This window comes from Corallococcus sp. RDP092CA (genome assembly GCF_041903675.1).
Lineage (GTDB): Bacteria > Myxococcota > Myxococcia > Myxococcales > Myxococcaceae > Corallococcus.
Map to the genome: position 1 here is coordinate 227,502 of NZ_JAYESI010000002.1, position 57,671 is coordinate 285,172.

Annotated in this window: 38 protein-coding genes (1 of these 38 only partly in view); 19 read left to right on the forward strand and 19 right to left on the reverse strand. The window is 71.7% G+C overall.

The window, feature by feature from the left end; all coding sequences use genetic code 11:
* Nucleotides 1–43: 43 nt before the first annotated feature.
* Both U8525_RS03235 and U8525_RS03240 read left to right on the forward strand, forming a co-directional pair.
* Nucleotides 44–457 (forward strand): four-helix bundle copper-binding protein, encoded by a 414-nt coding sequence (locus tag U8525_RS03235; protein ID WP_374260999.1) that lies wholly within the window; start codon nt 44–46, stop codon nt 455–457.
* Nucleotides 458–498: 41 nt separating this feature from the next.
* The gene (locus U8525_RS03240) at nt 499–1,590 is read left to right on the forward strand and encodes a Rieske 2Fe-2S domain-containing protein (protein ID WP_374261001.1); all 1,092 of its coding nucleotides are present in this window, start codon (nt 499–501) and stop codon (nt 1,588–1,590) included.
* 4 nt (nt 1,591–1,594) lie between these two features.
* On the opposite strand, the gene U8525_RS03245 is transcribed toward U8525_RS03240, so the two are convergent.
* Entirely contained in the window at nt 1,595–2,557 is a 963-nt protein-coding gene (locus U8525_RS03245) for a PLP-dependent cysteine synthase family protein (RefSeq protein WP_374261003.1), read from the reverse strand.
* Between the two features lie 174 nt (nt 2,558–2,731).
* Between U8525_RS03245 and U8525_RS03250 the strand changes: the two genes are divergently transcribed.
* A complete protein-coding gene (locus U8525_RS03250; protein ID WP_374261005.1) occupies nt 2,732–4,192 on the forward strand; it encodes an ATP-binding protein in 1,461 nt (486 codons plus the stop codon).
* Nucleotides 4,193–4,276: 84 nt separating this feature from the next.
* Entirely contained in the window at nt 4,277–4,885 is a 609-nt protein-coding gene (locus U8525_RS03255; RefSeq protein WP_374261007.1) for a DUF2378 family protein, read from the forward strand.
* Here U8525_RS03255 and U8525_RS03260 read toward each other — a convergent pair.
* Nucleotides 4,876–5,811 (reverse strand): pirin family protein, encoded by a 936-nt coding sequence (locus tag U8525_RS03260; RefSeq protein ID WP_374261010.1) that lies wholly within the window; start codon nt 5,809–5,811, stop codon nt 4,876–4,878. The genes U8525_RS03255 and U8525_RS03260 overlap by 10 nt on opposite strands.
* A gap of 90 nt (nt 5,812–5,901) precedes the next feature.
* Between U8525_RS03260 and U8525_RS03265 the strand changes: the two genes are divergently transcribed.
* The 3 genes from U8525_RS03265 (at nt 5,902) to U8525_RS03275 (ending at nt 13,073) form a co-directional block, all read left to right on the forward strand.
* A complete protein-coding gene (locus tag U8525_RS03265) occupies nt 5,902–6,897 on the forward strand; it encodes a hypothetical protein (RefSeq protein ID WP_374261012.1) in 996 nt (331 codons plus the stop codon).
* A 173-nt stretch (nt 6,898–7,070) separates the two neighbouring features.
* A complete protein-coding gene (locus tag U8525_RS03270; protein ID WP_374261014.1) occupies nt 7,071–11,414 on the forward strand; it encodes a DEAD/DEAH box helicase in 4,344 nt (1,447 codons plus the stop codon).
* Between the two features lie 264 nt (nt 11,415–11,678).
* Nucleotides 11,679–13,073, forward strand: a complete 1,395-nt coding sequence (locus U8525_RS03275; RefSeq protein WP_374261017.1) for an ammonium transporter — start codon at nt 11,679–11,681, stop codon at nt 13,071–13,073.
* 242 nt (nt 13,074–13,315) lie between these two features.
* Here U8525_RS03275 and U8525_RS03280 read toward each other — a convergent pair whose 3' ends face one another.
* Together U8525_RS03280 and gltB are read right to left on the reverse strand one after the other, a co-directional pair.
* Complete coding sequence (locus U8525_RS03280) at nt 13,316–14,776, reverse strand: glutamate synthase subunit beta (RefSeq protein WP_374261020.1); 1,461 nt, start codon at nt 14,774–14,776, stop codon at nt 13,316–13,318.
* 3 nt (nt 14,777–14,779) lie between these two features.
* Complete coding sequence (gene gltB / locus U8525_RS03285) at nt 14,780–19,351, reverse strand: glutamate synthase large subunit (RefSeq protein ID WP_374261022.1); 4,572 nt, start codon at nt 19,349–19,351, stop codon at nt 14,780–14,782.
* A 276-nt stretch (nt 19,352–19,627) separates the two neighbouring features.
* Between gltB and U8525_RS03290 the strand changes: the two genes are divergently transcribed.
* The gene (locus tag U8525_RS03290; RefSeq protein ID WP_374261024.1) at nt 19,628–20,242 is read left to right on the forward strand and encodes a biliverdin-producing heme oxygenase; all 615 of its coding nucleotides are present in this window, start codon (nt 19,628–19,630) and stop codon (nt 20,240–20,242) included.
* The gene (locus U8525_RS03295; protein WP_374261027.1) at nt 20,223–20,609 is read left to right on the forward strand and encodes a hypothetical protein; all 387 of its coding nucleotides are present in this window, start codon (nt 20,223–20,225) and stop codon (nt 20,607–20,609) included. Before U8525_RS03290 ends, U8525_RS03295 begins: the two co-directional genes overlap by 20 nt.
* Here U8525_RS03295 and U8525_RS03300 read toward each other — a convergent pair.
* Entirely contained in the window at nt 20,543–21,112 is a 570-nt protein-coding gene (locus tag U8525_RS03300; RefSeq protein ID WP_374261030.1) for a DUF420 domain-containing protein, read from the reverse strand. The two genes, U8525_RS03295 and U8525_RS03300, sit on opposite strands and share 67 nt — an antisense overlap.
* Nucleotides 21,113–21,446: 334 nt before the next feature.
* Here U8525_RS03300 and U8525_RS03305 point away from each other — a divergent pair, with 334 nt between their 5' ends.
* The 5 genes from U8525_RS03305 to U8525_RS03325 are packed head-to-tail and all read left to right on the forward strand — an operon-like array spanning nt 21,447 to nt 30,718.
* Nucleotides 21,447–23,270, forward strand: coding sequence for a DUF1585 domain-containing protein (locus tag U8525_RS03305; protein WP_374261033.1), 1,824 nt, complete (start codon nt 21,447–21,449; stop codon nt 23,268–23,270).
* Complete coding sequence (locus U8525_RS03310) at nt 23,270–23,941, forward strand: hypothetical protein (protein WP_374261036.1); 672 nt, start codon at nt 23,270–23,272, stop codon at nt 23,939–23,941. Before U8525_RS03305 ends, U8525_RS03310 begins: the two co-directional genes overlap by 1 nt.
* 17 nt (nt 23,942–23,958) lie before the next feature.
* Entirely contained in the window at nt 23,959–25,362 is a 1,404-nt protein-coding gene (locus U8525_RS03315; protein WP_374261039.1) for a DUF1501 domain-containing protein, read from the forward strand.
* A 6-nt stretch (nt 25,363–25,368) separates the two neighbouring features.
* Nucleotides 25,369–26,931, forward strand: coding sequence for a hypothetical protein (locus tag U8525_RS03320; RefSeq protein WP_374261042.1), 1,563 nt, complete (start codon nt 25,369–25,371; stop codon nt 26,929–26,931).
* Between the two features lie 55 nt (nt 26,932–26,986).
* Nucleotides 26,987–30,718 (forward strand): VCBS repeat-containing protein, encoded by a 3,732-nt coding sequence (locus U8525_RS03325; RefSeq protein ID WP_374261044.1) that lies wholly within the window; start codon nt 26,987–26,989, stop codon nt 30,716–30,718.
* Nucleotide 30,719: 1 nt separating this feature from the next.
* On the opposite strand, the gene U8525_RS03330 is transcribed toward U8525_RS03325, so the two are convergent.
* On the reverse strand, nt 30,720–31,673 hold the full coding sequence (locus U8525_RS03330) for a DMT family transporter (RefSeq protein WP_374261047.1): 954 nt from the start codon (nt 31,671–31,673) through the stop codon (nt 30,720–30,722).
* Between the two features lie 75 nt (nt 31,674–31,748).
* Nucleotides 31,749–34,343 (reverse strand): DNA ligase D, encoded by a 2,595-nt coding sequence (ligD, locus tag U8525_RS03335; RefSeq protein ID WP_374261050.1) that lies wholly within the window; start codon nt 34,341–34,343, stop codon nt 31,749–31,751.
* A 251-nt stretch (nt 34,344–34,594) separates the two neighbouring features.
* On the opposite strand from ligD, the gene U8525_RS03340 reads away from it, so the two are divergent.
* The 4 genes from U8525_RS03340 to argE all read left to right on the forward strand — a co-directional run bounded on the left by U8525_RS03340 (nt 34,595) and on the right by argE (nt 39,254).
* Nucleotides 34,595–35,083 (forward strand): DUF2383 domain-containing protein, encoded by a 489-nt coding sequence (locus U8525_RS03340; RefSeq protein WP_374261053.1) that lies wholly within the window; start codon nt 34,595–34,597, stop codon nt 35,081–35,083.
* 44 nt (nt 35,084–35,127) lie between these two features.
* Nucleotides 35,128–36,510: a formimidoylglutamate deiminase gene (hutF, locus tag U8525_RS03345; RefSeq protein WP_374261055.1), complete on the forward strand. Its 1,383-nt coding sequence runs from the start codon at nt 35,128–35,130 to the stop codon at nt 36,508–36,510.
* A 61-nt stretch (nt 36,511–36,571) separates the two neighbouring features.
* A complete protein-coding gene (locus tag U8525_RS03350) occupies nt 36,572–38,044 on the forward strand; it encodes a hypothetical protein (RefSeq protein WP_374261058.1) in 1,473 nt (490 codons plus the stop codon).
* A 67-nt stretch (nt 38,045–38,111) separates the two neighbouring features.
* The gene (gene argE, locus U8525_RS03355) at nt 38,112–39,254 is read left to right on the forward strand and encodes an acetylornithine deacetylase (protein WP_374261060.1); all 1,143 of its coding nucleotides are present in this window, start codon (nt 38,112–38,114) and stop codon (nt 39,252–39,254) included.
* Nucleotides 39,255–39,266: 12 nt separating this feature from the next.
* Here the strand turns inward: argE and U8525_RS03360 are convergent, their stop codons facing one another.
* The 12 genes from U8525_RS03360 to U8525_RS03415 form a co-directional block, all read right to left on the reverse strand.
* Nucleotides 39,267–39,986: a DUF2652 domain-containing protein gene (locus U8525_RS03360; RefSeq protein WP_374261062.1), complete on the reverse strand. Its 720-nt coding sequence runs from the start codon at nt 39,984–39,986 to the stop codon at nt 39,267–39,269.
* 36 nt (nt 39,987–40,022) lie between these two features.
* Nucleotides 40,023–43,607 (reverse strand): transcription-repair coupling factor, encoded by a 3,585-nt coding sequence (mfd, locus tag U8525_RS03365; RefSeq protein ID WP_374261065.1) that lies wholly within the window; start codon nt 43,605–43,607, stop codon nt 40,023–40,025.
* A gap of 168 nt (nt 43,608–43,775) precedes the next feature.
* Complete coding sequence (locus U8525_RS03370; RefSeq protein ID WP_374261067.1) at nt 43,776–44,456, reverse strand: Tfp pilus assembly protein FimT/FimU; 681 nt, start codon at nt 44,454–44,456, stop codon at nt 43,776–43,778.
* Nucleotides 44,453–45,661: a PilW family protein gene (locus U8525_RS03375; protein ID WP_374261069.1), complete on the reverse strand. Its 1,209-nt coding sequence runs from the start codon at nt 45,659–45,661 to the stop codon at nt 44,453–44,455. The genes U8525_RS03370 and U8525_RS03375 overlap by 4 nt, the downstream gene beginning before the upstream one ends.
* A complete protein-coding gene (locus tag U8525_RS03380; RefSeq protein WP_374261071.1) occupies nt 45,658–46,191 on the reverse strand; it encodes a prepilin-type N-terminal cleavage/methylation domain-containing protein in 534 nt (177 codons plus the stop codon). The genes U8525_RS03375 and U8525_RS03380 overlap by 4 nt, the downstream gene beginning before the upstream one ends.
* Nucleotides 46,188–50,441, reverse strand: a complete 4,254-nt coding sequence (locus U8525_RS03385; protein ID WP_374261074.1) for a DUF4114 domain-containing protein — start codon at nt 50,439–50,441, stop codon at nt 46,188–46,190. The genes U8525_RS03380 and U8525_RS03385 overlap by 4 nt, the downstream gene beginning before the upstream one ends.
* On the reverse strand, nt 50,441–50,845 hold the full coding sequence (locus U8525_RS03390) for a hypothetical protein (protein ID WP_374261077.1): 405 nt from the start codon (nt 50,843–50,845) through the stop codon (nt 50,441–50,443). Before U8525_RS03390 ends, U8525_RS03385 begins: the two co-directional genes overlap by 1 nt.
* Before the next feature lie 24 nt (nt 50,846–50,869).
* Nucleotides 50,870–51,595, reverse strand: a complete 726-nt coding sequence (locus tag U8525_RS03395) for a hypothetical protein (RefSeq protein WP_374261080.1) — start codon at nt 51,593–51,595, stop codon at nt 50,870–50,872.
* Between the two features lie 199 nt (nt 51,596–51,794).
* Entirely contained in the window at nt 51,795–52,115 is a 321-nt protein-coding gene (locus U8525_RS03400) for a hypothetical protein (RefSeq protein ID WP_374261083.1), read from the reverse strand.
* 59 nt (nt 52,116–52,174) lie between these two features.
* Entirely contained in the window at nt 52,175–52,504 is a 330-nt protein-coding gene (locus tag U8525_RS03405) for a cytochrome c (RefSeq protein ID WP_374261085.1), read from the reverse strand.
* A 42-nt stretch (nt 52,505–52,546) separates the two neighbouring features.
* Complete coding sequence (locus tag U8525_RS03410; protein ID WP_374261088.1) at nt 52,547–54,172, reverse strand: hypothetical protein; 1,626 nt, start codon at nt 54,170–54,172, stop codon at nt 52,547–52,549.
* Between the two features lie 76 nt (nt 54,173–54,248).
* Nucleotides 54,249–55,580 (reverse strand): methyltransferase domain-containing protein, encoded by a 1,332-nt coding sequence (locus U8525_RS03415; protein ID WP_374261090.1) that lies wholly within the window; start codon nt 55,578–55,580, stop codon nt 54,249–54,251.
* A 220-nt stretch (nt 55,581–55,800) separates the two neighbouring features.
* On the opposite strand from U8525_RS03415, the gene U8525_RS03420 reads away from it, so the two are divergent.
* A protein-coding gene (locus U8525_RS03420; protein ID WP_374261093.1) for a GumC family protein crosses the window boundary here: on the forward strand, nt 55,801–57,671 show its 5' portion. The gene runs 322 nt beyond the window's last position; 1,871 of the gene's 2,193 nt are visible here — the first part of the coding sequence; it begins with the start codon at nt 55,801–55,803; its stop codon lies beyond the right edge, outside the window.

The following is a 57,671-nucleotide window of genomic DNA, read 5'->3' on the forward strand; positions in this document are numbered from 1 at the left end:
CCACCGTGAGGGGAGGACCTCCGGACCCGAAAGGATGCCCCTCATGGCGAGCGCCGAAGTGAAGCGAGGCAATGACGACCTGCGCGAGTGCATCGACAACTGCCTGGCCTGTCACCGCGTCTGCATGGAGACGCTGACGGACTGCCTGGCGCGGGGAGGCAGGCTCGCCGAGCCGGGGCACCTCCGGCTGCTGATGGACTGCGCGGACATCTGCGAGACGAGCGCGCGCTTCATGCTGCGCGGCTCCGACCTGCACTCGCGCACCTGCTTCGCGTGCGCGGAGGTGTGCGGCGCCTGCGCCGCGGCCTGCGAGAAGCTGGGCAACGAGGGCATGATGAAGGCCTGCGCGGAGGCCTGCCGCCGCTGCGAGGCGTCCTGCCGGAGGATGAGCGGCGGGGTGATGCCCCACCCCATCAACCCGGAGGCCGCCCAGCGCGCCGCCGACCTGCCCGCCTGAAGGGGGCGTGCACGGGCGCCCGGGGCCATTAGACTGCGCGCATGAACGCCCGCGAGGAGGGGCGCACCCCGGGTGCGTCCCCCAGCCACATCTCCGTCGTCCGGCTCCCGCACTCCTGGTTCATCCTCTGCACGTCGAGCGAGCTGGGGACCAAGCCGCTCGCGCGCACGCTCCAGGGCACGCCCCTGGTGCTCTTCCGGGGCGAGGGGGGCAAGGCCGGCGCCCTGATGGACCGCTGCCCGCACCGCAACGTGCCCCTGTCGCTGGGGCGCGTGAAGGACGGGCAGCTGGAGTGCGGCTACCACGGGTGGCGCTTCGACACCGGGGGCCAGTGCCGGCTCATCCCCGGGCTGGTGGGCGAGCCCGAGGCCCGCTCCCGCTGCGCCGCCTCCTACGCGACGCGCGAGCAGGACGGCTTCGTCTGGGTCTACTCCACGCCAGGCGTGGAGCCCACGACGGAGCCCTTCCGCTTCCCGCTGCTGGACGCGCCGGACTACACCACCGTGCGCCGGGTGCTGCGCGCGCCCGGGTCGCTGCACGCGGTGCTGGAGAACACGCTGGACGTGCCGCACACGGCCTTCCTCCACGGCGGCCTGTTCCGCACCGCGGAGAAGAAGAACGAGATCGACGTGGTGGTGCGGCGGCACGCGGACCGCGTGGAGGCGGAGTACCTGGGCGAGCCCGCGCCCAAGGGGCTCGTGGGGAGGCTGCTCGCGCCGGGCGGCCAGGTGGTGCAGCACTTCGACCGCTTCCTCATGCCGTCCATCGCGCAGGTGGAGTACCGCATCGGCGACAGCAGCCACATCCTGGTCAACTCCGCCATGACGCCGGTGGGGGACTGGGACACGCTCGTGTACGCGGTGGTGACGGTGAAGCTGCCCGTGCCGCGCTGGCTGCTCAGGGCCGCGGTGCCCTTCGTGCTGCCGGTGGGCCTGCACATCTTCGGGCAGGACGCGCGCATCCTGGAGAAGCAGACGGACTCCATCCGCCGCTTCGGCACGGAGACCTACGCCTCCACCGAAATCGACGTCCTGGGGCCCAGCATCCTGCGCCTGCTGCGCGCCCAGGAGCGCGAGCGCGCCGCGCCTGCCCCGGACGCGGTGCACGAGACGCGCGTGCGCATGCGCACGTGAGGCCTCAGCCCGCCTTGGGCTGCGCGGGCCGGGGCTGCACGAGCTCCGTGGAGAAGTAGCGCTCCATGCGGTCCGGGAACACCGTCACCACCTGGGCCTGCGGGCCCAGGTGCTTCGCCGCCTCCACCGCCGCCGCGTAGTTGAGGCCGGAGGACGGGCCCACCGGGAAGCCCCGGCGGATGAGCGCCCGCGCGGTGCGCATGGCCAGGTCGTCCGAGATGTCCAGCTCCACGCGGCCCGGCATGTCCGCCTCGTGGTACAGCCGCGACAGGCCATCCACCACGCCCGGCACGCGCGCGCTGAAGCTGCAACACTCGATGTCGCAGCCCAGCCCGGCGATGGGCCTCGCGGCGTAGGGCGTCACCGGACAGCCGGCCTCCGCGAACGCCTGGTACAGCCCCACGATGGTGCCGCCCGTGCCCACGCCGCTCACCACGCCGTGCACCAGGCCGCCCGGCACCTGCGCCAATATCTCCTGCCCCGTCCACACGCGGTGCGCCTCGGCGTTGTCCGGGTTCTCGAACTGGCGGGGCGCGAAGCCGCCGCGCTCCTTCGCCAGCGCCTCCGCCCGCGCGATGGCGCCCCGGATGCCTTCGGAGCGCGGCACCAGCTCCACCTCGCCGCCGTAGGCGCGGATGGCGATGAGCCGCTCCTCCGTCACGCCCTCCGGCATCACCGCCGTGAAGCGGCAGCCCATCTGCGCGCTCGCCAGCGCCATGGCGATGCTGGTGGAGCCGCTGGACGCCTCCACCACGTCGCCGCCCGGGCACAGCTCGCCCAGCCGCCACGCCTTCTCCAGCATGTACCGGGCGATGCGATCCTTGGTGGACCCGCTGGGGTTGAGGAACTCCAGCTTGCACCAGATGATCGGACCTTCCGGGTCCAGCCGCACGGGCACGAGCGGCGTGGGCCCCACGGCCTGGAGGAAGCGACCATCAGCGGGGAGCGGGCGGCAGGGAGGGCGCATGGGCTATCCCTACCGCGAAACACGCCAGCGGGGGAGCCGCCCTGTCGTCCCGCGAGCGACGGCGGCCGTCCGCTCCCCTGGCTGTTCCGTCGGAGAAGACATTTTCCCACGTGCGACCCTTGGCGCGCCCTGGGGCAGCCATTACGAAGGAGGGCCACGGTTCCCTCCGCCCGCATGCCCTCCGCGCCCATCATCCTCAACGTCAACGACGACCTGGCCAGCCGTTACGTCACGTCGCGCGTGCTGTCCCTGGCGGGCTTCCGGGTGCTGGAGGCGGGCACGGGTGAGGAGACGCTGGCGCTCGCGGACGAGCACACGGACCTGGTCATCCTGGACGTCCGCCTGCCGGACATGAGCGGCCTGGAGGTGTGCCGGCGCCTGAAGGCCTCCCCGCGCACGCGCGGCGCGCTGGTGCTGCACCTGTCCGCGCAGGCGGTGGGGCCGGCGGACCGGGCGCAGGGCCTGGAGCACGGCGCGGACGCGTACCTGGTGGCGCCGGTGGATCCGGAGGAGCTGGTGGCGCAGGTGCACGCGCTCCTGCGCCTGCGCCGCGCCGAGCGCGAGGTGCGCGTCCTCTCCGACCAGGTGCAGCAGCAGCGCCGCTTGCTGGAGCTGGCCATGGGCGCGGCGGCGGACCCCATCGTGCTCTATGACGGCGATGGGACGATCATCTACGCCAACCAGGCGGTGGCCGCGTCGCGCGGCTCGCATCACGTGCACGTGCCGGGCAGGAGCATCGACGCGCTGCGCGCGCTGGACCCCCAGCTGGAGTCCTTCGCGAAATCCCTGGACGCGGCGCGGCGCACGGGCCAGGTGCAGCGCGGCCGCGTCACGCTGTCCTCGGACCAGGGGCCGCGTCACTTCGAGTACACGCTGTCGCCGGCCACCGGCCTCTCGGGCGCGGTGGAGGCGGTCATCGCCACCGGCCAGGACGTCACGGAGGCGCGCACCGCGGAGGACTTCCGCGAGCAGTTCCTGGGCATCCTGGGCCACGACCTGCGCAACCCGCTCAACGCGCTGTCCATGTCCGCGCAGCAGCTCCAGCGCCAGGGAGACCTGTCCGACCGCCAGCGCGTCTTCACCGGGCGCATCCTCACCAGCGCCGAGCGCATGGAGCGGATGATCCGCCAGCTCCTGGACTTCGCGCGGGCGCGGCTGGGCGCGGGGCTGCCGGTGATGCGCTCGCGGTGCGACCTGTTCGACGTGGTGCGCGGCGCGGTGGAGGAGTCGCGCGCCAGCCACCCCCACCGCGAGGTGCTGCTGGACATGCGGGGCGACGGGCGCGGCGCGTGGGACGCGGACCGGCTGGAGCAGGTGGTGGGCAACCTGGTGTCCAACGCGCTCAAGTTCAGCCCGCCGGAGTCGCCCGTGCGCGTGAGCGCGGAGGGCCTGGAGGGCGAGGCCGTGCTGCGGGTGCACAACCTGGGCGCCCCCATCCCGGCGGACCACCTGCCGCACCTCTTCACCGCGTGGCGCCGCGCCGGCCGCAGCGACCGGGAGCGCGGCGCGTCCGGAGGGCTGGGGCTGGGGCTCTACATCACCGACCAGGTGGTCCGGGCCCATGGCGGCACCGTGCAGGTGACCTCCACGGAGGCCGAGGGGACGACCTTCACGGTGCGGTTGCCGCGAGGCTGAAAAAGCTACGGCTTTGACGACTCGTGGACGGAAGCGTTGCGTCGTCCCTTCCGGATGCGCAGGGGCGACTCCACCCTGGAGGGCATGGTCCCATCCGAAAAGCAAATCTTCGCCCAGAGCGTGGAAGCCCTCTTCGTGCGTGCGCTGGGGCCGTACCTGACGCGTGACGGACGCCAGAAGCTGAAGGCCGCGGGCCTGAGCCTGTCCGAGCCGCTGCGCCCCCACTACTCGCTGGAGCAGTGGCGCGCCTTCCTGGACGTCGCCGCGCGGGACGTCTTCCCCGGCCAGCCCCTGGAGGCGGCCTACCTGGAGCTGGGCGCCCGCTACCTGAAGGGCTTCCAGCAGACGTCCGTGGGGCGGGCGAGCATGCAGCTCGTGACGCACCTGGGCCCGCGGAAGACGCTGGAGCGCGTGCCGTACAACCTGCGCGCGGGCAACAACTTCAACGAGGTCCGGGTGGAGGAGCTGTCCTCGCAGGACGCCACCTTGTGGGTGAAGGACGTGCTGGCGGACAACCCCTTCTTCGCCTGCGGCTTCCTGGCGGAGACGCTGCGCGCGTCGGGCGCGGGCTCCCCGGAGGTGAGGCCCATCGCCTTCGACGGGACGGCGGCGACGTACCGGCTGACGTGGTCGCAGGCGCAGGCGCAGCGGCCCGCGGGCGCGCTGGCGCCGGTGCGCCGGCTCTACGGGTAGCGCACGGGCGCGGGCGGATCATCCGGCGGCAGGGGGATGAACTCCGTCTCCGCGGGCACGGGGGCGAAGCGGCCCTCCTTCCAGTCCGCCTTGGCGGCCTCCAGGCGCTCCTTGGAGGACGACACGAAGTTCCAGAAGAGGTAGCGCGGGCCGTCCATGGGCGCGCCGCCCAGGAGCATCATCCGCGCGGAGGACTCCGCCTTGAGGATGATCTCGCTGCCCGGCTTGAACACCAGCAGCTCGCCGGGCTGGAACCGGGTGCCCTCCACGTCCAGGGTCCCCTCCACGAGGTAGAGGCCCCGCTCCTCGTACTCGGTGGAGAGCTTCAGGCGGGAGCCCGCCTCCAGCTTCGCGTCCGCGTAGAAGAGGTCGGAGTGGGCGCGCACGGGGGACCTGCCGCCGTGCACCTGGCCCGCGATGACGGTCAGGTGGACGCCCTCGCCCTCGATGACGGGCAGGGTGTCCGCGGGGTGGTGGACGAAGGACGGGGCGGTCTCCTCGTGCTGCTTGGGGAGGGCGACCCAGGCCTGGATGCCGAAGAGGCGCCCGCCGGCGGCGCGGGGCTCGGGGGCGGTGCGCTCGGAGTGGGCGATGCCCTGGCCGGCGGTCATCCAGTTCACGGCGCCGGGGCGGATGGGCTGCACGAAGCCCAGCGAGTCGCGGTGGAGGATCTCACCCTGGAAGAGGTACGTGACGGTGGACAGGCCGATGTGCGGATGGGGGCGCACGTCCAGGCCGCGGCCGGGGTCGAAGTCCGCGGGGCCCATCTGGTCCAGGAAGATGAAGGGGCCGACCATGCGGCGGCGCGCGGAGGGCAGGGCGCGGCGCACGTGGAAGCCATCACCCAGGTCTCGCACGCGCGGGACGATGAGCGTCTCCAGGGAGGGCGGGGCGTCGCGTCCCTGCAGGTCTTCTTCCCAGCTCATGGTGCGGCTCCTTGTCGAGGGGCGCAGTGTGCCCCAGTTCCAGCCATCGCGCTTTCTCCCTGGAGGGCAGGCGCTTAGCCTGGGCCGCGCATGCACCCCTGGCTCACCGGGCTTGTCGTCGCGGCCGCACTGGCGCTGTCACCGTTCGCGCTCCGGGCCTGGCGCCGCGCGCGGCTCCGTCGCCGCTGGCGGGCGCTGGGGCCGAGCCTGGAGCTGTCCCCGGCGCGGGGCTCCGCGCGCCTGCTGGAGGGGCGCTACCGGGGGCATCCGGTGGAGGTGTCCCTGTCGCGCACGGGGGGCTCGCGGCTGCGGCTCGTCCTGGACGTGAAGCTGCCGGAGGGCTTCGCGTTGACGCCCCAGGGGCGGGGCCCGCGCGGGGCCTCGCGGGTCCAGGACCTCCAGGTGGGGCAGCCGGAGCTGGACGCGGCGTACCTCATCCAGGGGGCGAACCCGGCGGCTGTCATCCGGCTGATGCAGGAGCCCGCCGTGCGGGAAGCGCTCCTCACGCTCCAGCAGCGGGGCGTGCGGATCCAGCTCATGGGACAGGAGGTGTTCGTTCCCGTGCGAGGCGACCTCACCGAGGAGTCCTGCCGGGCGCTCCTGCGGGACCTGACGCGGCTCGCGTCGGCGCTGCGGGGAGCGGTGGCGCAGCACCACGCCCAGGCGGCCGCGGCGCGTGAGGCCCTGCGGAGCGAGGTCCCCGTTGGAGGGAGCAGGTCGCCCGTGCCCGGGCGCAGGGACTTCCAGGAGCTGGCGGCGCTGCGCGAGGTGTTCGATGGGCGGTGGACGCGGCACAAGGCGCTGGTGTTCGCGGGTGGCTTCGTGGGGCTGCTGGTGGGCGTGCCCTTGTGGCTCTGGGTTCGGAACATGCCCCGCCCCGAGGGCTTCGACCTGACCGGGATCCCCTTCATGGCGGTCTTCGCCGGAGCCGCCGCGGCCCACGCGTGGAGCCTCCGGCACCAGCTGCTCTGTCCAGCGTGCGGGAACGACGTGCGCACCGAGGAGCCGGATCCGGAGGCGCCGGACGAGACCCTGGTCAAGCTGTCGCTCGACCGGTGTCCGCACTGCGACCTCCGGCTGCGGTGACGTGACGCCTGTCCGCTGGAGGGCCATGCGTCCTGCTGGGAGCTGGGTCCGTCGGCGGTCCAGGGGGAGGCGCAAGGCTGCCGATGGCTCCTGGCCTGGTGGTCCGTGGCGGCACCCCCCGTCCGTTGACGACGCGCTGTACCTGTGTTCAGGCTGCCTGCTGGGAGCCCGCCATGTCCCCTCAAATCGCCCTCGCCTTCACGTCGGAGTCCGCGGCCCATCCGGCGCTCGCCGCCTTCCACCCGGTGGTGCGGCGCTGGTTCGCCTCCCGCCTGGGCGAGCCCACGCGCCCGCAGCTTGAAGGCTGGCCCCTCATCCACGCGGGCCACGACGTGCTCATCGCCGCGCCCACCGGCAGCGGCAAGACGCTCACCGCGTTCCTCGCCGCGCTGGACTCGCTGTTCCGCCTGGCGCTCGACGGCACGCTCGCCGACCGCACCCAGGTCCTCTACGTGTCGCCCCTGAAGGCCCTGGGCAACGACGTGCAGAAGAACCTCCTCCAGCCGCTGGAGGAGCTGATGACCCTGGCGCGCGAGGAGGGCTACGAGCCCCAGCAGCTGCGCGTGCAGGTGCGCACCGGCGACACGCCCGCGGGCGAGCGCGCCCAGATGGTGCGCCGCCCGCCGCACATCCTCATCACCACGCCGGAGTCCCTCTACCTCTACCTCACCGCCGAGCGCGCCCGCGCCACCCTGCGCCACGTGCGCACGGTCATCGTGGACGAGATCCACGCGCTCGCCCGCGACAAGCGCGGCAGCCACTTCGCGCTGTCCATGGAGCGCCTCAAGGCCCTCACCGACGTGCGCCCCCAGCTCCTGGGCCTGTCCGCCACGCAGAAGCCGCTGGACGCCATCGCGGGCTTCCTCACCGGCGCGTCCCTCACCGAGTGCAAGCGCGTGGAGGTGGGCCACCAGCGCCCGTGGGACCTGACCGTGGAGATCCCGGACGCGGAGCTGTCCTCCGTCGCGAGCCACGAGATGTGGGGGCAGGTCTACGACCGGCTGCTCCAGCTCTCCAGCGAGCACCGCACCACGCTCATCTTCGTCAACACGCGCAAGATGTCCGAGCGCGTGGCGCACGACCTGGGTGAGCGCCTGGGCCCGCAGTGGGTGGCCGCGCACCACGGCAGCATGTCCCGCGAGCTGCGCCTGTCCGCCGAGGAGCGCCTCAAGGCGGGCCAGCTCCGCGTGATGGTCGCCACCGCGTCGCTGGAGCTGGGCATCGACGTGGGCAACGTGGACCTGGTCGTGCAACTGGGCACCACCAAGGCCATCTCCGTGCTGCTCCAGCGCGTGGGCCGCGCGGGCCACCACAAGGCGGGCATCTCCAAGGGCATCCTCTTCGCGATGACGCGCGACGAGCTGGTGGAGTGCGTCGCGCTCCTCAACGCCGTGCGCGAGGGCGACCTGGACGCGGTCCGCATCCCCAGGAAGCCGCTGGACGTGCTCGCGCAGCAGATCGTCGCCGCGTGCGCGTGCGAGGAGTGGGACGAGCGCGCCCTCTTCAGCGTCTTCCAGCGCGCGTACCCGTACCAGGACCTCACCTGGGAGGAGTACCAGCAGGTGCTGGAGATGCTCTCCGAAGGCGTCTCGGAGCGCCGCGGCCGGGGCAGCATCCACCTGCACCGCGACCGGGTGAACCAGCGGCTCAAGGGGCGCCGGGGCGTGCGCATCACCGCGCTGACCAACGGCGGCGCCATCCCGGACACGTTCAACTTCGCCGTGATGGCCCAGCCCGAGGGCAAGGTGGTGGGCACGCTGGACGAGGACTTCGCGGTGGAGTCCTCGCCGGGGGACATCTTCCTCCTGGGCAGCACCGCGTGGCGCATCCAGCGCGTGATGGGCAGCACGGTGATGGTGGAGGACGCGAGGGGCGCGCCGCCCAACGTGCCCTTCTGGCGCGGCGAGGCCCCGGGCCGCACGGACGAGTTGAGCCTCCAGGTGGGCCGGCTGCGCGAGGAGCTGCTGCGCCACGACGACCCGGCGGGCTTCCTGGAGAAGCTCCTGCGCGTGCCGCCGCCCGCGGTGGACGCGCTGCTGGGCTACCTGCGGCTGGGCAGGAAGATGCTGGGCGACGTGGTGCCCAGCCACAACCAGGTCGTCGCCGAGCGCTTCTTCGACGAGGCGGGCGGCATGCAGCTCATCATCCACGCGCCGTTCGGCAGCCGCATCAACCGCGCGTGGGGCATGGCGCTGCGCAAGCGCTTCTGCCGCTCGTTCGACTTCGAGCTGCAGGCGGCGGCCACGGAGGACGGCATCCTCCTGAGCCTGGGGGAGCAGCACTCGTTCCCGTTGGCGGACATCTTCGACTTCCTGCACCCGGACAACGTGGAGGAGGTGCTGGTGCAGGCCATCCTCCAGTCGCCCCTCTTCGGCACGCGCTTCCGGTGGGTGGCGTCGCGGGCGCTGACGCTGCACCGGATGATGGGGGGCAAGCGCGTGGCGCCGAACCTCCAGCGCGCGCGCAGCGAGGACCTGCTGGCGGCGGTGTTCCCCGCGCAGGTGGGGTGCCAGGACAACCACGGCGGCGCGGACGTGGAGCTGCCCGACCATCCGCTGGTGAAGCAGACGATGGACGACTGTCTGCGCGAGGCGATGGACATCGAGGGCCTGCGCGAGGTGCTCCGGCGCATGAAGGACGGGCGCATCCAGCTGGTCGCGCGAGACGTCCCGGAGCCGAGCGTCTTCGCGCACGCGCTCATCAACAGCCAGCCGTACACCTTCCTGGACGACGCGCCGGCCGAGGAGCGCCGCGTGCGCAACGTGGCCCTGCGCCGCGCGATGCCGGCCGAGGACGCGGCGGCGTTCGGCGCGCTGGACGCGAACGCCATCCGGCAGGTGGTGGAGGACGCCGCGCCGCCGATGCGCGACGAGGACGAGCTGCACGACGCGCTCCTCCAGTTCGTGCTGGTGCGCGCGTCGGAGGTGCCGAGAGGCCTGGAGGCGGGCCTGTTCAAGCAGGGCCGCGTGGCGTGGCTGGAGCGGCAGGGCGGGCGGTTCCTGGTGTCGGCGGAGCGGGGCAACGCGGTGCGCGCGCTCTTCCCGGACGTGCTGACGCAGCCGCCGCTGCCGGTGCTGGAGTACGACCGGCCGGTGGAGCGCGACGCGGCGGTGCTCCAGGTGGTGCGCGGGCGGATGGAGATGGTGGGGCCCACCACGGTGGTGGAGCTGGCGCGGCTGACGCTGCTGGAGCCGGACGACATCAACCTGGCGCTGCACAACCTGGAGAGCCAGGGCAGCGTGCTGCGGGGCCAGTTCCGCGCGCAGGACGACGTGCCGGTGCCTCGGGACGCGGAGGGGAGCCCGGTGCTGGAGTGGTGCGACCGGCGCCTGCTCCAGCGCATCCACCGGCTGACGGTGGGGCGGCTGCGCCGCGAGATTGAGCCGCTGAGCCCGCAGGACTTCATGCGGTTCCTCTTCCGGTGGCACCACCTGGAGGACGTGGACGCGCTGCGAGGCTCCACGGGGCTGCTCAAGGCGGTGCGGCTGCTGGAGGGGTACGAGGCGCCGGCCTCCGCGTGGGAGCGCTTCCTGTTGCCCGCGCGCATGCGGGGCTACACGCCGGACCTGATGGAGCGCGCGTGCTACGCGGGCGAGGTGGCGTGGGGCCGGGTGACGCTGAAGGATCCGCCGAAGCTCCCGGGGCCGCGCCGGGGCGCGCCGGTGGAGGCGCCAGAGCCGGTGGTGGCGAAGCGGTCATCCCCGACGCGCAACGCGCCGTTGACGTTCACGGTGCGCGAGGACCTGGAGTGGATGCTGGCGGCGGCGCGTCCGCACGCGGTGTTGGCGGACGGGGGCGTGTGGATGCCGCCGGACCTGAGCGCGGCGGCGAAGGACGTGGTGGGCGTGCTGGAGCGGCGGGGCGCGTGCTTCTTCCAGGACCTGGTGACGCGGGCGCGGCGGCTGCCGGCGGAGGTGGAGGACGCGCTGTGGGAGCTGGTGGCGAAGGGGCTCGTCACGGCGGACGCGGTGCAGAACCTGCGCATCCTGCAGAGCCCGGCGCACCGCAAGCGGCAGAAGCTGCTCAACCGGGGCGGGCCGGGCCGCTGGAGCCTGCTGGCGCCGTCGGAGCCGAAGTCGCAGGAGGAGGTGACGGAGTCGCTGGCGAAGCTGTTCCTCCAGCGCTACGGCATCGTCTGGCGCGACCTGGTGATGCGCGAGTCGCTGGCGCCCACGTGGCGAGAGCTGCTGTTCGTCTACCGGCGCATGGAGGCGCGGGGCGAGCTGCGAGGCGGGCGCTTCGTATCGGGCTTCGTGGGGGAGCAGTTCGCGCTGCCGGAAGCGGTGGATATGGCGCGAGCGGTGCGGCGCGCCCCTCCGTCCGGCGTGCGGATCCAGTTGTCCGGAGTGGATCCGCTGAACCTCACGGGCGTGGTGACCCCGGGCCCGCGCGTGGCCGCGCTGCCGAACAACGTCGTCACTTATGTGGACGGCATTCCGCAGGGCGTGGACGCGGTGGAGGACACATCGGAGAACGAGGACGTGGAAGTCGATGGAACGCTCGCGCAGGTGAACTGACCAGCGCTGGAGCCGGACACGCACGGTTTGATTGGCGTCGGCGGTCTCCTTGCGGTGGGGCCATGGAGGCTGCGGTAGCGAGCATGTCCGGGATGCCGCTGGCGCTCGCTCGGATGGTTGCTGTTAAGACGTTGGTTTCTGAGTAATAGTTGTAAATATCACCAAGAATAGACTTAATCTAAATGGATTAATGGTCTTTAGCATTGAACTTGGCCCAGTTCGGACTTACACTGCACTGCGTCAGCTCTCCGAAGAGGTGCGGCGATGCAGAAGTGGATGGCGATGGTCCTGCTGGTGGCGGTGGGGGTAGCGGGAGTCGTGGTGGCCCCGGCGGCGCAGGTGAAGCAGGGTGGCCCCATCAACGCGGCGGACACCGCCTGGCTGCTCACCGCCACGGCGCTGGTGCTGCTGATGACGCCCGGCCTGTCGTTCTTCTACGGCGGCATGGTGCGGCTGAAGAACGTGGTCTCCACGCTGATGCAGAGCTTCATCGCCATGGCCGTCATCAGCGTGCTGTGGGTCGTCGTGGGCTTCAGCCTTTGCTTCGGTGACAGCTTCCACGGCCTCATCGGAGACCCTCGCACCTTCTTCATGTTCAGCGGCGTGGGCGGTGAGACGCACCCGGACCTCGCGCCCACCGTGCCCCTGCTCCTCTTCGCGCTCTTCCAGCTCAAGTTCGCCATCATCACCCCGGCGCTCATCACCGGCGCGTTCGCGGAGCGCGTGCGCTTCAAGGCGTACCTGCTCTTCATGGTGCTCTTCAGCCTCTTCATCTACGCGCCGCTCGCCCACTGGACGTGGCACCCGGAGGGCTTCCTGCGCCAGTGGGGCGTGCTCGACTTCGCGGGCGGTACCGTGGTGCACATGTCAGCCGGTCTCGCCGCGCTTGCGGGCGCCATCGTGCTCGGCCGCCGACAGGTGCACCTGACGCACGCCACGCATGCTCCCGCCAACGTCCCCTTCGTGATGCTCGGCACGGGCATGTTGTGGTTCGGCTGGTTCGGCTTCAACGCGGGCTCCGCGCTGTCCGCTTCCTCGCTGGCCACGCTCGCCTTCGCCACCACCAACACGGCCTCCGCCGCCGCGATGCTCGGGTGGATCGCCTTCGACTGGCTGCGCGGCAGGAAGCCCAGCGCCATGGGCGCGTGCGTGGGCGCGGTGGTGGGCCTGGTCGCCGTCACCCCCGCCGCGGGCTTCATCACCGTGGGGCAGAGCATCCTGGTGGGCCTCGTCGCCAGCTTCGTCAGCAACGCCGCCGTGCACTTCAAGAGCCGCACCGCGCTGGATGACACGCTGGACGTCTTCCCCTGTCACGGCCTGGGCGGCATCGTCGGGATGATCCTCACCGGCGTGCTCGCCAAGGACGTGGGCCTCATCCACGGCCAGACGCGCACCTTCCTCATGCACCTGCTGGCGCTGGTCATCGTCTCCGTCTTCTCCTTCGTGGGCTCGTACATCCTGTACAAGCTCGTGGACCGCATCGTCCCGCTGCGCGTCACCCGTGAGCAGGAGGAGGAGGGCCTGGACCTGAGCCAGCACGGCGAGACCGTGGGCGAGGTCCCCACCGTGGCGCTCGTCGTGCCCCCGCCGCCCGCGCCCGCCGCGAGCGCGTCCTCCGCCCCGGAGCCCTCCGCTCCGACGGAGCCCGTGCCCGCGTAGCGCGCTTCCCCTGCGGATGCCGTGCACACGGGGCCCCTCGCTCCACGCGGGTGGGCCCCGTGGTGCGTTGGGGCTCCACGCGGGTGGGCCCCGCGAGGCCGGGGCCTGTCGGAAAGGGAATGGGCGGAACGCCCGCTGCTCACTCGCGAGGGCAGCCCCCTGTTGGAGCTACGCCCTGGCTTCGGGACGCGGCTCAGGAGCCGCCGCTCGACTTCCTCCAACCGGCCCGCGTCCACAGACCTTCAGAACGCGCAGTCCTGGCCGCGCGTGGGCAGCACGGAGGCGGTGCCGGACAGCCAGGTGTCCAGCGCGCGCGCCGCCTCGCGGCCGTCCGCGAGCGCCCAGACGATGAGGCTCGCGCCCCGGCTGGCGTCGCCCGCGCAGTACACGCCCGGCGCGGAGGTGGCGAACCTCGCGTCCACCTGCACCGTGCCGCGCGGCGACAGCGTCACGCCCAGCTCCTCCACCAGCCGGTCCGTGTTCGGCCCGGTGAAGCCCATGGCCAGCACCAGCAGGTCCACCTCGAACACCTGTTCGGAGCCCGGCACCTCCACCAGCTTCATCGCGCCGCCCGGCTCGCGCTGCACCTCCACGCGCACCGCGTGCAGCCGCTTCAGCTGGCCGTCCTCGCCCTCCAGTCGCTTCGTCATCAGCGCGAAGGCGCGCTCGCCGCCCTCCTCCTGGCTGGACGACGTGCGGAACACCAGCGGCCAGCGCGGCCACGGGTTGTCCTTCGCGCGCACCGGGGGCGGCGCGGGCAAGAGCTCCACCTGCGTCACGCTCGCCGCGCCCTGGCGCAGCGCCGTGCCCAGGCAGTCCGAGCCTGTGTCGCCGCCGCCCAGGATGATGACCCGCCTGCCCCGAGCTTCCAGGCGGGCGTCCGGCGCCGCGCCCGCCGTCACCACCCGGTTCTGGTGCTCCAGGTAGTCCAGGGCCTGCACCACGCCGGACAGCTCGCGGCCCGGCACATCCAGCTCTCGCGCCTTGCGCGCGCCCAGGGCCAGCACCACCCCGTCATGCTGCTCGCGCAGCGCGCGCCAGCCCGGCGTGACGGCCACGTCCTTGTCCGTGCGGAAGACGATGCCCTCCGCCTCCAGCAACGCGAGCCGACGGTCCAGCACCGCCTTCTCCAGCTTGAAGTCCGGGATGCCATAGCGCAGCAGGCCTCCGGCGCGGCTGTCCTTCTCGTACACCGTCACGCTGTGCCCGGCCGCGTTGAGCTGCGCCGCCGCCGCCAGGCCCGCGGGCCCGGAGCCCACCACCGCCACGTGCTTGCCCGTGCGCCGCGCCGGAGGCCGCGCCTTCACCCAGCCCTCCGCGAAGGCGCGCTCCGCGATCTCCTTCTCCATCTGCTCGATGGTGACCGCGTCCCGGTCGATGGCCAGCACGCACGCGGCCTCGCACGGCGCGGGGCACAGCCTCCCGGTGAGCTCCGGGAAGGTGTTGGTGCGGCTGAGCACCTGGTACGCCTCCCTCCACTGGCCCCGGTACACCGCGTCGTTGAAGTCCGGGATGAGGTTCCCCAGGGGACAGCCCTGGTGGCAGAAGGGGATGCCGCAGTCCATGCAGCGCCCCGCCTGCCGCTTCGCCTCGTCCGCCGACAGCGGCAGGTGCAGCTCGCGCCAGTCCTCCAGGCGCTCCACCTTGTCCCGCTTGGGCGCGTTGACGCGCTGCCACTCCATGAAACCCGTGGGCTTGCCCATCGCTCAGGCCCCCCCGCCAACGACGTGGAGCTGCTGCACGCCCGACGTGGGGGGCGGCCTGCGCGCCGCGCGCCGCGCCTGGAGCACCCGCTTGTAGTCGGACGGCATCACCTTCATGAACTGCGGCACCATCAGCTCCCAGTTGTCGAGCACCCGCCGCGCGAGCGCGCTGCCGGTGTGGTGCAGGTGGCGCTCGATCATCCCGTGCACGAGCCAGATCTCCGACTCGTCCACCAGCGACTCCAGCTCCACCATCTCCAGGTTGCAGCGCTCGCGGAAGGAGCGCTCGCGGTCCAGCACGTACGCGGTGCCGCCGCTCATGCCGGCCGCGAAGTTGCGGCCCGTCGGGCCCAGCACCACCACCACGCCGCCCGTCATGTACTCGCAGCCGTGGTCGCCCACGCCCTCCACCACCGCCTGCGCGCCGCTGTTGCGCACCGCGAAGCGCTCGCCCGCGAGGCCCCGCAGGTACACCTCGCCGGCCGTGGCCCCGTAGAGCACCGTGTTGCCCACCAGCACGTTCTCCTCGGGCGCGAAGCGGCTGCCCTCCGGCGGGTAGACGATGATGCGCCCGCCGGACAGCCCCTTGCCCAGGTAGTCGTTGGTGTCGCCCTCCAGCTCCAGCGTCACGCCGGACGCGAGGAACGCGCCGAAGCTCTGGCCCGCGGAGCCCTTCAGCTTCACCCGCAGCTTCCCGTCCGGCAGCCCCTGCGCGCCGTGGCGGCGGGCGATCTCCCCGGACAGCATGGCGCCCACCGCGCGGTGCGTGTTCGCCACCGGCAGCGTCAGCAGCAGCGGCGGCCCGCCCGCGAGCACCGACTGCGCCTTCTCCAGCAGCGCGTGGTCCAGGTGGTCCGCCACGTCCTTGCGGTGCGGCGTCTGGCAGTGGCGCGGCTCGGTGACCGGCGCGGCTGGCGCGGTGAGCAGCGCGGACAGGTCCACCTTGCGCGCCTTCCAGTGGTCCACCGCCGCGCGCTGGCGCAAGAGGCCCACCCGGCCCACCAGCTCATCCAGCCTGCGCACGCCCAGCCTCGCCATGTGCCGGCGCAGGTCCTCCGCGAGCAGGAGGAAGAAGTTCACCACGTTCTCCGGCGTGCCCTGGTAGCGCTCGCGCAGGGCCGCGTCCTGCGTGGCGATGCCCGCCGAGCAGGTGTTGAGGTGGCACTTGCGCAGCATGATGCAGCCCACGGACACGAGGCTCGCGGTGGCCAGGCCGAACTCCTCCGCGCCCAGCAGCGCCGCCACCAGCACGTCGCGCGCGGTGCGCAGGCCGCCGTCCACCTGCACGCGGATGCGCGAGCGCAGGCCGTTGTGCACCAGCACCTGCTGCGTCTCCGCCAGCCCCAGCTCCCACGGCAGGCCCGCGTGCTGGAGGCTGGAGAGGGGCGAGGCGCCCGTGCCGCCCTCGTAGCCCGCCACCACCACGCAGCCCGCGCCCGCCTTGGCCACGCCCGCGGCGATGGTGCCCACGCCCACCTCGCTCACCAGCTTCACGCTCACGCGCGCCTTCGCGTTCACGGACTGGAGGTCGTAGATGAGCTGCGCCAGGTCCTCGATGGAGTAGATGTCGTGGTGCGGCGGGGGGGAGATCAGCGTCACGCCCGGCGTGCTCCAGCGCACGCGGGCGATCCGCTCATCCACCTTGTGCCCCGGCAGCTGGCCGCCCTCGCCGGGCTTGGCGCCCTGGGCCATCTTGATCTGGAGCTCGTCCGCGTTGACCAGGTACTCCGCGGTGACGCCGAAGCGCGCGCTGGCCACCTGCTTGATGGCGCTGCGGCGCGAGTCGCCGTTGGGGTCCTGGGTGTAGCGGCGGGACTCCTCGCCGCCCTCGCCGCTGTTGGAGCGGCCGCCCAGCCGGTTCATCGCGATGGCCAGCGTCTCGTGCGCCTCCGCGCTGATGGAGCCGAAGGACATGGCGCCGGTGACGAACCGCCGCGCCAGCTCCAGCGCGGGCTCCACCTCCTCCAGCGGCACCGGCGTGCGGCCGTCCGTCACCACGTCCAGGAGGCCGCGCAGGTTGCTGTGCTCGCGCGTCTCGTCGTCCGCCAGCCGCGAGTACTCCTGGAACAGCGCCGCGTCGTTCGCGCGCACCGCCGCCTGGAGCTTCGCCACGGTGGCCGGGTTCCACTTGTGCCGCTCGCCCTGGCGGCGCCAGCGGAACTGCCCGCCCACCGGCAGCAGGTCCTCCTCGCCGTCCGCGCCGGGGCCGAAGCCGCGCGCGTGCCGCTCCGCCACCTCGCGGCCCAGCTCCGGCAGGCCCACGCCCTCCACGCGCGACGACGTGCCGGTGAAGTGCTTCTCGATGAGGCTTCGCTGGAGGCCCACCGCCTCGAAGAGCTGCGAGCCGCGGTAGGACTGGAGCGTGGAGATGCCCATCTTGGACATCACCTTGAGCAGGCCCTCCTCCAGGCCGTGGAGGTACTGCGCCTGCGCCTTGTCCGCGTCCACCTTCAGCCCGCCCGCGTCCGCCAGCGCGCGCAGCGTGTCCAGCGCCAGGTACGGGTTCACCGCGGACACGCCGTAGGCGAACAGGCACGCGAAGTGGTGCACCTCGCGCGCCTCCGCCGTCTCCAGCACGATGCCCGTGTACATGCGCGTGCCGTCGCGCACCAGCCGCTGGTGCACCGCGGACACGGCCAGCAGCGCCGGGATGGCCGCGTGCGCCGCGTCCACGCCCCGGTCGCTCAGGACCAGGATGCTCGCGCCCGCGTCCACCGCGTCCACCGCCGCCGTGCACAGCCGCTCCACCGCGACCTCCAGCGCCGTGGCCGCGCCGCCCGCATGCGGGTAGAGCAGGCTGAGGGAGCGCGGCTCGAAGAGGCCGGTGTCGCCGCGCAGGTTCGCCAGCCGCGCCAGCTGGCCGTTGGTGAGGATGGGGCCGGGCAGCGACAGCCGGTGGCACTGCTCCGGCGTCTCCTCGAAGGTGTTGCCCTCCGGGCCCAGCGCGGTGGCCAGCGTCATCACCAGCGCCTCGCGCAGCGGGTCGATGGGCGGGTTGGTCACCTGCGCGAAGAGCTGGTGGAAGTAGTTGAAGAGGGTGGGGGCCTGGTCGCTCAACACCGCCAGCGGCGTGTCCGTGCCCATGGAGCCCGTGGGCTCCTTGCCCGTCTCCGCCATGGGGATCAGCGTCGCGCGGACGTCCTCGTCCGTGTAGCCGAACGCGCGCTGGAGCCGCCACAGCGCCTCGCCCTTCACGCGCGCGGGAGCGGGGACCGCGGGCAGGTCCTCGAAGGTGAAGACGTTGCGCTGGAGCCAGCGGCGGTAGGGCCAGCGCGAGGTGATTTCGCGCTTCACCTCCTCGTCCTCCAGGATGCGCCCCTCGGTGGTGTCCACCAGCAGCATGCGGCCCGGCGTCAGCCGGCCCTTGCGGCGCACCTGCGACGGGGGCACGTCGATGACGCCCGTCTCCGACGCCAGGATGACGCGGTCGTCCTCCGTCACCAGGTAGCGCGCGGGGCGCAGGCCGTTGCGGTCCAACGTCGCGCCGATGAGCTGCCCGTCCGTGAACGCGATGGCCGCGGGGCCGTCCCACGGCTCCAGCAGGGACGCGGAGTACTCGTAGAAGGCGCGGCGCTCGTCGCCCAGCTGCTTGTGCCCCTCCCACGCCTCCGGGATCATCATCATCATCGCGTGGGGCAGGGTGCGGCCGCCCAGGTAGAGCAGCTCCACCATGTTGTCGAACTGCGCGGAGTCGCTCTTGCCCGGGACGATGATGGGCCACAGCGGCTCCAGGCTCCCGCCCAGCTTCGCCGTCTGCAGCAGCCCGCGCCGCGCCGTCATCCAGTTGCGGTTGCCGCGCAGGGTGTTGATCTCACCGTTGTGCGCGATGAAGCGGAACGGCTGCGCCAGCTCCCACGTGGGGAAGGTGTTGGTGGAGAAGCGCGAGTGCACCAGCGCCAGCGCGCTGACGAGCTCCGGGTGCCGCAGGTCCGCGTAGAAGCGCGGCAGCTGTCGGGGCAGCAGGAGCCCCTTGTAGATGAGCGTCTCCGACGAACAGCTGGCCACGTGGAAGCGCCCCTGCGGATCCACGCCGCGCGCCAGCACGCGGTTCTCCACCAGCTTGCGGATGCGGTAGAGCTTGCGCTCGAAGGCGCTGGGCACCACGCGGCGGCGCGCGATGAAGAGCTGCCGGATGACCGGCGCGGCCTGGCGCGCGAGCGGCCCCAGCTCCTCCGGCGCCACCGGCACGTCGCGCCAGCCGAGCAGCCGCTGCCCCTCCTCCACCACCACCTCCTCGAACAGCGCCTCGCACGCGCGGCGCGCCTCCGGCTCCGGCGGCAGGAACACCTGCGCCACGCCGTACTGGCGGCGCGGCGGCAGCTCGAAGCCCAGCCTCGGCGCCTCATGGTTGAAGAAGCGATGCGGCAACTGCACCAGGATGCCGGCCCCGTCGCCCGTCTCGGGATCGCGCCCCGCGGCGGCGCGGTGGCTCAGCCGGTTGAGCAGCTCCAGCGCGTCCTCCACGATGCCCCGGGAGCGCTGGCCCCGGAGGTGGGCCACGAACCCCACGCCGCAGGCGTCATGCTCGGTCTCCGGCTCATACAGCCCGTAGCGCGGAGGGAGGGTGAACGGCATCGTCAGGTCCCCTTTCCCGGATGACGCGGGAAGCCAAGCTGTGGAGCATCCAGGCTAACGCGGCGTGTCGCGAGCCGTAAAGACAGGGTGGCTCAGGGGGTCGAGCCACCGCGTGCAGTGGTGCCGGGGAAACAGGCCCCTCGTGAAGCCTCACGCCGCGTGCGGCTCCCGTCGCGTGAAGGAGCGGGAGGCCAACACCCGCCCGCGATGAACGGCCAACAGTCGACGCAATCGGTTCTTTCCAGCCGCCTCCCCGCTTCCCATCCTCCGGCGATCTTGGACCTGCTGCAGCGGCTGAAGACGGAGACGCGCCCTCACCATGAGCGCACGGAGGGCGTGGTGCGCCTGATGGACGCGCACCTGACGCCCGCGGACTACCGACGCCACCTGGAGGACTTCCACGGGCTCTACCTGCCGTTGGAGGCGCGGCTCGCCAAGCCCCTGTCGGCCCTGGAGCCGGCGTTGGGCCTGGAGGCGCGCTGGAAGACGCGGCTCCTGGAGGAGGACCTGCGCGCCCTGGGGCACGACACGGGCTCGCTCGCGCGACTGCCGCGGGCCGCTCCGCTGCCGGCGCTGACGGGGCTGGCGGAGGCGCTGGGCTGCGCGTACGTGCTGGAGGGCGCCACGCTGGGCGGCCAGCTCATCCTGCGCCACCTGCGGCGCCACTTCGGTCCGGACGCGCGCGTGGGGACCTTCGCCTTCTTCCGAGCCTACGGCGACCAGGTGGGCCCCATGTGGCGCGCGTTCGGCGACGCCCTCACCCAGGCGTCCCAGCGGGCGGCCTCCGACACCTTCGACGCGGCCGTCGTGCAGGGCGCCCGCGACACCTTCGACACCTTCACCGCCTGGATGACGCGGACGCGAGCGCACGATGTCCCCGCCCGTCTCTGATGCCGACCTCAGCGGCTGTGACCGTGAGCCCATCCACCTGCTGGGCGGCATCCAGCCCCGGGGCGTGCTCGTCGCCTTCCAGGAGGACCCGCGGGCCGTCGCGGTCGTGAGCGCGAACGTGGCCGCGCTGCTGGGCGCCGGGCCGGACGCGCTCCTGGGGCAAGCCCCTCGCGGACGTCCTGCCGCACGGGCTGCGCGCGCGTGGAGGCGGGCGCGGGGGCGGGGCCCGTCGTCGCGGAGACCCCGCGGGTCGCGCCGGAGGGGAGCGGCCCCGCGCGGCCCGCGCCGTAGCGCGGCGCCTCAGGACACCGCGGGCACGCCGCCGCGGAGCATGAAGAACACCACCACGCCCGTCACGCTCACGTAGAGCCAGATGGGCGCCAGCCACCGCGTCACCTTGCGGTGCCGGGCGAACTGCTGCCGCCAGGAGAAGTAGAAGGCCACCAGCGCCATGGGCAGCACCGGCATGGACAGGAGCACGTGGCTGGCCAGCAGCGTCAGGTACAGCCCGCGGAAGTCGCCCACGTAGCGCGTGTCCCCGTGCACGAAGTGGTACGCGAGGTAGCCCACCAGGAACAGCGATGACGCGATGAACGCGCTCACCATCAGGTTCTGGTGCACCTTCCGCGCGCCGCGCTTGATGGCCACCCAGCCGCCCAGCAGCAGCGCCGCCGCCGTCGCGTTGAGCCCCGCGTTCACCGCCGGCATGAACCGCAGGTCCACGCCCATCCCCGCGCCTCCGCGCCGGATGAGCAGCAGCCACGCCAGCAGCGCCAGCGCGCCGGCGGACACCACGCCGATCGCGACGAAGAAGGAGCGGTCCTGGGCGGACGAGGACGCGGGGGAGAGCCCGGTAGCGGCGTTGGACATGGCCCCCCTTGTGGCTCGCGTCCGGGCCCTCTTGCAACAGGTCCGCCCGGCCGGGTCCCGCTAATGCCTACATGTGGGCTGAATGGAATCTGTTAGGCCAACTGGATTTCAATCCTGAAATTCTTTCATACTCCGGTTCACTTTTTCACCCCCGACCCCCCTCTCGGAGGTTCCCGTGTTCAGCGTGCGATGCTTTGCCCCTCTGGCGAGCGCCGCGCTCCTGCTCGCCCTGCCCGCCGCCGCTGAAGAAGCGGTGTGCGCCCCCGTGGCGAAAGTTCCCTTGGAGCGGCATCTTCGTCAGCTTTCCCTTGACTTGCTGGGACGCCCTCCAACGATGGAGGAGTACAAGGCGTTCCAGGCGAAGGGCTCCGTCACCGCGGACGACGTCCGCGCGATGATGAAGGACGAGTCCTTCTACGCCCGGATGCGCGAGTACCACCGCGCGCTGCTGCGCTCGAACATCAACTCCAGCGTGCAGGGCAACGGCGACTACCGCGTGTCCGGCACGCCGCTGAGCTTCGCCGGCAACAACTCCAACGCCCTGCGCGGCGGCCAGAGCCAGCGCTGCGACGGGGAGATCGAGCAGGACAACTGCAAGGCGAAGCCCCAGGACGCGCACCAGGGCAACTCCACGCCCCCCCAGTGCCGTGACGCGCAGGGCGTGCCGCTGCCGGTCAGCTACGACTACGACACGAACTACTACCAGTGCCGCCAGCTGGACGTGAACGCCACGGCGCCGGAGCTGAAGTTCGCGGACTGCAACGCGCTGAAGGCCAGCGCGACGTACGGCAAGTACGTGAACTTCTGCGACAACCGCTACCTGGCGTCCGCGGGCAAGTCCGTGGGCTACCTGTGCCTGCCGGATCCGACCAAGAACACCACCAACGTGCTGGTGGCGGAGCCGGCCACGGGCGTCATCACCGCCTGGGTGAACCCGGATCAGAGCGCGAACCTGAAGCGGCTGGACCGCTGCGGGTTCGACATGTCGAAGGACGGCAACGGCAAGCCGAACCCGGCCGGCACCTGGACGCCCCAGCGCGGCTGCGTGCAGCGCGAGGGCTACGTCACCACCACGGTCCAGCCCTACTGGTCCACCACCACGGAGCCCGTGAAGCTGTGCGCCATCGAGGCGCAGAACCGCGCGACGAACCCCTACGACGGCAGGTCCTGTGAGACGTCGCGCTTCAACGGCGACCGCACCTGCGGCTGCGGCGACAAGCTGCGCCGCTGTGAGATCTCCGACGTGCACACCGCGCGCGTCACCGCCTTCAACGAGGAGCCGCTCTTCATCACGGACTCCGTGGTGCGGAACGACGAACCCTACTTCAACATCCTCACCACCCGCCGCTCCTTCGTGAACGGCCCGCTGTCGGAGTTCTACCGGCAGCGCCAGGGCGCGGGTGTCTTCAGCGTCAAGGCCCCCGCGGACACCGCGGTGCTGCCCGCCGTGACGTACGCGAACACCGCCCAGTGGAGCGAGTACGTCCGCGACAGCACCCACTCCGGCGTGCTCACCACGCCCGCGTTCCTCTACCGCTTCCCCACGCAGCGCGCCCGCGTCAACGAGTTCTACGAGGCGTTCCTCTGCAAGCACTTCGCCCCGGCCGCGGACGCGTCCCTGCCGCCCCCGGACGACGCCTGCAACCGTGAGAACAACCTGGCCAAGCGCTGCGGCTGCAACTACTGCCACGCCACCATCGAGCCCACGGGCGCGCACTGGGGCCGCTACGCGGAGCGCTCCGCGCTGTTCCTCTCCCCGGACCAGTTCCCCCGCCTGGACGTGAAGTGCCGCGACTGCGCCCTCGCCGGCAACACCAACTGCGACGGCGAGTGCAGCCAGTACGTGATGCAGGCCTTCGACGGCGACGGCGCCAACTCGCTGGGCCTGCTGAAGACCTACCTCTACCGCACCGCGGACGAGGAGAAGAACATCGAGGGCGGTCCGCAGGCGCTGGTGCAGCGCATGATGGAGACCGGAGACCTGGAGCGCTGCACCGTCAAGCGCATCTGGAGCGAGTTCCTGGGCCGCGCCATGACGACCGAGGAGCAGCGGCTGTACCTCCAGCAGCTGTCGCAGGACTTCGCCAGGAACAACCACAGCCTCAAGGGCCTCATCGAGCAGGTGGTGATGTCCGACGCGTACCGGAGGATCGACTGATGCGCCGCCTTCTGCTGACCGCGCTGCTCGCGCTCGCCACGGGCTGCACCCAGGGCTCCGTGGACGCTCCCGCCAAGCCCGTCCCCCTGGACGCCCAGCTGGACCCGGTGCCCAACCCGCACGGGAACTCGGACCCCATCGACCCGCTGCCGGACCCGGAGGCCCAGGGCGGCAGCGTGGGCCGCGCGCCCCGCCGCCTCACCGTCGCGCAGCTCAAGGAGTCCATCAAGATCGCCGTGGGCATGGAGTGGGACGAGCTGGAGTCCCGCGCCCAGTCCCTGGGCCGCGCCGACTACGCGCTCATCACCTCGGAGAACACGGAGCCCAACCTCGTCTTCGCCCGCTTCCTGGACGACGGCGCGCGCAAGGTCTGCATCACCCAGGCGCAGAGGGACATCGCGCAGGCGGACGTGAGCCTGCGCACGCTGGGCCGCACGCTGCCCTCGCCCATGAGCGACCTGACGAAGCTCACGGACGCGCAGGTGGACGAGACGCTCGTGTACCTGTCCACGCGCTTCTGGGGCGCGCCGCTCGCCGGCGAGGAGCTGGCGCGCTACGCGGCGTTCTTCCGCAAGGCCGCCGCCCGGGCCGAAACCCTCAAGAAGCGCGATCAGGCGCTGGCGGTGGTCTGCATCGCCATGCTGACGGACTCGCGCTTCATCACCTACTGACCTTGACGGTGCCCGCGATGAAGAAGACGCGCCAAGACGACCTCTGCTGCCCCGAGCGCCGCACCTTCCTCAAGGCCGGAGCCGGCTTCATGGGCTCCCTCCTGCTGGGAGGCATCCCCTTCAAGGCCGTGGCCCAGGCCACGAACCTGGCCCCGCCCGACCGCTGCTTCGTCTTCGTGTATTTCAACGGAGGGTGGGATCAGCTGCTCGCGTTCGACCCGCGCGACCCGGCGGTGTTCACCGCCGACCGCGTCAGCGAGACGCGCATCATGCCGGGCTACAACCTGCTCACCGACTCGCGCTTCCAGCAGACGCCCATCCTCCCCAAGACGCGCGCGGGCGCCGAGGCCCCGACGATGACCTTCGGGCCCGCGGTGGGCGCGCTGGCGGACCACTACGACCTGATGACGGTGGTGCGCGGCATCAACATGAGCACGCTCACCCACGAGGTGGGCTACCGCTACTTCCTCACCGGGAAGATGCCCATCGGCAGCGCGGCGCGGGGCTCCTCCACCGCCACGGAGATCGTGGGCCAGATGAAGCCCACGGTGCCCATCCCGTCCATCGCCCAGGGCGTGGAGTCCTACAACGACCGCTACGGCGGCTACGCCAACGCGCTGCGCGTGAGCGGCCTCGCGGACCTGGTGCTCACGCTGGACCCGCCCGTGGCGTCGCGCCAGCTGGACAGCGAGATCGAGAAGAGCCTCATCGACCTCAACGGCATGCCCATCACCTGCGAGGAGCAGGCGCTCACCACGCGGGGCGTGGGCACCGCCTACGAGAGCAGCCGCGGCCAGATGCAGACGGTGATGGAGAACAAGCTGTCGGACTCGTTCCGCTTCCAGCTGGCGGCCAACCAGTCCGTGCGCGACTTCTACGGGCTCAACGGCCAGTCCTACCCGTACAACACCGCCGCGGGCCGCGCGGCCATGGTGGCCACCGCCCTGAAGAAGGGCATCAGCCAGTGCGTGTCCATCAACCTGGCCGGCGGCCTGGACACCCACTTCGGCACGCAGCAGACGCACGCGACCAACCAGCGGGCGGGGTTCGACGCGCTGAACCTGCTGGTGAATGACCTCCGCCAGACGGCGCACCCCGGCGGCGGCAACTTCATGGACCACACCACCATCCTGGTGTTCAGCGAGTTCGCTCGCACGCCCACCATCAACGCCACGGGCGGCCGCGACCACCACCTGTCCAACAGCTGCCTGCTGATGGGCGCGGGCATCAAGCACAACCGGGTGGTGGGCCGCAGCGGCGACATCGGCATGTCGCCGGGCCTGGTGGACCTGCGCACGGGCGACAATGATCCGAACGGCTCCAACATCTTCCCCGAGCACATCATCGCGACGGTGCTGGCCTCGGCGAAGCTGGACTACAGCATCACGCGGGTGGACCCGCTGCGGTTCATCCTGGCCTGAACCTCGATGAGCACCTCCCTCTCGCGTCCCCGGCCGCGCCACGGCTCCCCCACCGTGGCGCGCTTCCTCTCCCCCTCGCTCCTGCTGTTGTCCGCGGTGCTGCTCACCGCGTGCGGCGAGGACGCGCCGCCGGGCAGCGACCCGGCGAAGCCCGCGGCCTTCACGGCCACCCAGGTCTCCACGACGCAGTCCCTGGCCGCGGTGCCCGGCTTCGCGGACCAGTCCGGCGGCGGCATCTTCGCCACCGCGGCCGGCGAGGCCGTGCGCCTGCGGCTGGACGGCACCAAGGCCGCGCTCGCCCCCCACCCGCAGAACGAGGCGACGCTGGGCGCGGTGCGCGCCACCTTCCGCCTGGGGCCGCACAGCGCCCTGGTGGAGACGGACAGCGGCCTGTTCCTGGCGGACCAGGGCTGGCTCATCGAGCCGCTGTGGCAGGAGGTGCTGGGCACCGGCATCATCGCCACCGCGCAGACGGCGGACGGCGCCGCCTGGCTTGCCCACCCCAAGGGGCTGTTCCAGATCCAGGGCGGCGTGCTCGCGTCGCTGAAGCTGTCCGGGCAGCCGCTCACCGGCATCACCGCCATGGCGGCCGCGCCCGCGGAGGACGGCCTCGCGGGCCTGTGGTTCGCGCGCGAGGGCCGGCTCAACGTGGTGGTGGCGTCCTCGCCGGGCGTCTACCAGGTGCGTGGCTCGGACGCGCCGCTCGGCGCCGGTGAGACGGTGCGGGCGCTCGCGGGGCTGGGCGCGAGCACGAGCGCGGCCGGCGAGGTCTGGGTGCTCACCAGCACCCGCGTGCTGAACCGGAACAAGGACGGCTGGAGCACGGTGGAGCTGCCGGCGCTGCCCGAGCAGCTGCTGGGCGCGGGGCGCTACCTCTGGGCCCGCGCGGGCGACCGGCTCTTCACCTACGACGCGGACGCGAAGGTGTGGGGCTCCGCGCAGGGGCTGCCCTCCGGCGCGGTGACGCTGCTGGCCGCGGACGAGAGCGGCTGCGCCTGGGTGCGCGTGGGCGAGCAGTCCCTGGCCATCAGCCAGACGCCCGCGCCGCGCGTGACGGGCCTGCACCAGGGCATGCTGGTGGTGGAGGACGGGCTGGTGGTCCAGGCCCGCCTGCCGCCGGGCACCCCGCCGAAGAGCGTGGTCTTCCAACTGGAGGGCCAGGAGGTCGAGGCCACCGGGCCCGCGTACAGCATGGGCGGCCTGGAGGCGGACGGCGAGACGCTCAAGGCGTTCTCCTTCTCCACCCTGGCGTCGGGCGGCCACACGCTGAGCGTCGTGTCCCGCTTCGAGGACGGCACGGAGGCGCGGCGGCAGCTGCCCTTCGTCTACCAGCCGCTCACCACCGTCCCCAGCTGGGCGCGCGACATCCGGCCCATCCACGAGGCCCGCTGCGCCAAGTGCCACACCACCAGCCCTGGCCGCCCGCTGAACACCTACGAGCTGTGGAAGTCCAACGCCCCGCTCATCAACGCGGCGGTGCGCGACCTGCGCATGCCCGCGGACGGGCCGTTGGATCCGCAGGGCATCGCCCTCATCCAGCGGTGGGTGTCCTCCGGCACGCTGCCCTGACGTCCCCCCTTCACGCCTGCTTCCCCGAGTGCATCCGCCCGTCCGAGGCACCCCCATGAACCGTCTCCTCCGCGCGACCCCCCTCGCCGCGCTGTTGACCCTGGCCTGTGACGGCCAGCTCAAGCCCGCCGAGCAGCTTCCCTACGTGGGCCCCTGCGAGGGCCTCGCCCCGCTGACGCTGTCGGCGGAGCCCACGACGGTGCGCACCCGGGACGTGGCCACGCTGACGGCCGGCGGCGGCAGCGGCCACTACTCCTTCCGCGTGGAGGCGGGCGGCTCGTCCGGCGACGTGCGCGGCAACCGCTTCGTCGCGGGCGCCACGCCCGCGGAGGACACGCTGACGGTGGTGGACGAGCAGTGCGGCGGCTCCGCCAGCGTGCGGGTGAAGGTGATCGCCGGCTTCGGCGTCGCGCCCGCGCGCGCGATGCTCCAGCCTGGGACGTCCTTTCAGATCCGCATCGACGGGCTGGTGGGCACGGCGACCTTCACGCTCACCTCCAATGGCTCCGGCGCCACGCTCAGCGACACGGGCCTCTACACGGCGGGGAAGGTGGAGGCGCTGGACGTCATCACCGTGCGCGACACGAAGTCCGGCGACACGGCGGTGCTCCAGTACACCGTGAGCAAGGCCGCGAAGCTGGTGGGCGACCCGGTGTACCTGGGCGTGCCGTCGGGCGCGTCCGCGCCGCTGGGCACCGCGGGGGGCTCGGATACGGTGACGTGGACGAAGAAGTCCGGCCCCGGCTCCCTGGTGAACGGCCGCATCGTCCTGGAGGCGGGCGCGAAGGGCACCGCCGTGCTGGAGGCCAGGGACGTCTTCACCGGCGATACGGCCCCGGTGACGGTGCGCGTGCTGGACGAGCTGACGCGGCCCCTGCTGCCGCACGGCAAGCTGTCGGACGTGGCCACGCTGGTGACGGCGGACTTCGACGGCGACGGCATCCAGGACCTGGCGGTGGGCCAGCGCGAGAGCGAGCTGTCGCGCCCCACGGGCGGCGCGGTGTTCATCTACAAGGGCAGCGCGTCCGGCCTGCCCGCGAAGCCCACCTGGGTGCTGACGGGCGAGACGGAGGGCGCGCTCTTCGGCGACATGCTGGCCGCGGGCGACCTGGATGGCGACGGGATCGCGGACCTGGCGGTGTCCTCGCCGGCCGCGGACGTCACCATCGGTGACTCGGGCGCGGTGTACCTCTACACGTTCAAGCCGGGGCAGGGGCCCACGCTGCTCAGGGCCGCGCTCACCGGCCTGGGGCGGGGCGGGTTCGGCACGGGCATGGCCATCGCGGACGCGGACGGCGATGGCGACATGGACCTGTTCGTGGGCTCGCCGGGCGCGGACCTGTCCACCCTCTCCGGCATCAGCCGGCGCGGCGTCATCGACATCTTCATCCTCGCCAGGGGACAGCCCGTCCCGGACCTGCCGGCGGTGCGCCTGGGGGGCCAGGACTTGGACAAGGCGGGGGCGTTCACCTTGAAGAGCACCACGGAGCTGGGCCGCGCCGTCGTCGTGGCGGACCTCAATGACGACGGCCGCCCGGACCTGGCGGCGCTGAACCGGCTGACGCGCTTCAACGCGGACGGCAGCGCCAACGGGCAGCAGATGGCCGTGGCGGTGTACTTCGCGCGCGGCACGGCGCCGCGCTATCACTCCGTGCCGGACCTGTACGTGCTGGTGTCCAACACCGCCGTGGAGGCGATGGCCAACGAGGGCACCTTCCGCCTGGGCGCCATCCCCGGCGAGGGCAACCGGCCGCCGTTCCTCGTGGTGATGGCGGACAAGGCGGACGCGCCGGACCTGCGCACGTCGGGGGGCGTGGCGGCGGCGCAGGACGCGGGCGGCGCGTACCTGTTCGACCTGCGCGGCGTCACGCTGGCGGAGGATCCGACGAAGGTGAACCCCGCGACGGTGCCGCTGACGAGCGCCTTCGCGCGCTTCTATGGCGACGCGCGGAGCATCACCGCGACGCGCAGCTGGGCGGTGATGGACGTGGACGACACGCCGGGGCCGGAGCTGCTCCTGGGCGCGCCGTACGCGGCGGTGACGGAGGGCACGACGACGCTGGGCAACGCGGGCAAGGTGCTGGTGTATCCGCTCACCGGCCTGTCGAAGGACACGGTGATGAACAAGCCGCTCGCGGCGCTGGGCGGCGCGGCGAAGGCGGAGGTGCTGGGCGCGGGCCTCGCGACGTGGAACCTGCCGTCCGGCCCGGCGCTGGCGGCCTTCTCCGGACGCGCGTCCTCCACCGCCGGCGCCTTCGTCGGCCGCGTGGACGTCTTCACCCGGGCCAGTGCGTCCATCGCGGACTGGTCGCGCAGTTTCATGGACGTGACGGCGAAGGCCAGCGTGGAGCGCTTCGGTGAGACCGTGGCGGTGTCGCGCCTCAACGGCAAGGTGATGGCGCTGGTGGGCTCGCCGGGCTTCTCCGGCCCGGGCCCCAACAACGACGGCGCGGACATGACCGTGGGCCGCGCGTACACCTTCGACACCGAGGAGCCCGGGAAGGCCATCGTGGCCGGCGAGGGCGCCAGCTCCCCGTGGCACGGCGGCCGCAACGTGGGCGTGGACGTGGCGTTCACGGACTTCAACGGAGATGGCCGGCCGGACATGGTGGCGGGCGCCACGGCGCTCGTCATCCCGGCCACGACCTCCGCCGTGGCCGAGCGCGACCCCTACGTGCAGAACGCCTGCATGACGACGGCCACGCAGTCCCTGGGCGGACTGCTGGTGTCGCTGGGACAGGCGGACGGCACCTTCAAGCGCGCCTACCGCGTGTTCGCGCCGTCCGTGGTCACCGGCTGCCACGACCCGGCCAACACCCGCTGCAAGCGCACCACCCTCGGCCGGGGCGTGGTGGGCGGCTTCGACTTCAACGGCGACGGCAAGCAGGACGTGGCCGTGCTGCGCGACCGCGGCATGGACGTGTTCCTGGGCCGCGCGCCCGAGGACGCGTCGCTCGCGAAGATGACGCTGGCGTGCGACCCGGTCTGGTCCTGGCCGACCAACCCCATGCCCGCGTCAGGGGGCTGGGCCGACACGGCGATGCCGACGACCTCCGCCATCGCCGCGGTGGGAGACCTCAACGGGGACGGCTGCGAGGAGGTGGCGTGGCGCTACTCGGACAGCTCGCACTCGGGCATCGTGATCGCCTACGGCTTCGACGCGGGCGGCGCGAAGTGTGGTGGCCGCAAGGTCGGGGCCACCGTGCGCATCGCCGGAGACACGGAGGTGGGGCGCGCGCTGATGAACCTGGGCGTGGCCACCGCGCGCGCGGGCAGGTTCCTGGGCACCTCCGGCGCGGACTACCTCGCGGTGAGCGCCAACAACTACCTGGTGGACGGCGTGAGCCAGCAGGCGGTGCTGCTCCTCCAGACCTCCAAGCTCACCCCTCCGGCCACGGGGGAGACGGTGCTGGACGTGGGCAACCTGGCCCCGCTGAGCCTCACCTACCGCGCCCGCGCCGTGAGCTTCGGCACGTCGCTGGCGGGCGGCAGGGACCTCACGGGCGACGGCGTGCCGGACCTGTGGGTGGGCGCGCCCAACGCGTCGGTGGCCTCGGACGGTGACGGCGCGGCGTTCCTCTTCGCCGGCGGCGCGAAGTCCACCGGCCCGCTGTCGCCCTTCCTGCTGGTGGTGGGCGACGGCGCCGAGCGCTCCTACCTGGGCCAGTCCATCGCCGTCGTCCCCGGCTCCGGAGGCTCGCCGCCGTCGGTCGTCATCGGCGCGCCGAGGAGCTACCGCACCGGCACGCAGAACGGCACGGCGTACTCGCTGCCCCTGCCGTTCTGAGTCACGCCGTGGGCGGGGCTTCCGGGGGGACCTTCGCCTCCGGAGCCTCGTCGCGGTTGGCGAGCGCCGCCGCCGTGAGGATGAGCACGCCGCCGGTGAGCAGGGACGGCGTGAGCGGCTCGCCCAGGAGGGCCACGCCCAGCGTCACCGCCACCAGCGTGTCCAGGAGCGCCATGGCGCCCAGCGCCGCCAGCGAGATGCGCGGCAGGAGCCAGTACAGGCACTGGTAGGTGAGCACCGTCCCGCCCAGCGCCAGGTACAGGAGCGCGCCCACCGCCTTCAGGGTCCAGCGCGCCGGCTGGTTCCACTCCAGCAGCGCGGACGCGGACAGGAGCAGCACCGCGCTGCTCAGCGACTGCACCAGCACGAGCAGGTGCGGCGGCACGTGCGTCATGTGCCGGCGCACCAGCACGTTGGCCACCGCCACCACCGACGCCGCGAACAGCGTCATCGCGCAGCCCAGCACCACCTGCCCGGAGAAGCTGAGCGACACCAGCTCCCGGGACTGGAGCGCCACCACGCCCGCCAGGCCCAGCCCCGCGGCGAGGAGCTTGCGCGGGGTGAGCAGCTGATCCGGGAAGACGACGCGGCCCACCAGCAGCAGCCACACGGGGAAGGTGGAGAAGAGGAGCGCGGACCAACTGGACGGAATCCACTGCTGCGCCACGAAGAGCATCCCGAAGGGCACGGCGAGCTGGAGCACGCCCAGCCCCGCGATGCGCCACCCCGTGCCGTCGCCCAGCGCCGTCCCGCGCGAGCGCGCGAAGGGCAGCAGCGCCAGCCCGGCCACCAGCATGCGCGTGCCCACGAAGCGCAGGGGCGGCAGGTCCTCCAGCCCCACCTTCACGGCGGCCCACGTGGAGCCCCAGAGGAGGAAGCAGGTGGCGTAGGCCAGGGACACCTTCCACCGCGGCGCGGACTTCACGGCCGGGGGCACGACGGTCACGGACGACATAACGGCGCGGGCACTAGCACGCGCCGCCCTTCCGGGAAACATCCGTTCAGGGCCCGGCGCGTCAACCCCGCCTGCTCACCCGTCCGGCAGCACCGGTTTTACCCGGAGCACGGGGGCGAACAGGTCCCCCACGGCGTCCAGGCGCCTCCTCAGCGTCTTCAGGCGGAAGCGGCGCGGGTCCAGGCGGCCGGTCACCTCGCTCCAGTCGAGCGGCGCGGAGAAGGGCGCGCCCTCCACGGCGCGCAGGGAGTAGGGCGCCACCACCGTCTTGCCGCGCGCGTTCTGGCCCGCGTCGAGGTAGAGCCGCCCGCCGCGCTCGCGGATGGAGCGCGCCGTGGTGGCGATGTCGCCCAGCTCCTCCGCCAGCTCGCGCGCCCGCGCGTCCGCGAACGCCTGGGTGCGCGCGTAGGTGTGGCCCGGCGCCAGGGGCACCAGCACGTGCAGGCCGCGCTTGCCGGAGGTCTTCGGGAAGGCCTTGAGCCCCAGCTCGTCCAGGCGCGCGTGCAGCAGGGTGGCCACCTTCACCAGGTCCTTCCAGCCGCCCTTCCCCGGGTCCAGGTCGAACACCACGAAGTCCGGCTGCGCCAGCCGGGGCGCGTGGGACAGCCACATGTGCAGCGTCAGCGCGGACTGGTTGGCGAGCCACAGCAGCGCGGACGTGCTCTTCACGTTCACGTGGCGCAGCGTCTTGTCCTCGTGGCGCACGCGCAGCGTGGGCATCCACGGCGGGATGCCGGACAGCTCGTGCCGGAAGAAGCCCGGGGCCTGGATCCCCGCGGGCCACTGCTGGTGGGCCAGGGGGCGGTCCGCGAGCACGGGGAGCAGCAGCGGCGCCACCTGCTCGTAGTACGCGAACACGTCCGCCTTCGTCAGGCCGGACTCGGGGAACAGCACGCGGTCGCCGTGCGTGAGGGCCACCTCCGGCGCGCGGGAGGACCTCCCACGCGGCGTCTGGGGCGCGGCGGACCGGGTCGCGGCGCGGGCGGAGGCGTGCACCGGCGCGCGGCGCGAGCCCCGGCGCGCGGCGCCTTCGACGGGGGCGGGGTGCTCGCGCACGACCTCCCGCGGCACCTTGTCGCTGCGCAGGCCCTGGAACACGGGGTGGCGCAGGCGGCCATCCTTCGTCCACTCGGTGAAGTTCACCTGGGCCACGTACTTCGGCTTCACCCAGACGGTGTCCGTGTTCGTGGGCGCGTCCATGGCGGCGGGCTTCTTCGCGCGCGTGGCGTCCAGCAGCCAGCGCAGCTCGCGGCGGTCCTTCGCGGTGTAGCCCGTGCCCACCTTGCCCACGTCGTGGAAGCCGTCCTTGCCCCGCACGCCCACGCGCAGCGCGCCAACCTCCGACTTCGCCCGCGCGTTCTTGATGGGCAGGTAGCCCAGGATGACGACCTCCTGGCCCGCGACCACCTTCAGCTTCAGCCAGTCCCCGGAGCGCGTGCCCGTATAGGGAGAGTCCTTGCGCTTGGCGATGAGGCCCTCCCACCCCTTGCGCCGCGCCTCCTGCAGCGCGCGCGACAGCGGCAGGTCCAGCTTCTCGGAGAGCTGGATGGGCAGGGGCACCTGGGCCAGCAGCGTCTCCAGCCGCGCGCGGCGCTTCTCATAGGGAAGCTCGCGCAGGTCCTCTCCGTCCTGCCACAGCAGGTCGAACACCATGAAGCGCTGCTCCGCGCCCTGCTCCGTGTGCTGGAGGAGCTGGAACCGCGAGCGGCCCTTCGCGTCGAGCGCGACGACCTCTCCATCCATGACGACGTCCTTCACGGGCAGCTCGCGCAGCGCGGCGGCGAGCCGGCCGAAGCGGCTCGTCAGGTCGTTGCCCCGGCGGCTCTGGAAGGCGAGCTTCCCGTGCGTGAGGGCGCACACGGCGCGGAAGCCGTCGTACTTCACCTCGTAGGTGTGCGTCTCGTCGTGCACCTCGTCGGACACCGCCAGCCGCGCCAGCATGGGCGGCCACACCCGCTCCAGCAGCTCCTCCGGCGACACCGGTGGGCGGGTCGCCTTCGCGGGCTCGCGCACGGCCCTCGCGAGGCGAGCCCGGGGTCCCGCGCGCCCGGGCGTCGCGGGCTTCGGGGCGCGCGGCACCCCGGGCTTGCGAGGTCCGTGCGTCTCCACCTGCCCGCTCTTCACGGACTCGGGGCGCTCCACGGTGACGTCGTAGCCGGGCCTGGCGTAGGCGTCCTTCGCCTTGAACAGGAGCCACTGCGCCTTGCCGCCGCGGGGACGGGTGCGGATGAGGTGCCAGCGCCCCTGGAGCTTCGCGCCGTGCAGCACGACCTCCAGGTGCCCGCGCTTCAGCTGCGCCTCGGCGTCACCGGGAGGGATGACCTCGAACGTGCCGGACTCCCACAGCAGCGAGTCCCCGCCGCCGTACTGGTCGTCCGGGATGTGGCCCTCGAAGTCCGCGTAGGAGCGCGGGTGGTCCTCCGTCTGGACCGCGAGCCGCTTCACGGACGGGTCGTGGCTGGGGCCCTTGGGGATGGCCCAGCTCACCAGGACGCCCCCGATCTCCAGCCGCAGGTCGTAGTGCAGCCGCGTGGCGTCGTGCTTGTGGATGACGAAGCGGGGCGCCTCCGACTTCGGCGCCACCGCGTCCGGAGAGGGCTCGGGGGTGCGCTGGAAGTCGCGCTTCGTCCGGTAGCGGCGCAGCCGTCTCTGCGTGTCGGAGGTCTTCACCCTCCAACGCTCTGCACAGGAGGGCGGGCGCGCAATTCCTCACACCGGCTGGTGGGAGGCCAGGAGGGCAGGCGCTCCGCGTGACCCCGCCCCCGCTTGTCCGGCCACGGGGCCGGATGGCGAGGAGGCCGTCCGCCTGCCCTGGGGGCGACGCAGGGGTGGGTGCCGGGACGGGCTGTTGGTTCCGAGAGGAGGAGTCCCCACATTGTTCGGGCCCAAGCACTCGCCGTAGCCGGTTGGAGGAGGCACCCATGGCAGACAAGTCCGAAGTGGAGCGCCTGCACAGCCTGGCGCAGCTCGATGCCGACGCCGTGGGCGCGTATGACGTCGCCATCGCCCGCATCCGGCCGGCGCTGGTGCGCGAGCGCCTCAACCACTTCCGCGCGGACCACCTGCGTCACGTGCGCGACCTCAACGCGCTCCTCCAGCACTTCGGGGGCGAGCCGGTGACGCTGCGTCCGGACCTGAAGGGCTCCGCGATGAAGGGCCTGACGGCGATGACGGGGCTGATGGGGACGGAGGCCACGCTGTGGGCCATGCTCGGCAACGAGGAGCTGTTCGACCGGGCCTATGAGCTGGCCCTCCAGTTCGACTGGGCCCCGGAGGTGAAGGCCCTCATCCGGCAGCACCGCGAGGACGAGCGGCGCCACGGCACGTGGATCCGCGACGCGGTGCGCACCCGTCCGTGGGCGGACAGCCGGCTGCCCTCCTTCATGGAGGGCGCTGAGCTGGGCGCCTGAAGCCGCTACCGCGCGTCGCGGGGAACTGGCATACGCTGCCGCGCGTGCGCGACATCACTGTCTACCAACCCGACTTCCTCTTCGCGGAAGGGCGTCTCCACGAAGGCCGTGCGCTGGCGGTAGGCGCGGATGGCCGAATCCTGGACGCGGCGCCCGAGGGCGCGCGCGTGGAGCGGCTCGCGGGGCGGGCGCTGCTGCCGGGGCTCGTCAACGGCCACTCGCACGCGTTCCAGCGGCTCATCCGGGGACGCACCGAGTACGTGGCCTCCGCTGGCGGACAGGACGACTTCTGGTCCTGGCGCGAGGCGATGTACCGCGCCGCGGGGGCGCTCACGCCAGAGGAGATCCACGTCGCCTCGCGGCAGGTGTTCCTGGAGATGGCGCTCGCGGGCATCACCACGGTGGGCGAGTTCCACTACCTGCACCACCAGCCGGACGGGACGCCCTACGCGGACCGCAACGCGCTGGCGCACGCGGTCATCCGCGCGGCCACGGACGTGGGGCTGCGCATCTGCCTGCTGCGGGTGGGCTACGCGCGCGCGGGCTTCAACGTGCCCGCGAACCCGCGCCAGCGCCGCTTCATCGACGCGGACGTGGACACGTTCCTGGCCACCACGGAGGCGCTGGCCCACGCGGTGCGCGGCGACGCGCGGGTGCGCGTAGGGCTCGCGCCGCACAGCGTGCGCGCGGTGCCGAGGGACTGGCTGACGCAGGTGGCTCGCGCCGCGCCCGCCGGCATGCCCATCCACATGCACGTGGCGGAGCAGCCGAAGGAGATCGAGGCGTGCCTCGCGGAGCACGGCCGCCGGCCGGTGGAGCTGGTGTCGGACGTGGGCCTGCTGGGGCCGCGCTTCACCGCCGTGCACGGCGTGCACCTGACGGAGGACGAGGTGGCGCTGCTCGGCCGCGCGGAGGCCACGGTGTGCGCGTGCCCGTCCACGGAGCGCAACCTGGGGGACGGCATCGTGCCCGCGGACGCGCTGGTGAAGGCCGGGGCGCGGGTGAGCTTCGGGTCGGACAGCCAGACGGTGGTGGACCTCCTGGACGAGGCGCGGCAGCTGGAGCAGCACCTGCGGCTGGTGCGGCTGCGCCGCGCGGTGCTGGACCCGGGCACGGGCACCCTGGACGGGCTGGCGGCGCGGCTCCTCGACATGGCCACGGTGCAGGGCGCGCGGAGCCTGGGCCTGGGCACGGGCTCGCTGTCGCCGGGGGCGCCCGCGGACTTCTTCACGGTGGATGTGAACCACCCGTCGCTGGTGGGCGCGGGGCCCACGTCGCTCCTGCCGGGCATCGTCTTCGGGGCGGCGGGCGGGGCGGTGCGCGACGTCGCGGTGGCGGGCCGGCTCGTGGTCCGGGATGGCCGCCATCCGCTGACGGAGGAGAGTGGCCGGGCCTTCCAGCAGCTCGCCCGGCGCCTCTACCCGTAGGATGGGGGCGCGGTTCGATATGCAGGAGCCGCCCGGGCATTGTGGGTGCGGGAGGTAGCGGATGCGTGCAGGAACCTGGCTGTCGCTGCTGCTGGTTGTGGGGTGGGCCCTGGGCGGCTGCGCCGGACGCCAGGACCCGGAGACGCCGGACTACGAGGCCATCTACGACCTGCCCGTGGAGGAGCTGTGGCCCCGGGTGCGCGAGTACTTCACGGACGCGCACCTGCCCTACCGGGAGGACCGGGGCAGCCTGGTGCTGGAGACCGAGTGGAAGCAGGAGTTCGGCGGCTCGAAGATCTCCGGCTTCTGGCACCGCTACCTCGTGCTGGGCAAGCGGGAGACGCCCACGACGAGCAAGCTGTGGATCATCCGCATCACCAAGACGGTGAACAAGGCGCTGTCGCAGCCTGGCAAGGGGATCGACTGGGGCGTCGGCCGCGGCGTCGGGCTCAACGGGGGGGACGCGCTCGGGGATGACGCCATCAGCGCGGAGGACGTCGAGGACCGGCTGACCTTCCCGGCGGGAGAGCACGCCTTCTACATGGAGTCGGGGCAGGGCACGCGCGACCTGACCCTGGAGTGGCGGGTGTTCCGGGGCATCATGCCCAAGCTGGCCAGGGAGCAGGCGGTGAGCGCGGAGCAGGCGGTGGCGAAGGCTCCGGGCGCGAAGGACGCGCCGGTGTTCACCGAGTGCGGTCAGTCCATCCTGGGCCTGAAGAAGCTGGCGAAGGCGGGTGGGGTGCTGCTACTGGGCGAGCTGCACGGCACGCAGGAGGTGCCGCGCTTCATCGCGCAGTCCGTGTGTCAGCTCGTCACGGCGGGAATCCCGGTGACGGTGGGGCTGGAGCTGCCGGTGGAGAACGAGGCGCGCATCACCACCTTCCTCCAGAGCGAGGGGGGCGAGGAGGACTGGCTCAAGCTGATGGAGGCCCCGTTCTGGCGCAGCCCGTATCCGGACGGCCGGGGCAGCGAAGCGGTGGCGAACATGCTGGAGCAGCTGCGGCACCTGCGTGCACAGGGCCTGGACGTGGCGGTGTTCGTCTACGACCACCCGAAGCTCTCCGGCCAGCCGCGTGAGGACGCGCTGACGCAGACGGTGCTGGCGCAGGTGAAGGCGACGCCGCGGCGCTTCCACCTGGTGGTGAGCGGCAACGTCCATCCGCGCACGGCGAAGGGCCTGCCGTGGGACACGCAGTACAAGCCCATGGGCTACCTGCTGAAGGACCAGCTCGAGGACGTCACCGTGCTGGACATGGCCTATGACAGCGGCACGGCATGGATCTGCGCCGCGGATCAACAGGAGCGCAAGCTGGACTGCGGGGTGAAGGAAGCGAAGGGCAGGGACAACGGCGACCGCTTCTTCGTGCACGTCTGGGACTCGCCCCGGGACGGCTACCACGGCGTCTTCTACGTGGGCCGGGTGACCGCGTCCGCGCCCGCCATCTCCAAGGGCCTGGGCCGGCCGGGCGCGGATGACAACTCCGGGTTCCCCGCGGCCCCGGAAGCGGCGGGGGTGGCCTCCGCGCGACGCTGAGGGCACGGCCACGCTGGCGTCGCGGCGCGGGCGGTGGCATGGAGGTGGCCTGACCGGAGGCCGTCCCATGAGCGACACGCTGCCCGCGCTGCGGGCCACCCTGGCGGAGCTGGTGGCGTTGGACACCACGTCCTCGCGCCCCAACGCGCCCCTCATCGACTACGCCCAGGCGCGCCTGGAGGCCGCGGGCTTCACCGCCGAGCGCCAGCACTACACCGACGACGCGGGCGTGGCGAAGGTGAACCTCATCGCCCGCAAGGGCGGCGCCGACCGCGCCGCGCTGGCCCTGGTGGGCCACTCCGACTGCGTGCCCTATGACGCCGCCTGGGCGGACGCACTGCGCCTGACCGAGCGCGACGGCAAGCTGTACGGCCGCGGCGCCTGCGACACCAAGGGCTTCATCGCCTGCGCGCTGCACACCGCCACGCGCAAGGACCTGCCGAAGCTGGACGCGCCGCTGCTCGTCATCCTCACCGCGGATGAGGAGGTGGGCCTCGTGGGCGCGAAGAAGCTGGTGGCGGCGGGCCTGGGCCGCGCGAGGCACGCCATCGTCGGCGAGCCCACGCGCCTCATCCCCGTGCGCGCCAACAAGGGCTACTGCCTGGCGGAGGTGGAGGTGCTGGGCAAGGAGGGCCACAGCGCCTACCCGGAGCTGGGCGCGTCCGCCATCTTCCGCGCTGGCCGCTTCCTCCAGCGGCTGGAGACGCTGGCGAACACCGTCCTCCGCGAGGACCGCGACGAGGGCTTCCAGCCGCCCTTCACCACCGTGAACGTGGGCCTCATCCAGGGCGGCAAGGCGAAGAACGTCCTGCCCGGCTCCTGCCGCTTCACCGTGGAGTGGCGCCCCATCCCCGGCCAGGCCGCCGAGCGCGTCCCCGAGCTGATGGAGCACATCCGCCAGGAGCTCACGCGCGACGAGCCCGCCTACGAGGCGCGCATCAAGGTGCTGCGCCTGGACCGCGGCGTCCACACGCGCGGCGACGCGGACGTGGTGCGCTTCCTGGAGCAGGTGAGCGGCAACGCGTCCGAGACGGTCTCCTTCGGCACGGAGGCCCCCCAGCTCACGGAGCTGGGCGCGGAGGCGGTGGTGTTCGGCCCCGGCGACATCCGCGTCGCGCACCAGACGGGCGAGTTCGTCCCCATGGAGGACCTGGTCCGCTGCGAGGCCGCGCTCACCCAGGCCGTGGCCCGCTTCTGCACGGGCGGCTGAGCCCGCGGCGCTTCAGGGCTTCTCGTCGACGACCTCGACGTTGCGGAAGCCCTGACACGCCTCCTTGAAGCCGAGCACGTACTTCAGCGAGCGCAGCTCCAGCGTCAGCTTGTGCCACAGCTTGCGCAGCAGGTTGGGGCGCGGCGCGGGCACGTTCGTGACCAGCGTGCTCAGGTCGATGTAGTGGGTCGGCGTGCGGCCCATGCCCTCGAAGTCGTGCTCCAGCCCCTGGCTGAGCTGGCGCAGCTCCGGCTCCAGCCGCTGGTGCACCGCGTCCGTCATCAGGACGTACTCGCGCACGGGCACGTCGTTCTTCAGCATCCGGTGCACGAGGATGACGTCCACCCCCGCCAGCTCCGTGAGGTGCTTCACCTTCTGGAAGGCGACCTCGCCGACGTGGGCCACGAACTTGAGCGTCAGGCCGCCCACCTGCGTGCACCCGTCGCACTTGCACATCCGGTCGATGGCGAGCTGCTCCCGGCGCTCCAGGAAGGCGCGGCGGATGGCCGCGACCTGCTTCGCGACCGGCGCGGCGTCCTCCCCCACGGCGTAGAAGAAGGCCGCGTCGCCTTCGAGCTTCGCCAGCTTGAACCGGCCGGACGCGTCGATGACGGCCTCCAGCAGCCGCGCCACCGTGTCCTGCGCGTGCGCCAGGCCGAAGCGGTGCTCCCGCATGAAGCGGGTGTAGCCACCGATGTCCGCGATGAGCAACTGCGCCTTCTCAATGGCCATGCGGCGCCGCAGCCTAGCCCACTCCCCGGACGCGCGTCAGTGCCGGGGCAGGGCGCAGGTGCCCACGTCGCGCAGCAGCTTGTGCGCCTCCGCGAGCAGCGCGTGCCCCTTCACCTCCGGGGGCACGCGGGCGATGAGCTTCATGTCCGGCGTCAGCCGGTAGAAGCCCTTGGAGCGCTGCACCAGCCCCGCCACCTTCGCGCCGTCCAGGAGCGCGTCGCCGCCCAGCGCCAGCGACAGCCGGCCCGGGCCCGCCTCCAGCGCGCGCAGCCGCAGCTCGCGCATGTCGATCTTCAGGAGCGTCACCTCGGAGAGGGCGTCCACCTCGTCGGGCGCCTCGCCGTAGCGGTCCACCAGCTCCGCGCGCAGGTCCGTCACCTCGTCCGGGTGGCTGGCCTGGCTGAAGCGCTTGTAGAACACCAGCCGCTGGTGCACGTCCGCCACGTAGTCGTCGGGGATGAGCGCCGGCATGGGCAGGTTGATGTCCGGCTCCACGTGCACCCTGGGCGGCTGGCCCTGGAGCTCCGCCACCGCCTCCTCCATCAGCTGCGCGTACAGGTCGAAGCCGATCTCCGCGATGGCGCCGGACTGCTTCTCGCCCAGGAGGTTGCCCGCGCCGCGGATCTCCAGGTCGTGGCTGGCGATGGAGAAGCCCGCCCCCAGCTCCGTGAAGTTCTGGAGCACCTCCAGGCGCCGCTGCGCGTCCTTCGTCACCGGACGGCGCGTGGGCACCAGCAGGTACGCGTACGCGCGCTCCTTGCTGCGGCCCACGCGCCCGCGCAGCTGGTAGAGCTGCGCCAGGCCGAACTGGTCCGCGCGGTTGACGATCATCGTGTTGGCGCTGGAGATGTCGATGCCGCTCTCGATGATGCTGGTGCACAGCAGCACCTGGAACTTGTGCTCCGTGAACTGGAGCATCACCTTCTCCAACTGCCCCTCGCCCATCTGACCGTGCGCCACGCCGATGGAGACGTGCGGCAGGAGCTTCCTCAGTTCCTGCTCCATGGACGGCAGGGACTCCACGCGGTTGTGCACGAAGAAGACCTGGCCGCCGCGGGCGATCTCGCGTTCCACGGCCTCCTTGATGACGGCCTCGTCGTACTTCATCACGAAGGTGCGGATGGCCCGGCGGTCCTGCGGCGGCGTGGCGATGATGCTCATGTCGCGCACGCCGGACATGCTCATGTGCAGCGTGCGGGGAATGGGCGTCGCCGTCAGCGTCAGCACGTCCACCTGCGTGCGCAGCCGCTTGAGCGCCTCCTTCTGCTTCACGCCGAAGCGCTGCTCCTCGTCCACCACCAGGAGCCCCAGGTCCTTGAAGGCCACCTCGCCCGCCAGCAGCTTGTGCGTGCCGATGACGATGTCGACCTTGCCCTCCTTCGCGCGGCGGAGGATGTCGCGGACCTCCGGCGGCTTGCGGATGCCGGAGATCACCTCCACCGTGACGGGGTAGTCCTTGAAGCGCTTCTTGAAGGAGTGGAAGTGCTGCTGCGCCAGCACCGTGGTGGGCACCAGCACTGCCACCTGCTTGCGGTCCAGCGTGGCCTTGAAGGCGGCGCGCATCGCCACCTCCGTCTTGCCGTAGCCCACGTCGCCGCAGACGAGCCGGTCCATGGGCTGCGGCTTCTGCATGTCCGCGAGCACGTCCTCGATGGCCTTCGCCTGGTCCGGCGTCTCCTCGAACTCGAAGTCCGCCTCGAACTGGGCGAAGTAGCGGTCCGGCGCGGTGAAGGCATAGCCCGGGTGCGCCTTGCGCGCGGCGGCCATCTGCAAGAGCTCCGCCGCCATCTTGAGCAGCTGCTCCTTGACGCGCTTCTTCGTCTTCTCCCAGCTCGTCGTGCCCAGCTTGTCCAGCTGGACCTTGTCCGGGTCGCCGCCGGTGAACTTCTGGATGAGCCGCATGCGGCCCACCGGCAGGTAGATCTTGTCCCGCCCCGCGTACTCCAGGACGAGGAAGTCCCCCGGCACGCCCTGCACCTCCATCTTCGTCAGGCCCGCGTAGCGCCCGATGCCGAAGTCGGTGTGGACGATGAGGTCGCCTTCCTTCAGGTCCTTGAAGCCCGCGGCGAACGCGTCCAGCTTCTTGCTGCGCTTGACGCGCCGGCGCGAGCGGACGCCGAAGATCTCCTCATCCGCGAGCACGGCCAGCCGGCCGTCCGGGTCGACGAAGCCCTGGCTCACCTCGCCGGTGAACAGGTGCGCCCACACCGCCGGCTCGTAGAGCTTCGCTGGGTCCTGCAACGCTTCCGTGTGCACCTTCACCATCACGGAGCGGTCCAGCAGCAGGCGCTTGAGCCGGTCCGCCTGGCTGAGCGTGCCGCACGCCACCGCGCACGCCACGCCGGCGTCGCGCCAGCGCTGGAGCCGCTCCACCAGCGGGGTGAGGGCGCCCTCCTCGCCGTGGTGCGCGAGGATGGCCTCGCGCAGGTCCTGCGTGGTGCCGAAGCTGAAGGCCACGGGCGCTTCGGACTGCGTGAGCGACAGGCCGCCGCCCTCCACCACGCGCAGGGCCTGGAGGCCCGCCGCCACGCCCTCGCGCGTGAGGAAGTGGTGCTCGGGCGGATAGGTGAGGTCCTGGCGCGCGTCCGCCTCCTCCACGCCCCTGGCCAGCTCCGCCTGGAGCTCCTCCAGGGCGCGGTCCAGCCCCACCGGGTCGTCCAGGTAGACGACGGGCTCCTTCGCCCACGCGCGCAGGTAGTCGAACACGGAGGCCAGCCCGCCCTCGAAGAAGCCGGGGAGGAGGCCCTCCAGCCCGAAGCCGGGCAGCCCTTCTCGGAGCGCGTCCAGCCGCTCGCGCAGCTTGATGGTGGGCAGGTTGATGCGGTCCGCCACCGCGCGGGCGGCGGCCTCGGCGCGGGGGCGCGTGTCGTCGGTGAGCAGCAGCTCGCGCGCGGGCACCAGGTCCACGGCCTTGAGCGCGTCCACGGTGCGCTGCGTCTCCGGGTCGAAGACGCGGATGGACTCGATGGTGTCCCCGAAGAACTCCAGGCGCACCGGCCGCTCGTACAGCGGGCTGAAGACGTCCAGCAGGCCGCCGCGCACGCTGAAGGTGCCCTTGTCCTCCACCAATGGGCTGTTCTGGTAGCCCATCAGCGCCAGCTTCCGCGCCAGCGAGTCGCGGTCGAAGTCCTGGCCCACCTCCACGCGCTGGGCCAGTCCCTCCATCACCGCCAGCGGCAGCACGCGGCGGTGCAGCGCGCGCACGGACAGCACCAGTGCGGGGAACGGCGTGCCGCGCGCGAGGTGGAACAGCGCGCCCAGCCGCTCCGTGATGGGGCCCGGCTCCGGCGACAGCTCGTCGTAAGGAAGCACCTCGTCCGCGGGCAGGCGCAGCACGCGAGGCTCCAGCAGGCTGCCGGTGCCTCCCAGGAAGAAGGCCAGGTCGTGCGCGAGCGCGTCCGCCGCCTCCTCATCCACGGCCACGCACACCAGGGGCGCGCGCAGCTCCCGGTGCAGGTGGGCGAGCAGGTGGCCGCGCGCCGCGCCCTTCACCCCCTGCGTTCGCGCACGGTGCCCCGCGCGCAGGGAGGCCAGCAGCCGGGCGAAGGCATCGCCGGAGGGAGAGGGAGCACCGCCGGGCCAGGACGTGCTGTCGGACTTCGGGGAGAGGGAGGTATCCATTCGGGGGCCCGTGTGGGGCCCTCGGCTAATTAGGGTGCACTCCCTCCCAAATCAACGCCGGATGCGGACACCTGTCGTGTCCACGAGGGCAGCGGGACGGCCGCTGGGCGGGGAGGCTCACGCGCGCCCGGGAGAGGGGACGGTCCCCGGGTGCGCGGTCTCACCCGCTCAGGGCTCGCAGGCTCTCACGGAGCGGGGCTCATGGTTCGGATTGTTGGCGTCCGCCGCCACCGAGTCGCAATCGAGCAGGCTGGACAGCCCCGTCAGCGGTTCGACCATCAGCATGGTGGAGGCGCGGCCCGACGTGAAGTTGAAGCGGATGGACTTGTCGTTGGGCGTCGCCAGGCTCTTCGCGGCGGTGTCCTCCAGGGCACCCTGGAGGCAGTCCCTGCGCAGGACCGGCGCACCGGAGCCCGGAAGGAAGCACAGGCCGTTGATGGCCTCGGCATCCATGGAGGGCGGGATGGGGATGTCCGGGCCCATCTCCGTGCAGCACGCTGGAGTGGTCCGGCACGTGACGTTGACGCAGGCCACCTGCGGGCAGGTGTCGTTGGTCCACGACGTCTGCCCCGGCTCCTCGCACTTGAGCCGCTCCCAGCGGGCCACGCTGTACCGCAGTCCGTTCGGCTGGATCACGTCCGCATCCACGACGATACGCACGGGCTGGTTCGTCGCGATGGACAGCTGCCGGGCGCGCAGTGCCGCCGCCCCCAGCTCGCGCGTCGCGTTGCTCTCACGCCGTCCGCCCACGCCGCTCTGGATGTTTACGACCGCCAGCGAGGCCATCACCCCGATGATGACGACCACCAGCATCAGCTCCAGCAAAGTCATGCCACGGTTGGACTTCACGGCGTGACTCCAGTCGGCGCAGGCGGCACGAGTCCAGCCACCCCGAAGTTGCGCGGCGCCACCCGGAAGGTGAAGGTGCGACGCTTGTAACCATCCTTGAAGAAGCCGTCCTCGTCCTGCACGTCGGGCTCGGTCACATCGCGGTTGCTGCGGCGCGTGCGCACGACCAGGGTGATCTCCACCTCCCGCACCCGCTGCTGCAGCCGCCTCTGGCGGATCTTCTCTGTCTCCGGCGTGTCGAAGCTCTCGAAGTCTGGTGTCTCCACCTGACAAACGGTCGCGAGATCCCCGGCGGTGCAGTCGCTGATGGCTGGGCGCGGCGGGGTGGAGAGGCTGAGGTCGGGTTCGGGGAACCAGCGCGGGGCCGCGTTGACGTCCAGCAGGTTGACGACGGCCTGCCGCACCTTCAGCTGCTCCACATCACGGCTGACCACCTGCCACTCGGTGGCCCCGCTGGGAAGCGCCTCCAGCGTGGGGATGCCGTCCTTCCAGTTCACCCGGTAGGCCACGCCTTCAAGCCCCATGATCAACCAGTCGGTGCCGGTCCAGTACACATCCGAGTCCCCCAGGGCGCATCCCCCGGTGGTCAGCGAGCCCGTGCCAAGGGTCGCTGTCAGCAGGTTGGCGCCCGGGTTCACGTTCGTCACCTTCAGCGCGCACGCGGATTGCTCGTTGGCGTTCGCCAGCACCGCCAGCGTGAAGGGCTGGCCCGTGGGGGGATTCAGTCCCGACGAGGAGTTGGGGGCCATGCAGAACTGGTCGGTCCCCTGTCGCACCGACGAACCCTTCACCCCGCAGCCTTCCAGCGAAATCAGGGCGCCCGAGTTGCCCCAGTAGAGCCGGAGCGCATCCGACGCGGGCTGCTTCTTGCCCGCGTCGGGCGGGACGTAGTCTCCGTCGCTCGTGAAGAAGGGCTCCGCCGACGGGTTGGACCAGACCTCGATGCCGAAGCGGTCGTCGTTGTCGGCGAAGCTGACGGGCGTGTTGCCCATGCCGGCGCCCGCGCGGGCGACCTGCGAGGAGAGCAGCTCCTCCAGGGTGCGACCGGTCGTCAGCGCCATCGTGGTCTGCTCTTCGAACAAGGCCCGGCGCTGCAACTGGGTACCCACGGCCAGACCCGTGGCCACCACGACGATGCCTAGCGCCGCGGCGATCATTACTTCCAGCAGCGTGAAGCCCGTGTTCCTGGAATGCCGTTGCGTCATGGTGCCATCCGGGTCTGGAGCACCACCACCTGGCGGCCCGTCCTCTCCGGCTCCTCCCAGCTGACGGAGACGCGCACGTTGGCGACATTGCCCGTCTGTCCGTCCGAGGTCAGGGGCCGGTTCAACGCGGGCTCACCCATGCCCGCGGCACCGCCCTCGATGCTGCCCACGAGGAAATTGGTGTCCACGTCCACTGCGACCTCGTACTGACGGGCGATGGCGCCCGTGGTGGGGGCCTGGCGGAGCAGGTCACCCGCGGCCGTCTGGTAGTACACCTCGCGGCTGCCATCCAGGAGCGCGAGGTTCGCGCAGGGGGCGGGCATGGGGGTGCAGCCCCGCGACTGGATGGATTCCAGCGTCCGCTCGGCGATGAGCTGTGCCTGGTTGGCGGTCAGCGTCCGCCGGTTGGTCCGGCTCGTCTGGGAGACCACGGTCATGGCGGCGGTCACCCCCAGCAGCATGACGGCCATGGTGGCCATCACCTCCAGGAGGGTGACACCGCGCGCGTGATGTCGGTTGGACGGGTTCATGGCTTCGGCATCTTTCCATCCGGCAGCGCTTCCCAGAGGAGCGTGCGGGATTGCGCGGCACCCGTGCCGGCGGTTCCATGGTTCCAGGTGCCATCGCCCGTGACCTTGACCTCACCGGTCGCGGTGATGACGAACAGGTGCTCATCGTGGACGACGGGCGCGGAGATGCCGTGGCCCCCCAGGTCCGCGCCCGCCAGGGGCGGCGCGGCGGCATCGTCGAACTGCTGGGGCGTGGTGTAGGACTTGCCGCTCTTGGTCGCGTCCAGGTTGCAGATGTCCGCGGCCTTGCCTACCGCCGTGGTGGCGAAGACCTGATCACCGCTGAGCGCCACGCCACCCCACACGGTCTGCCCCGGCTCCAGCGCGCGGGCCCACATGGGGGGCAGCGTCGCGCACGGCTTGCTGCCGGACGGGTCCGTGTCCTCGTAGCCCAGCAGGTAATAGTGGTAGTCGGTGTCCTTGTTCGGCGGGCCGTCCGCGTACAGGTCCGGGTTGTCGCTGGTGCCGAAGTAGAAGCGCACCACCGGCCCCGTGGTCGTGCTCACGACGTTCAGGGCCATGTTGGAGTGGATCTGCTGGAAGTCCTGGTCCTGGTTGAAGGTGTTGTACTTGGGCGCCTTCAGCGCGGTGGGGGCATCCGCCACCATGCACTTCTTGATCTTCTGCCCCAGCGGTTCACCCGTGGACACGGAGTCCAGGTTGATGCGGTAGACGTGGCCCGCGGTGGTCGGCACGTAGATGACGTCGTAGGTGCCGTCTTTGTCGAGGTCCACGAGGGCGGACTCGGCGGCCACGCCATAGCCCTTGTCCAGGGTGATGACGCCCGCGTACTTGCCGGAGGCTCCGGTGCCGTAGTCGAGCGGTTTCCCGGTCTTCATGTTGATGAGGTAGAGCGCACCGGCCCGGGCGGTGTCCGCGGGCTTGTAGTCCGTGCCCACGACGGCCGTCCAGACCGCCTTGTCCGCCGTCGTGGGGCCCCACGAGAGGCGGGCGACCGAGGGAGCGAAGCGGGAGCCCGAGGTGTCCGCCCGCGTGACGGATGGGTCGTCCAGGTTCGCCTGCCGGAACGCATCCGCGACGGTGGTGTCCGCCAGGCTGAACTCCCACAGCGGCAGGGGATAGTTGGCGTGAGTCGGGTCCGTGATGTCCAGGGCGAAGACGTTGGGGCTCGTCTTGCCGGAGGCGGACACGAGCACCGTCTTGGCGCCCTTGTCGCGGGCGTCCATCGACACCGTCCACGCGGGCTTGCCGCTCAGGTTGCCGAAGTCCACGTTGGCGATGGACGCCGAGGCATCCAGGCTCGGCTTGGGCAGGTCGCCGGAGCCGAAGAACGTCGCGTACTGGTTGCGATAGCGCGACAGCGAACCGAAGGGCAGGAACGCGAACAACTCCTCGCCCGTGCCGTAGTTCCGGCTCGCCGGGTCGCAGTCGGCCGCAGGCTCGAAGTAGCCGCGGTACTGGTCATGGTCCACGCAGCCGTCTCGCAGCGCATTGCGGAAGGCCCCGCTGCGGAACGCGTGCAGCACGCCGCTCATGGTCCCCACGTAGGCCACCGTCTCACGCGTCGCGAGCTTCGCCATGAAGTTGTTGCGGAACAGGTCCTGCTCCGCGGGCGTCGCGTTCTGGTACCAGGTGTCCTTGTAGGGCGGGACGGCCAGCGCCACGGTGGACAGGTTGATGCCGCCCACCGGCCAGGCCTTGCGGACGTTGGACGGCCCCGGGCTGTAGCGGTCCTCCCAGCCGTAGAGCCAGTCCACCATGAACTGCCGGTCGTTCTTGGTGGGGTCGGTGATCTTCTTGGACGCAGGTGTCGTGATGCTAGGGGTGCCGCAGATGCCGTCGTTGTTGAGGTCCCAGGGGTAACGGTCGTTGATGAAGTCGTCGCAGAGCGAGTCTGGGAACAGCTCCTGCATGGCGGGCGGCAGCGGCTTGACCGTCGGGTTCGCCATCAGCGCGGTGATGGAGGTGCGGGTGAAGTTCGTCTTGGACGTGGTGGTGTACAGCTTGCGCTGCTGGGGCGTCAGGTTCCCGTTCCCCAGTGCGAGCGCCATCACGCGGCCCGCCTCCCATTGCTCCTCGGGATGCGGCTCCTCTGGCTTCTTCGGCTCATAGAGCGACTTGAAGTAGATGCGGCCTCGCACGCCGTAGTCCTTGCGGCCGTCGTACGCGCGCACGGAGGCGTCTGGCAGGCCGGAGGCGGGCCAGTTGGCACCCCACGCGGTGCCCGGCGTCTCGTTCACGCCCCACACGATGGCGTTTCCGACCGTCGAGGGCGAAGCGCGCGCGTAGCTGCCCGAGCGCACGGCCTGGTAGCCCACGTCGACGTTGTCGATGACCGGCTGGCAGAACTCGTTGGGGCTGCTGATGTCGACCTTCCAGCACAGCTGGGAGCCGGTGAAGCCCATCCCCAGGAGGTCCAGCTCCACCTCGGTCTCTCCTTCCTCGAAGTCCACCGGAATCCAGGTGGGCGACGGATTGCGGGTGCACGTGCCGCCCGAGCAGGTGCGGCAGTCCACCGCGATGGAGTAGCGGATGGTGGGCTCCGGGCTGCCCTGGCAGGCCCCGGGGGAGGTCTCGGTCCAGCACGGCGGTCCGCTGCCGTCGCTGCACTTGCGCGTCGAGTCGTCCTGGCGCGCGAAGCGCACCTTCGTGATGGTGAAGTCCTCCGCGTCTTCGATAGCGATGTCCTGGGAGACCGTGGCGGAGCGGGTGCCGCCGCCGTTCTCCTTGTTGATGACGAACACCACGTCGTTGAAGTCACGGTCACCGCCGCCGGGGAGGTCCTCGAAGCCGAGGATCCACCGGAAGGGGTCCGTGGTGGGCGCGCCCACGATGACGTGGGGCATGGGATTCCGGTTGCCGGCGGGCCGTGGAATGCTCACCTTCTCCATGGGCATGTCCAGGTTGCCGAAGAAGGGCGTCTTCAGTCGCCAGAGCGTCGAGCCCTCCTCGGTCTTGGGGCCCTCCAGCCAGCCGCACAGCTTCTCGGTGCTGTTCACCACCTGGCACGCGCCCTGGTTGACCCTGGGGTCATCCGGGTTGCACCCCGGTTCGTAGCTGCAGCCGATGTTGCGCGCCGCGACGACCGTCCCGCCCTTGAAGTTCTGGTCCAGGTTCCAGGCGGCCTTGGAGAAGTACACGTTGACGGGCGTCTTCAGGTGCAGCAGGCACTTGCCGTTGGCCGGGTCCATCTTGAGGCATGGGAACACCGTGCCAGCGTCGATGTTGTGGTTCGACTCGTAGAACACCACGAGGAAGAAGATGATCTCCTTGCCGCCCTGGATCTGTCCCAGGTTCACCGTGCGGTCGTACTCGGTGACGCCCGGGTCCGGGTTGGTGGAGCGCTCGATGCCGCGGTAGTCGTACTTGGAGACGTCGTAGTCCGGGATGCCCTCGCCGAACTCCCCCACGTCCTTGACCGGGGGCATGTTGTGCCAAGCGTCCTTGTCGCTGTCGTCATCCGCCAGCAGGAACACCATCTTGCCGAGGCCCTTGTTGCCGTTCTCCGGCGCGGGGGGCTCGAGCAGGTTGGGGATGTGGGCGAAGAGGCCGTAATCGGAGAAGCTGCTGTTGACGACGTTGCCGCCCGTGAACCTGCCGACCACGTCCGCCTTGATGTTGTTGCCCGTCTGGCCGGGCCGCGCGTCGGTCATCGTGGCCTGCGACGAGAAGGTGTCGTCGCAGTTGGCGTTCATGGCCAGCGCGGGCTGGGTGTAGGTCAGGCCGCCCGACGTGAAGGTCCTCGTGCAGCGACGGCCCACCGGATAGTTGGTGTCGTTGCCGTCGCTGGCGGTCTTGCCCACGTAGGCGCGCTTCTGGCTGCCCGTGGACGGCGCGAGGTTGAAGAGGTCCTCGTGCAGGTCGTAGATGCCGTTGCCGTTCGTGTCGAGCAGGTTGCCGGAAGCATCGATGTATCCGGCCTTCTCCACGTCTTCACGGTACATGTAGCCGAGCGCGTGCGAAGCGCCCGCGGACTCGAACACGTAGCTGATGGTGACGTTTTGATCGAACGGAAACACGATCGCCTCCGGGTCCAGCACCCGGAGGTTGGTGTTGAGCTGGAGCTTGCTGTCCGTGACGATGACGGTGCCGTTGTCGAGCTCCAGCGAGCCGTCGTCGGCGTTGAAGACAGGCTGCTTGTCCTCGGCCAGCTCGTCCTGGCAAAGGAGGGCCGGGGTCGATGCCTGCGCGGCGGCGCTGGTGGAGGCCAACAAGGCCAGGGCTGCGAGGGAGCGGAGCTTCGCGCGCATCACTTGTTCCCCTGCTTCGGGTGGTTCTTGTCGTTCGCGCCGCCCTTGGTGGACGTCGCGGTATCGGGGACTTCCGCGCTGGTGACGAGGAAGTCGAGCAAGGCATCCATCTCCCTGGGCGACAGCATCCGGGTGTCGCAGCCGGTCCCCGGCTTGACCTTGTGCGGAGCCTCGATCCAGGTGCGCACCTGGGAGATGCTGCGCTGGTGCAGCAGGTTCCCCAGGTTGGGGCCGCTGCCCTTGTAGGGGCCCCGCAGGCCCAGGCTCTTCTTGGGCTTCTGGGGGTTCGTCGCCTTGGCGACGTGACAGCGCGAGCACGCTCGATTGAAGGCGGACTGACCTCCACCCTGCGCGAGTGCAAGGCCAGGGGCCAGCAGGAGGACCAGCAGGTACAGGCGTTTCATGGGGACGCTCTGGGGAGGGAAGGGCTACAGGGTGGTGTGGTAGGTGGTCTTCGGCGGGCTCTTGTCGGGCGTCTTGAACGTCATGTCCGGGCCGCAGCCCCGGGTGACGCAGCCCGGGCTGAACACCGATTCCTGGTTCTGGTGCACCACCAGTGCCTGCACCACCGAGCGCGTGGGGCGGCCACCGGGGGAGAACACCTCGCCCACGGCGACCAGCCAGACCTTGCGGTTGCGGTCCTCACCCACGCCGACGTCGCGCTCCTTGTCGTTGTGCATGAAGACCCGGTAGCGCACGCGCTCCTGGTCCGGATAGTCGCTGTAGGCCTGGTTGGGGGTCGGCAGCGAATCCGGCCCGCTGGTCTTCTCCGAGGGCTGGAGGGAGTCGCCCTTCAGCCGGTAGTAGTTCCAGGGGTCGTCGGTGTCCGGGCCTGGCAGGACCTCGTACCAGGGGTCGTTGATGGAGCCGAGTCCTGGCTCGTTGACGGGGGCGCCCAGGTGGTTCTGGAAGACGAAGTTGTCCTCCCCCAGGCTGTCCATCATCAACCGCACCGCCTCGCGGCCCTCCGCGAGGCCCGCCTCGGCGGCGAAGAACGCCTGCTTCTGGCGGCGGGTGTCCGCCTGGGTGTCGGCCTCGCGGCCCACCACGCTGTAGCTGAGCATCACCGCCATCGTCACGACCGCGACCACGCCCAGCGCGAGCAGGAGCGTGAAGCCACGGGACTGACGGCGGGAGGGAGGACGGCGCACCATTGGGGGCTCTCCTTCACGTGCCCCTGGGGGGAGGCACGCCTTGGGAACCCCTGATTTAGCAATCTTCGTGCCTGAGTGTCAGAGACTCAACCCGCCGGAATGAGGGGTGTCCCTTATCCGGGGGGGTGCCGTCTGACGTCAGCAGGCTGCGCAAACTTTGCGAGCCTCCTCATCCTTGCGAGGTGGGGGCTCGCGGCGCTCAGCGCTGGCCGGCGCGGATGGCGGCGCGCAGGCGGATCATGTCGTCCAGGACGCCGGGGTCCACCAGCTCCAGGGCGGCCTTCTGGGAGAGGGCGCGGGGCTGCTGGCGGTACTCCTCTTCGTCCTCCTCGCCGCCGCCCTTGCCGCCGTCGCTGCCACCCTTGCCGCCGCCCTTGCCGTCGCCGCCCTTGGGCATCAGCGCCACCGGCTGGGAGATGCCCGGCTCCAGGCGGGGGTAGGCGTTGGCGTCGGCGCGCACCGAGGCGAAGAGGCTGACCAGGGACAGGCAGAACACGATGGCGACGGTGAGGGTCTTCATGGCGGCTCCAATTCTCCCAATCCCCACGACGCCTGGACGCGGAGGGATATTCACGCGCGCTATTCCTTCGCCTTGAAGGTGCGGATGTATCGCACCAGGGCGTCCATCTGCTCCGCGGTGAGCCGGTCCTTGTAGGCCTTCATCTTGGGGTTGTGGGCCGAGCCGTTGGCGATGACCTTGCGCAGCTCCGCGTCCGACTCCGCCTTCTGCCAGGCGGCCCGGCTCATGTCGGGGATGGACTCCTTCTGGCCCATGCGCGTCTGGGCGCGGCCGTCCGCGCCGTGGCAGTTCTTGCAGCTCTTGTCCCAGAGGGCCGCGGCGTCCTCCGCGCGGGAGCGGGCGGGAGCGCACAGCAGGAGGGTGGACAGCAGGAACCACCGCGAGGTCATGCACGGTCTCCAGGGGAGGGGAGCGTCAGTATACCCACGCCCTCAGGACCCCGCCCGGGGCCAGAAGGCCCCGGTGGGGCGGCCCGGGGGCTGGAGCCAGACGGACTCCAGGAAGCGCACCGCGTTCTGATCCGCCCGGTCGTTCCGGGTGAACATCGCCTGCGCGCTCGCGAGCACCGCCAGCGTGGCGAGCCCCGCCGCCCAGGCCGCGGGCGCCGGCGCGCGTCCGTCCGCGTCGCGGCCCAGGGCGCCGAAGACGGAGGCCGCCACGGCGACGAGCGCCGCGAACAGCACCGCGCCCGCCAGGGCCGTGGGCAGCCCCGCGAAGGCGAGGAGGTTGGGCGGGTGGTAGCCGTCCAGGAGGAGCGGCCGGGCCAGCCCGAGCACGGGGGTGGAGACGTCGTCGGGGATGTAGTTGACGAAGGTGGCCAGGCCCGTGACGAGCACGGACGCCGCGCACAGCATGGCCGCGATGCCGGACAGCACCGGCCTGCCCGCGCCGCGCAGCCGCTCCAGCGCCAGGCCCGCGGGCAGGAGCAGGAAGGGCACCAGCCCCGTGAGGTGCCGGGGCCCCGTCGTCCAGCCCCACGAGTCGTAGGTGAACGACGAGGTGAAGTACGTGTAGCCGGCGAGCGTCGCCGCGGACATCCAGAAGAGGGCGCGCGCCTCCGGGGACGTGCGGCCCAGGCGCTTGAGCAGCCCGAGCCCGGGCAGCGCGAGCAAGAGGAACGGCGACAGGGTGAAGAGGCCCCGCAGCGGGGAGAAGAACGACAGCGTGAAGGCGCGCGGATCCGGCGTGCGGATGCCCAGGAAGCCGCCCAGGTGCCACGGCTGGTAGGCCGCGTCGTTGAGGTGCTTGTAGCCCGTCTCCAGCGGGTGGCCGAAGGTGGCCTGGTGGTAGAGCCCCAGCGCCACGACGAAGGGCAGCGCGCCCAGCACGGCGAGCCCCGTGGCCCGGCCCAGCTTCTTGAGCCGCGCGGCCCAGGGCTCCGGCGTGCCCAGCACGGTGAGGACGGCGTAGAGGATGAGGCCCAGCACGCCCAGCGCGCCGGTGTACTCGGCGGCGACGGTGGCGCCCGCGCCCGCGCCGGCCAGCACGTAGCCGCGCTCGCGCCACTCGCCCCGCGCCAGGCGCCAGAGCGCGTAGAAGCCGGCGAAGAGCAGCACCGCCGTCGTCTGGTGGCTCATGAAGAGCAGCGAGTAGCTGAACGCGAGCGAGCCCAGCGCGTACGTCACCGTGACCCCGTCCGCGACGACGGGCGACAGGAACGCGCGCAGGAAGCGGCGCAGCAGCCACAGGAGCCCCAGCGTGGGCAGCACCGTGAGGAAGAGGCGGCTGAAGAAGACGAGCGGCACCTCCGGCACGGCGTAGCGGTGGCCGCCGCCCACGACCCGCAGGGCCGCGTACACGGGCACCGCGGCGAAGGACAGCAGCGGCGCCTTGGACGGGTAGTAGCGCCCGTCCATCACCGACAGGTCGCCCACCGGGCCGTAGTCGCGCAGGGCCCGGTTGAGCTCCAGCGTGCCGTCCTCCACCAGGGCGCGCGTCTGCCACAGGCGGCACAGCTCGTTGGGCGAGCGCAGGCCCGGGTGGTACGGGAAGAGGAGCACGTAGAGCGCCGCCACCGCGGCCCACACCGCCCTCGGCAGGCCCGGGGCGCGAGGCACGGGCGCCACGCCAGGTGGCGCCGGGGCCGCTTCGACGGGCGGCGGGGAGGAGTCGGGCGCGGCGCTCACGCGGGCGTCAGACGGCCCGGCCGACGGCGAACAGGCTCATGCCCACGGGCAGCTTCACCTGGCGCTCGGCCTGGGCGAACAGGGGGGCCAGCGTGTCGTAGAGCTTGAGCTGGAGCTTGGGCACCGCGCGGCGGCGCAGCAGGCGGCTGTTGACGAACCAGCCCGGCAGGCCCACCAGGTTCATCCACTCCAGCGTGTCCACGCGGAAGCCGTTCTCCTCCAGCACCGCGCGCAGGGTCTCCGGCGTGTAGCGGCGGTAGTGGCCCACGGCCTCGTCGATGGCGCCGAACAGCTGCGGCAGCGCCGGCACGAGGATGAGCACGCGGCCGTCCGGCTGGAGGATCTGGCGGAAGCGGCGCACCGCGGACGCGTCGTCCGGGATGTGCTCCAGCACGTTGGACAGCACGATGGTGTCCAGGTTCTCCGCCTTGAGCGACTCCCAGTCCGCCAGCGCCACGTCGGACAGGTAGGGGCGCACGTGGGGCTTGCCGCGGAACATGTTCTTCAGGCGGTCCACGTAGAAGCGCTCCACCTCCAGCGCGACCAGGTGCTCCGCGCCGCCCTCCAATTCGCGGGTGATGGTGCCGATGCCGGCGCCAATCTCCAGCACGCGGCGGCCCATGTGCTCGCGGAAGCGGCGGCCCAGCCACTGGTTGTAGTGGGTGGCGCCGTCCATGCGCTCCAGGGTGGAGTAGCCCTCGTGCTGGTTGTCCGCGTCGTCGCGCACGGTGGCGTAGCGCACCAGCGTGCGCAGGCGGGCCAGGTGCGCGGAGGCCGGGCGGCGCGGCACGGCCTGCAGCGGCGGCAGCGGCACCTCCGTGAGGCGGAAGAGCTGCGCGGCCATCTTCACCACCAGCTCCGCGTCCACCGAGTCGTCGTCGCTGGTGAGCTGGATGGAGCGCAGCGCCTCCGTGCGGAAGGCGCGCAGGCCGGTGAGCGGATCCGTCAGGGCCACGTCGGTGACGAAGCGGGTGATGCCGCCCAGCGCGCGCTCGGCCACCATCTCCGGCGACATGCCGGGGCGCCGGCCGAAGACGCCGTCCGCGGTGTCGTCGCGCAGGGGCTGCACCAGGGCGTCGTAGGTGTCCGGCGAGTAGGCGGCGTCGGGGTCCTGGAGCACCGTGTGGGCGCCGGTGACGTGGGGCAGCGCGGCGCGGATGGCCGCGCCCTTGCCTCCCTGGGCGGCGAGGACGTGGACGTTGGGACCGGGCGTGACATCCACAGGGCCTTCACCCGCGAGGACGACCTGGGCCTGGCCGGACAGCGCGTTGGCGAACCGGGCGGCGGCGGCGGCGGTGGCGGGGTTGAAGGGCAGGACGACGGAGAGTGCAGGAACCATGGCGCCGCTCACTACCACAGGCGCTTCCGGGGTGCGCGTTGGCGGACCGGATTGGATGGAAGGGGGGCGTCCAGGCGGCGTCCGTCGGATGGACAACCTTCCCCTCCCGTTGCACGCTCCCGCCGTTGTTTCCCCCAGCGTGATGTGGGTGCAGGTCGGGTCCGGACGTATTCGGGCCGGTGGAGACCGCCCGCGGCAGCCACTTCCGGAGAGACGTGACGTGGAAGGAACGGTGTTGGACCCGGCCGGTGGGGCTCCCGGCGCGACGTCCGCGAGCGTGCTGTACCGGCTGCGGGGCGTGTGGCGCCGGCGGTGGGTGATGCTCGGGGTGGCGCTGGGGGTCACCGCGCTCACGGCGGCGTGGACGCTGCGGCAGCCGCGCGTCTATTCGGCCAGCACCTCGCTCATCATCGACGTCACCGCGCCCCGCATCCTGGACGGCGAGGTGAAGGAGGTGATGGGGGAGGAGCGCAGCAACTACTGGTTCAACAAGGAGTACTACGCCACGCAGAGCGAGATCATCACCTCGCGCGCGGTGGCCAGCCGCGTGGTGGACCGGCTGGGGCTGTCGAAGGACGCGGCCTTCCTGGGGCTGCCCGCGAGCCAGGACCCGGCGGAGCGCGCGAAGGCGCTGGAGGACGCGGACGCGGTGGGGCTGCTGCGCTCGCGCATCCAGGTGATGCCCGGCAAGGACTCGCGGGTGATGAACATCGGGGTGGAGGACGCGGACCCGGTGCGCGCGGCGCTGCTCTCCAACGAGGTGGCCGCCGCGTACATGGCGGAGAACCTGGCGCTCAAGCTGCGCACCACGGAGGAGGCGCGCACGTGGCTGGAGGGGCGCCTGGACGAGCTGGGCCGCCAGTCCAAGAGCGATGAGCTGGCCGTCTATGACCTGAAGAAGGACGCGGACATGCTGTCCACGTCGCTGGAGTCGCGGCTGTCCATCGTCAGCGAGCGGATCAACTCCTACAACCTGAAGCTCACCGAGGTGCGCACGCGCATCGCGGCGCTCCAGGCGCGCGTGGACGCCATCCACCGGCTGCGCAAGGACGCCGGCAACGACGAGACGTGGGCGGAGGCGGTGCCCGGCGCGAAGGACGGCCCCATCCAGGACCTGAAGTCGCGCTACGGCGAGCAGAAGGCCGCCTGCGCGGAGCTGACCGAGCGCTACCTGCCGGAGCACCCGAAGCTGCTGGAGTGCAACCGCAAGCTGGAGGTCGTGCGCGCGGACCTGCTCAAGAGCCTGACCAACGTGGTGCGCTCGGCGGAGACGCAGCTGGCGGAGGCGCAGGGCGAGGAGAAGAACCTCAACAAGCTCCTGGACGAGACCAAGGCCGAGGCCTTCCAGGTGAACAAGAAGGCCATCGAGTACGGCCGGCTCCAGCGCGAGTCGGACAACACGCAGCGCCTGTACGAGCTGGTGCTCAAGCGGCTGAAGGACATCGAGCTGTCGGGGCTCCTGCGCACGAGCAACGTGCGCGTGCTGGACGCGGCGCAGCCGGTGATGGTGCCGGTGCGGCCGCACACGCGGCGCAACCTGCTGGTGGGCTGGGTGATGGGGCTGCTGCTGGGGCTGGGCGTGGCGCTGTTCCTGGAGATGCTGGAGAACAGCGTCGCGTCGCAGGCGGACGTGGAGGACGTGCTGGGCCTGGCGTTCCTGGGCGTGGTGCCGCGCATGGAGGCGACGAAGTCTCCGGGCGACCGCGACCTGTACGTGCACCGCGCGCCGCGCTCGGCGGTGGCGGAGTGCTGCCGCGCGGTGCGCACGAACCTGTTGTTCATGTCGCCGGACCACCCGTGCAAGACGCTGGTGGTGACGTCCAGCGGGCCTCAAGAAGGCAAGTCCACCACGTGCATCAACCTGGGCGTGGCCATGGCCCAGAGCGGCAACCGCGTGCTGCTCCTGGACACGGACATGCGCAGGCCCCGGCTGCACCGCGCGTTCGGCGTGCCCAATGACCTGGGCATCAGCTCGCTGGTGGTGGGCGAGGGCTCGCTGGACAAGGCGGTGAAGAGCACGGAGGTGCCCAACCTCTTCGTGCTGCCGTGTGGCCCGCTGCCGCCGAACCCCGCGGAGCTGCTGCACACGCG

Excerpts from the sequence above, each read along its gene's own strand:
- U8525_RS03235 (WP_374260999.1), top strand. The coding sequence starts at position 44 with ATGGCGAGCGCCGAAGTGAAGCGAGGCAATGACGACCTGCGCGAGTGC.
- U8525_RS03240 (WP_374261001.1), top strand. The coding sequence starts at position 499 with ATGAACGCCCGCGAGGAGGGGCGCACCCCGGGTGCGTCCCCCAGCCAC.
- U8525_RS03245 (WP_374261003.1), bottom strand. The coding sequence starts at position 2,557 with ATGCGCCCTCCCTGCCGCCCGCTCCCCGCTGATGGTCGCTTCCTCCAG.
- U8525_RS03250 (WP_374261005.1), top strand. The coding sequence starts at position 2,732 with ATGCCCTCCGCGCCCATCATCCTCAACGTCAACGACGACCTGGCCAGC.
- U8525_RS03255 (WP_374261007.1), top strand. The coding sequence starts at position 4,277 with ATGGTCCCATCCGAAAAGCAAATCTTCGCCCAGAGCGTGGAAGCCCTC.
- U8525_RS03260 (WP_374261010.1), bottom strand. The coding sequence starts at position 5,811 with ATGAGCTGGGAAGAAGACCTGCAGGGACGCGACGCCCCGCCCTCCCTG.
- U8525_RS03265 (WP_374261012.1), top strand. The coding sequence starts at position 5,902 with ATGCACCCCTGGCTCACCGGGCTTGTCGTCGCGGCCGCACTGGCGCTG.
- U8525_RS03270 (WP_374261014.1), top strand. The coding sequence starts at position 7,071 with ATGTCCCCTCAAATCGCCCTCGCCTTCACGTCGGAGTCCGCGGCCCAT.
- U8525_RS03275 (WP_374261017.1), top strand. The coding sequence starts at position 11,679 with ATGCAGAAGTGGATGGCGATGGTCCTGCTGGTGGCGGTGGGGGTAGCG.
- U8525_RS03280 (WP_374261020.1), bottom strand. The coding sequence starts at position 14,776 with ATGGGCAAGCCCACGGGTTTCATGGAGTGGCAGCGCGTCAACGCGCCC.
- gltB (WP_374261022.1), bottom strand. The coding sequence starts at position 19,351 with ATGCCGTTCACCCTCCCTCCGCGCTACGGGCTGTATGAGCCGGAGACC.
- U8525_RS03295 (WP_374261027.1), top strand. The coding sequence starts at position 20,223 with ATGTCCCCGCCCGTCTCTGATGCCGACCTCAGCGGCTGTGACCGTGAG.
- U8525_RS03300 (WP_374261030.1), bottom strand. The coding sequence starts at position 21,112 with ATGTCCAACGCCGCTACCGGGCTCTCCCCCGCGTCCTCGTCCGCCCAG.
- U8525_RS03305 (WP_374261033.1), top strand. The coding sequence starts at position 21,447 with ATGGAGGAGTACAAGGCGTTCCAGGCGAAGGGCTCCGTCACCGCGGAC.
- U8525_RS03310 (WP_374261036.1), top strand. The coding sequence starts at position 23,270 with ATGCGCCGCCTTCTGCTGACCGCGCTGCTCGCGCTCGCCACGGGCTGC.
- U8525_RS03315 (WP_374261039.1), top strand. The coding sequence starts at position 23,959 with ATGAAGAAGACGCGCCAAGACGACCTCTGCTGCCCCGAGCGCCGCACC.
- U8525_RS03320 (WP_374261042.1), top strand. The coding sequence starts at position 25,369 with ATGAGCACCTCCCTCTCGCGTCCCCGGCCGCGCCACGGCTCCCCCACC.
- U8525_RS03325 (WP_374261044.1), top strand. The coding sequence starts at position 26,987 with ATGAACCGTCTCCTCCGCGCGACCCCCCTCGCCGCGCTGTTGACCCTG.
- U8525_RS03330 (WP_374261047.1), bottom strand. The coding sequence starts at position 31,673 with ATGTCGTCCGTGACCGTCGTGCCCCCGGCCGTGAAGTCCGCGCCGCGG.
- U8525_RS03340 (WP_374261053.1), top strand. The coding sequence starts at position 34,595 with ATGGCAGACAAGTCCGAAGTGGAGCGCCTGCACAGCCTGGCGCAGCTC.
- U8525_RS03350 (WP_374261058.1), top strand. The coding sequence starts at position 36,572 with ATGCGTGCAGGAACCTGGCTGTCGCTGCTGCTGGTTGTGGGGTGGGCC.
- argE (WP_374261060.1), top strand. The coding sequence starts at position 38,112 with ATGAGCGACACGCTGCCCGCGCTGCGGGCCACCCTGGCGGAGCTGGTG.
- U8525_RS03360 (WP_374261062.1), bottom strand. The coding sequence starts at position 39,986 with ATGGCCATTGAGAAGGCGCAGTTGCTCATCGCGGACATCGGTGGCTAC.
- mfd (WP_374261065.1), bottom strand. The coding sequence starts at position 43,607 with ATGGATACCTCCCTCTCCCCGAAGTCCGACAGCACGTCCTGGCCCGGC.
- U8525_RS03375 (WP_374261069.1), bottom strand. The coding sequence starts at position 45,661 with ATGACGCAACGGCATTCCAGGAACACGGGCTTCACGCTGCTGGAAGTA.
- U8525_RS03380 (WP_374261071.1), bottom strand. The coding sequence starts at position 46,191 with ATGAACCCGTCCAACCGACATCACGCGCGCGGTGTCACCCTCCTGGAG.
- U8525_RS03385 (WP_374261074.1), bottom strand. The coding sequence starts at position 50,441 with ATGCGCGCGAAGCTCCGCTCCCTCGCAGCCCTGGCCTTGTTGGCCTCC.
- U8525_RS03390 (WP_374261077.1), bottom strand. The coding sequence starts at position 50,845 with ATGAAACGCCTGTACCTGCTGGTCCTCCTGCTGGCCCCTGGCCTTGCA.
- U8525_RS03395 (WP_374261080.1), bottom strand. The coding sequence starts at position 51,595 with ATGGTGCGCCGTCCTCCCTCCCGCCGTCAGTCCCGTGGCTTCACGCTC.
- U8525_RS03400 (WP_374261083.1), bottom strand. The coding sequence starts at position 52,115 with ATGAAGACCCTCACCGTCGCCATCGTGTTCTGCCTGTCCCTGGTCAGC.
- U8525_RS03405 (WP_374261085.1), bottom strand. The coding sequence starts at position 52,504 with ATGACCTCGCGGTGGTTCCTGCTGTCCACCCTCCTGCTGTGCGCTCCC.
- U8525_RS03415 (WP_374261090.1), bottom strand. The coding sequence starts at position 55,580 with ATGGTTCCTGCACTCTCCGTCGTCCTGCCCTTCAACCCCGCCACCGCC.